General features: G+C 68.8%; 49 protein-coding genes (2 of these 49 running past the window's edge). 22 read left to right on the plus strand and 27 right to left on the minus strand.

Annotation, left to right across the window (positions count from 1 at the left end):
- Window positions 1–323, minus strand: partial view of a DUF4142 domain-containing protein gene (locus tag VH569_RS27695; protein WP_423319608.1) — the beginning only. Its footprint begins 673 nt before the window's first position; 323 of the gene's 996 nt are visible here — the first part of the coding sequence; it begins with the start codon at window positions 321–323; its stop codon lies beyond the left edge, outside the window.
- A gap of 295 nt (window positions 324–618) precedes the next feature.
- On the opposite strand from VH569_RS27695, the gene VH569_RS27700 reads away from it, so the two are divergent.
- The 3 genes from VH569_RS27700 (at window position 619) to VH569_RS27710 (ending at window position 3,595) form a co-directional block, all read left to right on the plus strand.
- Complete coding sequence (locus VH569_RS27700) at window positions 619–2,325, plus strand: FAD-dependent oxidoreductase (protein WP_423319610.1); 1,707 nt, start codon at window positions 619–621, stop codon at window positions 2,323–2,325.
- Window positions 2,326–2,378: 53 nt separating this feature from the next.
- On the plus strand, window positions 2,379–2,963 hold the full coding sequence (locus VH569_RS27705) for a mismatch-specific DNA-glycosylase (protein ID WP_423319612.1): 585 nt from the start codon (window positions 2,379–2,381) through the stop codon (window positions 2,961–2,963).
- A gap of 173 nt (window positions 2,964–3,136) precedes the next feature.
- Window positions 3,137–3,595: a hypothetical protein gene (locus tag VH569_RS27710; RefSeq protein ID WP_423319613.1), complete on the plus strand. Its 459-nt coding sequence runs from the start codon at window positions 3,137–3,139 to the stop codon at window positions 3,593–3,595.
- On the opposite strand, the gene VH569_RS27715 is transcribed toward VH569_RS27710, so the two are convergent.
- Together VH569_RS27715 and VH569_RS27720 are read right to left on the minus strand one after the other, a co-directional pair.
- Window positions 3,592–5,847, minus strand: coding sequence for a molybdopterin cofactor-binding domain-containing protein (locus tag VH569_RS27715; protein WP_423319614.1), 2,256 nt, complete (start codon window positions 5,845–5,847; stop codon window positions 3,592–3,594). The two genes, VH569_RS27710 and VH569_RS27715, sit on opposite strands and share 4 nt — an antisense overlap.
- Window positions 5,848–5,850: 3 nt before the next feature.
- Complete coding sequence (locus VH569_RS27720) at window positions 5,851–6,312, minus strand: (2Fe-2S)-binding protein (RefSeq protein ID WP_109049456.1); 462 nt, start codon at window positions 6,310–6,312, stop codon at window positions 5,851–5,853.
- 200 nt (window positions 6,313–6,512) lie between these two features.
- Between VH569_RS27720 and VH569_RS27725 the strand changes: the two genes are divergently transcribed.
- The gene (locus VH569_RS27725; protein ID WP_423319617.1) at window positions 6,513–7,427 is read left to right on the plus strand and encodes a LysR family transcriptional regulator; all 915 of its coding nucleotides are present in this window, start codon (window positions 6,513–6,515) and stop codon (window positions 7,425–7,427) included.
- 58 nt (window positions 7,428–7,485) lie between these two features.
- Here VH569_RS27725 and VH569_RS27730 read toward each other — a convergent pair whose 3' ends face one another.
- Genes VH569_RS27730 through VH569_RS27740 form a run of 3 tightly spaced genes read right to left on the minus strand, consistent with a single transcriptional unit; the run spans window position 7,486 to window position 10,220 of the window.
- Entirely contained in the window at window positions 7,486–8,322 is an 837-nt protein-coding gene (locus VH569_RS27730; RefSeq protein ID WP_423319619.1) for an ABC transporter ATP-binding protein, read from the minus strand.
- Window positions 8,323–8,347: 25 nt separating this feature from the next.
- On the minus strand, window positions 8,348–9,181 hold the full coding sequence (locus tag VH569_RS27735) for an ABC transporter permease (RefSeq protein ID WP_423319621.1): 834 nt from the start codon (window positions 9,179–9,181) through the stop codon (window positions 8,348–8,350).
- Window positions 9,182–9,209: 28 nt separating this feature from the next.
- Window positions 9,210–10,220: an ABC transporter substrate-binding protein gene (locus tag VH569_RS27740; RefSeq protein ID WP_423319623.1), complete on the minus strand. Its 1,011-nt coding sequence runs from the start codon at window positions 10,218–10,220 to the stop codon at window positions 9,210–9,212.
- Between the two features lie 329 nt (window positions 10,221–10,549).
- On the opposite strand from VH569_RS27740, the gene VH569_RS27745 reads away from it, so the two are divergent.
- The 3 genes from VH569_RS27745 (at window position 10,550) to VH569_RS27755 (ending at window position 14,244) form a co-directional block, all read left to right on the plus strand.
- Window positions 10,550–11,416 (plus strand): 3-hydroxybutyryl-CoA dehydrogenase, encoded by an 867-nt coding sequence (locus VH569_RS27745; RefSeq protein WP_193548404.1) that lies wholly within the window; start codon window positions 10,550–10,552, stop codon window positions 11,414–11,416.
- Between the two features lie 159 nt (window positions 11,417–11,575).
- Complete coding sequence (locus tag VH569_RS27750; protein WP_423319624.1) at window positions 11,576–12,970, plus strand: alginate export family protein; 1,395 nt, start codon at window positions 11,576–11,578, stop codon at window positions 12,968–12,970.
- Window positions 12,971–13,167: 197 nt separating this feature from the next.
- Window positions 13,168–14,244, plus strand: coding sequence for a potassium channel family protein (locus VH569_RS27755; RefSeq protein WP_423319626.1), 1,077 nt, complete (start codon window positions 13,168–13,170; stop codon window positions 14,242–14,244).
- 124 nt (window positions 14,245–14,368) lie between these two features.
- On the opposite strand, the gene VH569_RS27760 is transcribed toward VH569_RS27755, so the two are convergent.
- The 3 genes from VH569_RS27760 to VH569_RS27770 all read right to left on the minus strand — a co-directional run bounded on the left by VH569_RS27760 (window position 14,369) and on the right by VH569_RS27770 (window position 18,488).
- Window positions 14,369–15,076, minus strand: a complete 708-nt coding sequence (locus VH569_RS27760) for a Crp/Fnr family transcriptional regulator (RefSeq protein ID WP_244592278.1) — start codon at window positions 15,074–15,076, stop codon at window positions 14,369–14,371.
- A 103-nt stretch (window positions 15,077–15,179) separates the two neighbouring features.
- On the minus strand, window positions 15,180–17,024 hold the full coding sequence (locus tag VH569_RS27765; protein WP_423319629.1) for an ABC transporter ATP-binding protein/permease: 1,845 nt from the start codon (window positions 17,022–17,024) through the stop codon (window positions 15,180–15,182).
- A 99-nt stretch (window positions 17,025–17,123) separates the two neighbouring features.
- Entirely contained in the window at window positions 17,124–18,488 is a 1,365-nt protein-coding gene (locus tag VH569_RS27770) for a GH1 family beta-glucosidase (protein ID WP_423319630.1), read from the minus strand.
- A 276-nt stretch (window positions 18,489–18,764) separates the two neighbouring features.
- Between VH569_RS27770 and VH569_RS27775 the strand changes: the two genes are divergently transcribed.
- Both VH569_RS27775 and VH569_RS27780 read left to right on the plus strand, forming a co-directional pair.
- A complete protein-coding gene (locus VH569_RS27775; protein ID WP_423319631.1) occupies window positions 18,765–19,571 on the plus strand; it encodes an energy transducer TonB in 807 nt (268 codons plus the stop codon).
- Window positions 19,572–19,717: 146 nt separating this feature from the next.
- Window positions 19,718–21,016 carry an alpha-glucosidase/alpha-galactosidase gene (locus VH569_RS27780; RefSeq protein ID WP_423319633.1) on the plus strand — a complete coding sequence of 433 codons (1,299 nt, stop codon included), beginning with the start codon at window positions 19,718–19,720 and terminating at the stop codon, window positions 21,014–21,016.
- A gap of 7 nt (window positions 21,017–21,023) precedes the next feature.
- Here the strand turns inward: VH569_RS27780 and VH569_RS27785 are convergent, their stop codons facing one another.
- Window positions 21,024–22,169: an MFS transporter gene (locus tag VH569_RS27785; protein WP_423319634.1), complete on the minus strand. Its 1,146-nt coding sequence runs from the start codon at window positions 22,167–22,169 to the stop codon at window positions 21,024–21,026.
- Window positions 22,170–22,391: 222 nt separating this feature from the next.
- Here VH569_RS27785 and VH569_RS27790 point away from each other — a divergent pair, with 222 nt between their 5' ends.
- A complete protein-coding gene (locus VH569_RS27790; RefSeq protein ID WP_423319636.1) occupies window positions 22,392–23,219 on the plus strand; it encodes an alpha/beta fold hydrolase in 828 nt (275 codons plus the stop codon).
- 41 nt (window positions 23,220–23,260) lie between these two features.
- On the plus strand, window positions 23,261–24,127 hold the full coding sequence (locus VH569_RS27795; RefSeq protein WP_423319638.1) for a helix-turn-helix domain-containing protein: 867 nt from the start codon (window positions 23,261–23,263) through the stop codon (window positions 24,125–24,127).
- A 119-nt stretch (window positions 24,128–24,246) separates the two neighbouring features.
- On the opposite strand, the gene putA is transcribed toward VH569_RS27795, so the two are convergent.
- The 3 genes from putA to VH569_RS27810 all read right to left on the minus strand — a co-directional run bounded on the left by putA (window position 24,247) and on the right by VH569_RS27810 (window position 29,813).
- Window positions 24,247–27,996 carry a trifunctional transcriptional regulator/proline dehydrogenase/L-glutamate gamma-semialdehyde dehydrogenase gene (gene putA, locus VH569_RS27800; RefSeq protein WP_423319640.1) on the minus strand — a complete coding sequence of 1,250 codons (3,750 nt, stop codon included), beginning with the start codon at window positions 27,994–27,996 and terminating at the stop codon, window positions 24,247–24,249.
- Window positions 27,997–28,282: 286 nt separating this feature from the next.
- The gene (locus VH569_RS27805) at window positions 28,283–28,588 is read right to left on the minus strand and encodes a hypothetical protein (RefSeq protein WP_423319642.1); all 306 of its coding nucleotides are present in this window, start codon (window positions 28,586–28,588) and stop codon (window positions 28,283–28,285) included.
- 145 nt (window positions 28,589–28,733) lie between these two features.
- A complete protein-coding gene (locus VH569_RS27810) occupies window positions 28,734–29,813 on the minus strand; it encodes a saccharopine dehydrogenase family protein (protein ID WP_423319644.1) in 1,080 nt (359 codons plus the stop codon).
- Window positions 29,814–30,051: 238 nt separating this feature from the next.
- Here VH569_RS27810 and VH569_RS27815 point away from each other — a divergent pair, with 238 nt between their 5' ends.
- Window positions 30,052–30,840 carry an NlpC/P60 family protein gene (locus VH569_RS27815; RefSeq protein ID WP_423319646.1) on the plus strand — a complete coding sequence of 263 codons (789 nt, stop codon included), beginning with the start codon at window positions 30,052–30,054 and terminating at the stop codon, window positions 30,838–30,840.
- Here the strand turns inward: VH569_RS27815 and cobA are convergent.
- From cobA to nirB, 4 genes are read right to left on the minus strand one after another with little or no spacing between them, the layout of a single operon-like run.
- Complete coding sequence (gene cobA, locus VH569_RS27820; RefSeq protein WP_423319648.1) at window positions 30,736–31,662, minus strand: uroporphyrinogen-III C-methyltransferase; 927 nt, start codon at window positions 31,660–31,662, stop codon at window positions 30,736–30,738. The two genes, VH569_RS27815 and cobA, sit on opposite strands and share 105 nt — an antisense overlap.
- A 49-nt stretch (window positions 31,663–31,711) precedes the next feature.
- Window positions 31,712–34,417, minus strand: coding sequence for a molybdopterin-dependent oxidoreductase (locus VH569_RS27825; RefSeq protein WP_423319650.1), 2,706 nt, complete (start codon window positions 34,415–34,417; stop codon window positions 31,712–31,714).
- A complete protein-coding gene (gene nirD / locus VH569_RS27830; RefSeq protein WP_423319693.1) occupies window positions 34,410–34,787 on the minus strand; it encodes a nitrite reductase small subunit NirD in 378 nt (125 codons plus the stop codon). Before nirD ends, VH569_RS27825 begins: the two co-directional genes overlap by 8 nt.
- 21 nt (window positions 34,788–34,808) lie before the next feature.
- The gene (gene nirB / locus VH569_RS27835; protein WP_423319695.1) at window positions 34,809–37,331 is read right to left on the minus strand and encodes a nitrite reductase large subunit NirB; all 2,523 of its coding nucleotides are present in this window, start codon (window positions 37,329–37,331) and stop codon (window positions 34,809–34,811) included.
- 813 nt (window positions 37,332–38,144) lie between these two features.
- On the opposite strand from nirB, the gene VH569_RS27840 reads away from it, so the two are divergent.
- The 4 genes from VH569_RS27840 (at window position 38,145) to VH569_RS27855 (ending at window position 43,299) form a co-directional block, all read left to right on the plus strand.
- Window positions 38,145–39,560, plus strand: a complete 1,416-nt coding sequence (locus VH569_RS27840) for a CmpA/NrtA family ABC transporter substrate-binding protein (RefSeq protein ID WP_423319652.1) — start codon at window positions 38,145–38,147, stop codon at window positions 39,558–39,560.
- A 45-nt stretch (window positions 39,561–39,605) separates the two neighbouring features.
- Window positions 39,606–40,685 (plus strand): ABC transporter permease, encoded by a 1,080-nt coding sequence (locus VH569_RS27845; protein ID WP_423319654.1) that lies wholly within the window; start codon window positions 39,606–39,608, stop codon window positions 40,683–40,685.
- A gap of 11 nt (window positions 40,686–40,696) precedes the next feature.
- The gene (locus VH569_RS27850) at window positions 40,697–42,361 is read left to right on the plus strand and encodes an ABC transporter ATP-binding protein (RefSeq protein ID WP_423319656.1); all 1,665 of its coding nucleotides are present in this window, start codon (window positions 40,697–40,699) and stop codon (window positions 42,359–42,361) included.
- 101 nt (window positions 42,362–42,462) lie between these two features.
- The gene (locus VH569_RS27855; RefSeq protein ID WP_423319658.1) at window positions 42,463–43,299 is read left to right on the plus strand and encodes an aldo/keto reductase; all 837 of its coding nucleotides are present in this window, start codon (window positions 42,463–42,465) and stop codon (window positions 43,297–43,299) included.
- Between the two features lie 28 nt (window positions 43,300–43,327).
- Here the strand turns inward: VH569_RS27855 and VH569_RS27860 are convergent, their stop codons facing one another.
- From VH569_RS27860 to fliF, 7 genes are all read right to left on the minus strand, one after another.
- A complete protein-coding gene (locus tag VH569_RS27860) occupies window positions 43,328–44,050 on the minus strand; it encodes a hypothetical protein (protein WP_423319660.1) in 723 nt (240 codons plus the stop codon).
- 45 nt (window positions 44,051–44,095) lie between these two features.
- The gene (locus VH569_RS27865) at window positions 44,096–45,124 is read right to left on the minus strand and encodes a flagellar motor switch protein FliG (protein ID WP_423319662.1); all 1,029 of its coding nucleotides are present in this window, start codon (window positions 45,122–45,124) and stop codon (window positions 44,096–44,098) included.
- A 9-nt stretch (window positions 45,125–45,133) separates the two neighbouring features.
- Window positions 45,134–45,430, minus strand: coding sequence for a hypothetical protein (locus tag VH569_RS27870; protein ID WP_423319664.1), 297 nt, complete (start codon window positions 45,428–45,430; stop codon window positions 45,134–45,136).
- A 4-nt stretch (window positions 45,431–45,434) separates the two neighbouring features.
- A complete protein-coding gene (fliP, locus tag VH569_RS27875; protein WP_423319666.1) occupies window positions 45,435–46,214 on the minus strand; it encodes a flagellar type III secretion system pore protein FliP in 780 nt (259 codons plus the stop codon).
- Window positions 46,215–46,419: 205 nt separating this feature from the next.
- Window positions 46,420–46,758 (minus strand): flagellar motor switch protein FliN, encoded by a 339-nt coding sequence (gene fliN, locus VH569_RS27880; protein WP_098735505.1) that lies wholly within the window; start codon window positions 46,756–46,758, stop codon window positions 46,420–46,422.
- A gap of 13 nt (window positions 46,759–46,771) precedes the next feature.
- Window positions 46,772–47,458 carry a flagellar assembly protein FliH gene (locus VH569_RS27885; RefSeq protein WP_423319668.1) on the minus strand — a complete coding sequence of 229 codons (687 nt, stop codon included), beginning with the start codon at window positions 47,456–47,458 and terminating at the stop codon, window positions 46,772–46,774.
- Window positions 47,458–49,176, minus strand: coding sequence for a flagellar basal-body MS-ring/collar protein FliF (gene fliF / locus VH569_RS27890; RefSeq protein ID WP_423319670.1), 1,719 nt, complete (start codon window positions 49,174–49,176; stop codon window positions 47,458–47,460). The genes VH569_RS27885 and fliF overlap by 1 nt, the downstream gene beginning before the upstream one ends.
- A 188-nt stretch (window positions 49,177–49,364) precedes the next feature.
- Here fliF and VH569_RS27895 point away from each other — a divergent pair, with 188 nt between their 5' ends.
- From VH569_RS27895 to VH569_RS27920, 6 genes are read left to right on the plus strand one after another with little or no spacing between them, the layout of a single operon-like run.
- Complete coding sequence (locus VH569_RS27895; RefSeq protein ID WP_423319672.1) at window positions 49,365–49,913, plus strand: flagellar basal body-associated FliL family protein; 549 nt, start codon at window positions 49,365–49,367, stop codon at window positions 49,911–49,913.
- A gap of 19 nt (window positions 49,914–49,932) precedes the next feature.
- On the plus strand, window positions 49,933–51,105 hold the full coding sequence (gene fliM, locus VH569_RS27900; RefSeq protein ID WP_423319675.1) for a flagellar motor switch protein FliM: 1,173 nt from the start codon (window positions 49,933–49,935) through the stop codon (window positions 51,103–51,105).
- Entirely contained in the window at window positions 51,086–51,727 is a 642-nt protein-coding gene (locus tag VH569_RS27905) for a DUF6468 domain-containing protein (protein ID WP_423319677.1), read from the plus strand. Before fliM ends, VH569_RS27905 begins: the two co-directional genes overlap by 20 nt.
- Window positions 51,724–52,461: a MotE family protein gene (locus VH569_RS27910; protein ID WP_423319679.1), complete on the plus strand. Its 738-nt coding sequence runs from the start codon at window positions 51,724–51,726 to the stop codon at window positions 52,459–52,461. Before VH569_RS27905 ends, VH569_RS27910 begins: the two co-directional genes overlap by 4 nt.
- A gap of 5 nt (window positions 52,462–52,466) precedes the next feature.
- Window positions 52,467–53,858, plus strand: coding sequence for a flagellar hook-length control protein FliK (locus tag VH569_RS27915; protein ID WP_423319681.1), 1,392 nt, complete (start codon window positions 52,467–52,469; stop codon window positions 53,856–53,858).
- A 20-nt stretch (window positions 53,859–53,878) separates the two neighbouring features.
- Window positions 53,879–54,541, plus strand: coding sequence for a flagellar hook assembly protein FlgD (locus VH569_RS27920; protein WP_423319683.1), 663 nt, complete (start codon window positions 53,879–53,881; stop codon window positions 54,539–54,541).
- Window positions 54,542–54,577: 36 nt separating this feature from the next.
- On the opposite strand, the gene VH569_RS27925 is transcribed toward VH569_RS27920, so the two are convergent.
- The 3 genes in view from VH569_RS27925 to flgA are tightly spaced (at most 46 nt apart) and all read right to left on the minus strand, a layout consistent with a single transcriptional unit that may run on beyond the window.
- The gene (locus tag VH569_RS27925) at window positions 54,578–55,045 is read right to left on the minus strand and encodes a hypothetical protein (protein WP_423319685.1); all 468 of its coding nucleotides are present in this window, start codon (window positions 55,043–55,045) and stop codon (window positions 54,578–54,580) included.
- Between the two features lie 46 nt (window positions 55,046–55,091).
- Entirely contained in the window at window positions 55,092–55,823 is a 732-nt protein-coding gene (gene flgH / locus VH569_RS27930; protein WP_109050681.1) for a flagellar basal body L-ring protein FlgH, read from the minus strand.
- A 26-nt stretch (window positions 55,824–55,849) separates the two neighbouring features.
- Window positions 55,850–56,442 carry the 3' portion of a flagellar basal body P-ring formation chaperone FlgA gene (gene flgA, locus VH569_RS27935; protein ID WP_423319687.1) on the minus strand. Its footprint extends 109 nt past the window's final position, so the window shows 593 of its 702 coding nt (coding positions 110–702); the start codon falls outside the window, past its right edge — the gene reads right to left on this strand; the stop codon is at window positions 55,850–55,852.

The raw sequence follows: 56,442 nt of genomic DNA on the forward strand, positions 1-56,442 counted from the left end.
TCGGAATCGAGCTTTGTCGGCAGCGTCATCGACTTCTGCTGAGCCATGGTCTTCATGGCGTCGGAGGTCTTGGTGTGGTCGGATACCATCTGGCTGCCGAACTGCTTGACGCCCTGTTCCTTCGCCTGGTCCTGCGCCAGCTTACCCGCCTGGATTTCGAACATGTCGCTGATCGCCGCCTTTTCGGCGAAGGTCATGTCCTGCTGAGCCAACTGGCCCTTCTCGGTCACGGTCTTGGCCGGTGCCGGCGTCTGGGCCAGCGACAGCGCAGGCGCCGAGACCAGAAGCATGGCGGCGGTCGCGAGAAGATGGTGGCGTTTCATGGCGGCGGCTCCTCGAATTGCATTGGGAATTGCAAGGTTTCCGGTGCCGGGCGGCCAGACCTGCGGCCGGGCCGAAGCACCCCTCTTCACCTTCTCAACCGTTGGGCGCGGCGGTCGTTCCCTCCCGGTCGAGGGCCGTCCGGTTCGTCCGGGGTGCTGCGCTTTTGCAGCGTCCGGACTAAGGGGGACGCGCCGGGGGTATATCCGAATGAGTGCTCGGTCTAGGCCGCGCGTCCGGGGCAAGAAGGGGGGCTTATGACCCCGGTATGCTTATGTCCCCAGTACGGAGGCCCGCTTGCTTCGTGACGCCCGCCATGTCCTGAACGGCACGCACATCGACTGCGATCTGTGCGTGATCGGTGGCGGTGCCGCCGGCCTGACCATCGCGCGCGAACTGGCGGGCGGCAGCTTGAGCGTCGTCCTGCTGGAGGGCGGCGGGCTGGAGGTCGACGGCATTTCCCAGGCGCTGTACGCCGGCCGCAACGTCGGCCTGCCCTATGAGCGGCTGACCACCGCGCGCAGCCGCTATCTCGGCGGCAGCACCAATTGCTGGGGCGGCTTCTCCCGCCCGCTGGAGCGGACGGACTTCGCCGAGCGCCCCTGGATCCCCGGCAGCGGCTGGCCGATCCCGCGCGACACGATGATGCCCTATTACGAGCGCTCGCACAGCGTGCTCGGCCTCGGCCCCTTCGAGTACGACAACGACTACTGGATGGAGCAGGTCCGCGGACCGAAGACCGAGCTTATTCCGGTGGAGAACGAGGACGGCAGCGCCAGCGCCTTCGAGAACCGCGTCGCCCAGCTCAGCCCGCCGATCCGCATGGGCGAGGCCTATCGCGCCGACATCGGGCGGGCCGCCAACATCACCGCCTTCCTGAACGCCAACGTCACCGGGCTGGACACCAACCATTCGGCAACGGCGGTGGAACGGGTGCAGGTCCGCACCCTGGACGGCCCCGGCTTCACCGTCGGTGCTCGGCTGTTCGTGCTGGGCTGCGGCGGCATCGAGAATGCGCGCATCCTGCTGCTGTCCAACAAGGTGCAGGCGGCCGGTCTGGGCAACGGCAGCGATCTGGTCGGCCGCTACTTCGCCGATCACCCGCGCTTCAAGACCTCGCCGATCCGCCTGACCCGGCAGGGGCATCACCGCACGCTCTACGACGTCAGCCTGTGCCTCGCCCGGCGGCGGTTGCGCCGGCCGCACCCGTCGATCGCGCTGGCCCTGTCGCCGACCGAGGATCTCCAGGAACGCCACGCGCTGCCCAACTCCCGCACATATCTGGTCGCCTCCTACCATTCGGCAGCGCTGGACGCCTTCAAGGCGATGCGCGATCTGCGGCTCCTGCCGTCGCGCCACCGCTGCCGCCGCTTCGGCGTGTCGGAGGACGAGGCGGCGAGCCTGCTGCGCAACGCCGGCCCGCGCATCCTGCGCAGCATGCCGCAACTGGCCCATGCGCTGTTCGACAGCACCATCGATCCGGGCTGGCTGCCCCGCCGCTTCACCCTGGAAACGGTGCTGGAGCCGGTGCCCAACCCCGAAAGCCGGGTGACGCTGGACCACGCCACCGACCCGTTCGGCCGCAACCTGCCCAAGGTGGACTGGCGCCTGACCGCCCAGGACCGCTGGGGCGCAGCCGAAACCCAGCGCCTGCTGCGCGAGGATCTGCTGCGCCGCGGCCTGATCACGGTGGAGGGCGCGGAGAACACGGCCGAGGAAAACGTAGGCGAGGCGACGATGGCCGATGTCGGCTGGTGCTGGCACCATATGGGCACCACCCGCATGCATGACTCGCCGCGCCATGGCGTGGTCGATCCCGATGGGCGCGTCCATGGCGTGGGCAATCTCTACATCGCCGGCAGCTCCGTCTTCCCGACCATGGGCGCCGACCACCCGACCATGACCATCGTGGCGCTGGCCCTGCGCATGACCGACCGCGTCCTGGCCCTGTTGCAGGACGAACGCGGCAGCCCGCCCGCACCCGCGGTGGCCGCCTCGCTTTGAGCGGAGCGACGGCGTCCTATATTCCTCTCCCTTGCGGAGAGGATGCGATTGCCATGGACCTGTTCGACGATGTTCCGGCCCCGGCCCTGACTCTAGCCCCGCCGGGATTGCCGCCCCCCGCCGGGCCGCTGCCGGACATCGTGGCGCCGGGGCTCGACTGCCTGTTCGTCGGCTTCAATCCCGGCCTGCGCTCCGGTTCGCTCGGCCATCACTATGCCGGGCGCGGCAACCAGTTCTGGCGCCTGCTGCATGAGGCCGGGCTGACGCCGCGCCTCTACCGGCCGGAGGAGGATGTCACCCTGCCGGCCATCGGCCTCGGCTCCACCAACCTCGTTGCCCGCGCCACCGCCAGCGCCGCCGAGCTGTCGCGGGCGGAACTGCGCGGCGGCGTGCCGCGGCTGGCGCGGATCGTCGGCTTCGTCCGTCCCCGCGTGCTGGCCTACACAGGCAAGGGCGTCTATCTGGCGGCGACCGGCCTGCCCGACGCACCCTGGGGCGTGCAGGAACGCAGCCTGTTCGACGGCGTCGTCGATGTGGTGGTGCCGTCGCCGAGCGGCCTCGCCCGCCTGCCCTTCGAGGACAAGCTGCGCTGGTTCCGCGAGCTGCGGGCGGAGATCGGGCGTCGCCGGCTTGCCTGACCCTGGTCGGCGGCGGAGATCGCTGCAATTCCTGGGGAGGCGGTAGGGATTGTTGTCCGGACGGAGAATGCCGGCCGGCCAGGGCGGGACGCGGGGGGCACTCCCCCTGCCCCGGCATTTCGCCGGGAAAGGCGGGGCAGGCCGACGCCGGCCTGGGCCATGCTGTGCCCCGCATGAGCGCGACCGACCGAACCCGTCCCGTTGAAGACCACTCACCGCAGACCGACAGGATCGCCCTGCGGCTGCGCTGCCGCCATCGGGCAATCCTGGCGCTGGCCGTCCTGCTGACGGGAGGCGTTCTGCGAGCGGCCTGCCATCTCACGGTATTGACGCCTGCGACCGCCGCGGCAGAACCCTGGAAAGACCCTTGGGGACCGCGGCTTCCCGCGTCTCCCTTGACGGACGCCCATTCCCGGCAGCTCGCCCGGCTTCTGCATCTCGATGCGCCCCACAAAAAAGGGCCGACGGAGACTCCCGTCCCCGCCGGCCCTGTGCCGCTGGATCCCGCGGTGAAGCCGCTGGTCGACCATGGCTGGCCTGCCCATCGCTCCAAGTCGATCCCGGTCGAAACGATCCCAACCGCCGCACGGACGGCCGGGATCGTCGCAGTCTCGGACAAAGCCTCGCCTTAGCTGACGATGCCGCCCCGGCTGAAGGGCAGTGTCTGCAACGGCTGTCCGGTCACCGAGAAGACGGCGTTCGCCACCGCCGGTGCCACGGTCGGGACGCCCGGCTCGCCGGCGCCGGTCGGCCGCTCGTGCGACGGCACGATGTGGACCTCGACCACCGGCATGTCGGACATCCGCAGCGGCAGATAGCTGTCGAAGTTGGCCTGATCCACCACGCCGTCGGTCATGGTGATCTCGCCGCGCAGCGCATGGCCGATGCCCCAGCCCGCACCGCCCTCCATCTGGGCCTTGACGATGTCCGGGTTGACGACCTCGCCGCAATCGACGGCGACGACGATCCGGTCCACCTTGATCTGGCCCTTGGCATCGACCGTCACATCGGCGACATGGGCGACATAGGTGTTGAAGCTCTCATGAACGGCGACGCCGCGGCCCTTGCCCTGCGCCAGAGGCTGGCCCCAGCCGGCCTTCTCGGCCGCCAGCTTCAGCACGCCGGCCAGACGCGGATGGTCCTTCAGCATCTCCATGCGGAAGGCCACCGGATCCTTGCCGGCCGCCTTGGCGAGGCGGTCGATCATCACCTCCTTGGCATAAGCCGTGTGAGTGTGCCCGACCGACCGCCACCACAGGGTGGTGACCGGCGAGGCGACGGTGTGGGCATCGACCGCGAGGTTCGCCACCGGATAGGCCATGTCCGAGGCGCCCTCGACCATCGTCGCGTCGACGCCGTTCTTGACCATCACCGCCTCGAACGGCGTGCCGGCCATGAAGCTCTGGCCGACGATGCGCTGCTTCCAGCCGACGAGCGCACCCTTGGCGTCGACCGCCGCGGTGATCCTGTGCAGGAACAGCGGGCGGTAGCGGCCGCCCTTGATGTCGTCCTCGCGCGTCCAGACCAGATGCACCGGGGCCTTGGGATAGGCCTTGGCGATCATCACCGCCTCGGCGATGTAATCGGCGTTGGTGGTGGCGCGCCGGCCGAAGCTGCCGCCGGCCCACTGGGTCTCGATCTTCACCTGCTCCGGCTTGCAGCCCAGGATGTGGGCGGCGGTCATCTGCTCGACCGTCTGGAACTGCGACCCGGCCCAGATGGTGCAGCCACCCTCCGGGTTCAGCGCCACCACGGCGTTCAGCGGCTCCATCGGTGCATGGGCGAGATAGGGGAAGACGAATTCGCCGTCCACCGCATGGCCGCCCGTGGCCTTGGCGTCGGCGATGGCCTTGTCGGCATCGCCCTTGTTCGCCGCGACCGAGCCCGGCTTCTCCGCCGCCTTGCGGTAGTCGGCCAGCATGGCGTCGGTGCCGCGGGTCTCGGCCTTGGCGTCGTCCCAGGCGACCGTCAGCGCCTCACGGCCCTTCATGGCGGCCCATGTGTTCCTGGCGACCACCGCGACGCCGACCGGCAGGCTGATCACGTCGATGACGCCCGGCACCTTGCGGGCGGCGGCATCGTCGACGCTTCTAACCGTACCGCCGAAGCGCGGGCTGCGGGCCAGCACCGCCGTCACCTGACCGGGGCGGCGGATGTCCATCGAGAAGATGGCGGTGCCATTGGTCTTGCTGATGTGGTCCAGCCGGTGCAGGTCCGGCTTGCCGATCAGCACATAGTCCTTCTGCTCCTTCAGCTTGACCTGCTGCGGCACCGGAAGCTTGGACGCCTCCTCCGCCAGTTCGCCGAAGGTGGCGCTGCGGTTGCTGGCGGCATGGCGGACCACGCCCTTCGACACCGTCACCTCGCCGGCCGGAACCTTCCAGCGGGCGGATGCCGCGGCGACCAGCATGGCGCGGGCGGCGGCGCCGGCCATACGCAGCTCGTCCCAGCTGTTGGCGACGGCGGTCGAGCCGCCGGTGCCCTGGATGCCGAAGAAATGATTGGCGTACAGCTTGGCATCGGCCGGGGCGAAGGCACCGCGCACCTGGGACCAGTCGGCGTCAAGCTCCTCGGCCGCGATGGTGGCGATGCCGGTGACGATGCCCTGGCCCTTGTCGAGATGCTTGGCCAGCACGGTGACCGTGTTGTCCGGCGCCACGATGATGAAGGCATGCGGACGCGGGTCGGCCGGACCGACGATCTTGGGCGCCGCCTCGGCGGCGAAGGCCGGCATCGGCAGATGCGCGCCGACCACCAGCACGCCGGCACCGGCGCCGATGGCCTTCAGGAAGCCGCGGCGCGACGGGGCGCGCAGCGGGCCGGGAGCGAAACCGGAGTCCGGGAACCCATTCTGGGCGGCCTGACGGATCAGATGATGCAGCATGGATCAGGCCCTCATCGTCTGGGCGGCATCCTTGATCGCCGCGCGGATGCGGACATAGGTGGCGCAGCGGCAGACATTGCCGTCCATCGCCGCGTCGATGTCCTGGTCGGTCGGGTTCTGGTTGTCGGTCAGGAGCGCTACGGCGCTCATGATCTGGCCCGACTGGCAATAGCCGCACTGGACGACGTCCAGCTTCTGCCACGCCGCCTGGACGGCCTGGGCGGCCTTGCCCTTCACGCCTTCGATGGTCGTGACCTTGCTGTCCGGCGTCAGCATGCCGACCGGGGTCTGGCAGGCGCGGGTCGGCGTGCCGTCGACATGGACGGTGCAGGCGCCGCACTGGGCGATGCCGCAGCCGAACTTGGTGCCGGTCATGTTCAGCTCGTCCCGCAGAACCCACAGGAGCGGCATGTCCTCGGGAACGTCGACCTGACGCTCCTCGCCGTTGACGTTGATGCGAACCATGGCTCTTGCCTCTTTCTCCCTGAACGGAACCGCCGGCCTGCCCTGACGATGTGAGGGAGGACGACGACAGGTCCGCTGCCCGGTTGTGGGCGTTGGCTACGGAATGTGGTTTTTTGATTGATGGCTGTTGGATCAGCGCTGGCTAGACAGAATACACCGTCCAGTGCACAATGAACTAGAACGCTTTGGTTCATATCGTCATGAAAGCAATTCATAACCCGGCGCTCGACCTCAACCTGATCAAGGTGTTCGACGCGCTGCTGGAAACCCGCAACGTATCCCGCGCGGCCGAGGCGCTGGGCGTCAGCCAGTCGGCGGTCAGCCACGCGCTGGGCCGGCTGCGCACGCTGGTGGGCGACCCGCTGTTCGTGCGGACCGGCAACCGGATGGAGCCGACGCCGCGCGCCCAGCGTCTGGCCGAACCCCTGCGCGACCTGCTGGTCGGCGCCGCCCGCGCCCTGTCGGCGGAGGAGGATTTCGATCCCCAGCGGGAGGAGCGGACCTTCACCATCTCCACCACCGATTCCATGCAGGCGGTCCTGCTGACCGGCATCCTGCGCGATGCGGCGGAAGGCAATCTGCGCGTGTCGGTGTCGCTGCTCAACCTCGACCCCGACGCCATGCTGAACGCGCTGGACGACGGCACCCTCGATCTCGCCATCGGCTATCTGCCGGAACTGCGGCGCTGGCACGACGGGCAGGTGCTGTACCGGGAAACCCATGTCTGTCTGTACAATCCGAAACTCGTGCCGGTCACCCCGCCGATCGGGCTGGAAGACTACACCCGCTATCCGCATCTGATGCCGTCGCTGCGCGGCGGGATGACCAGCTTCATCGACGAAGAGCTGGCGGCACTCGGCACCAGCCGGCGGGTCGCCGCCTCGACCACCCAGTTCCTGGCGATCCCGATGATCCTGATGCAGGTGCCGATGCTGACCTCGCTGCCCGCCCGGCTGGCCCGTCTGTACGCCGACGCGCTCGGCCTCGCCACCAGCCCGCTGCCCTTCGACATCGGCGACTACGAGATGTCGATGATCTGGCACCGCCGCAACACCGGCTCCCCCTCGCATGGCTGGCTGCGCCAGCGCATGAGCGAAGAGGCGGCGAAGCTCTGACATAAGAAAGGGCGCCCACGGCGGGGCGCCCTTCCTTTGCCGTTCTGTCCGTCGCCCGTCAATCCGCGGTGACGGAGCGGATCTCGTCCTGGCTGAAGCGCTGCTGCTCCTCCATCACCATCTGCGACAGCTCGCGCTTCAGGCGGTTGAACTCCGGGGCGGAGCCGTCGCGCGGGCGCGGCATGTCGACGGCGACATCGCGCTTGATGGTGCCCGGCCGGTAGGTCATCACGATGATGCGGTCGGCCAGATAGATGCTCTCCTCGATGGAGTGGGTGACGAACAGGATGGTCTTGCCGACCTCCTCCCAGATGCGCAGCAGTTCGTCCTGAAGCGTGCGGCGGGTCAGGGCGTCGAGCGCGCCGAACGGCTCGTCCATCAGCAGGATCGGGCTGTCGAGCGCCAGCACGCGGGCGATGGCGACGCGCTGGCGCATGCCGCCCGACAGATCCTTCGGAAAGCGGTTGCGGAAGTCCTGCAAGTGCAGCTTCTGCAGCAACCACTCCACCCGCTCGGCGATCTCCGCCTTGGACATCCCCTTGATCTCCAGGCCGAAGGCGACGTTCTGCGCCACCGTCATCCAGGGGAACAGGGCATATTCCTGGAACACCATGCCGCGGTCGGGACCGGGCTCGGTGATGATGCGGCCATCGACGGTGACGGTCCCCGTCGTCGGCGGCTGGAACCCGGCGACCGCGTTCAGCAGCGTGGACTTGCCGCAGCCCGAGGGCCCCAGCAGGCAGACGAACTCGCCCTTGCGGATGTCGAGGTCGATGTTCTGCAAGGCGACGATCTTCTGCGCCCCAACGGCGAAGGTCTTCTCCACCCCGCGCACCTGGATCTGCACAGGCGCCGTGTCGGCAACGGGCATGGTGTCGGAAACGGTCTTCAGCATGGGCGTCATCTCCATCCCCTCCCCATCAATTCTCAAGACCGCGGTGCCAGCGCAGCAGGTGGTTGTTCAGGCGGTTCATGCCGATGTCGATGGCAAGGCCCAGCAGGCCGATGGTGAACATCCCGGCGATGATCTTGTCGGACCACATGAACTCGCGCGCTTCCAGGATGCGGAAGCCGAGGCCGGAGTTGACGGCGATCATCTCCGACACGATCACGACGATGAAGGCGGTGCCGATGCCGATCCGGGCGCCGGCCAGGATGTAGGGGGTGGCGGCCGGCAGGATGACGCGGACGAACATGGTCAGCTTGCCGGCGCCCAGGTTGCGGGCGGCGCGCAGATAGATGCCGTCGACATGGCGCACCCCGGCGATGGTGTTCATCAGCACCGGGAAGAAGGCGCCGATGGCGATCAGGAACACGGCCGGCGCGTTGCCCAGCCCGAACCACAGGATCGCCAGCGGGATGTAGGCGATGGGCGGGATCGGCCGCAGCACCTGCATCAGCGGGTCGAACAGCGCATAGATGCGCGGATTTCCGCCCATGGCGAGGCCCAGCGGAAGCGCCAGCCCGGCGCCGACGGCGAAGCCCAGCACCACGCGGTACAGGCTGGACCAGGCGTCGAACAGCATCTCGCCCGACAGCGCCCACAGGATCCAGCTGGACTGCGCCGGATCGTAGGCCTCGGTCGGCAGCAGATAGGCCCACCAGCGCACGACCACCTGCACCGGCGACGGCAGCACCACCGGATTGATCAGGCCGGAGGTGGACAGGATCTGCCACAGCGCGATCACCAGGACTGGCACCAGGGAGCCGCGCAGCAGGGCCGCGGGCGAGAAACGGGGATTGGCTTGGGACATCGGGCGTCCTCCTTCCGCTGGGTGGGGCTCAGTTCGCCTTCACGGTGCCGGTGCCGGCGTCATTCGCGGCGGCCTTGGTCGCCTTCGCCTTTTCCAGCAGGTCCAGCTTGACCCAGTCGGCGGCCTTCGGCGGGTTGTCCATGCGGCCGACGCCGAACTTCTGCATCATGTCGGTCGTGACCTGGACGTGATGGACCGACAGGTCGTAGCTGTAGGGCGAGTTGCCGATCGCGTCCCTGAAGTCCTGGCTGGAGATCTGGCCCTTGAACATCTGTTCGCGGACATACTTCTCGGCCAGATCGGGGTTGGCGATGAAGGTCGCCGTCGCCTCGACGAAGCAGTTGACCAGACGCTGGGCGACGTCGGGTTTCTTCCTGTAGAAGTCCTCGGTGATGACCAGCGACCGCACCGGCTCGCCCAGTTCGGTGTCGTAGGGCTTCACCACCTCGACGCCGAAGCCCTTGTTGATGGCCTGGCTCGACTGCGGCTCGGACTGCGACATGGCGTCGATGCTGCCGGCCAGCAGGGCCTGATTCATGTCGGCGTAGGCCATGTAGACGATCTGCACGTCCTTGCCGGAACGGTCCGACCAGCTCAAGCCATGCTTCGCCAGCTCGGCCAGCAGGATCAGCTCCTGCGCGCCGCCGCGCGGGGTGGCGACCTTCTTGCCCTTCAGGTCGGCGACGCTCTTGATGCCGGCATCCGGCTTGGCGACGATGCGCGCCCCGCCCTTGGCGAAGCCGGCCACCGCATAGATCGGCACGCCCGACGCACGGCCGGCGATGGCTGCGTCCACCGCGCTGGCGGCGACATCGATCTCACCGGCGACGATGGCCGGCAGGATGTCGATGCCCTTGGGGAAGACCCGCTCCTCGATCTTCAGGTCGTACTTGCCGGCGATCTCCTTCATGTAGGACACCGCGCCGTAATGGGCGAATTTCAGGTTGCCGAGTCGGACCAGATCGGCGGCCGAGGCGCCCTGGGCGGCGAGTGCCGCGGCAGCGAAGGCGGTGGCGGCGAGCAGAGTCTTCCGGAGCATCGTGTCTCTCCCATGGGGCTTGATCCGCGACCCGTCGCCGCGGTTGGCCTGGAAGAGAGCAAGGGGCGTGCCATTGTCAGTTCGCCGCGCAAACAGTTGAAAAGCCTGGACCCGACCGTCGGTGCCATGGCCTGCATCGGCGGAAAGCCGCCGATGTCGTTGCACGGGCAGGCGGAATTCCGCCGACACCCGGCCCTGCGGCAGGTCGCCGCGCCGGGCGAAAGCCGCCGTTGCCCCTTACGACAAGTCATCGCAGCGCAACGAAAATGCGTGTAGAAGATGCTGCATCTGCGAACCAACGCACGCGCTCAACGATAGGGACAAGAAACATGGCCGAGAGCATGGGAATCGAGACCATCGGCGTCATCGGCGCCGGACAGATGGGCAACGGCATCGCCCAGGTCTGCGCCGTCGCCGGCCTGACGGTGATCATGACCGACATCTCCGAAGAGGCGGTGCAGCGCGGCCTGTCGACCGTCGGCGGCAGCCTGGACCGTCTGGTCAAGAAGGAGAAGATGACCGCCGCCGACCGCGAGGCCGCCGTCGCGCGCATCACCGCCACCACCGACAAGTCGAAGCTGGCCGCCTGCGATCTGGTAATCGAGGCCGCGACCGAGAACGAAGACCTCAAGGTCAAGATCCTGAAGGATCTCTGCGCCACGCTGAAGCCGGAGGCGCTGGTCGCCACCAACACCTCGTCGATCTCCATCACCAAGCTGGCGACGGCCACCGACCGTCCGGACCGCTTCATCGGCCTGCACTTCTTCAACCCGGTGCCGCTGATGGCGCTGCTGGAGATCATCCGCGGCATCCAGACCAGCGACGACACCCACGCCAAGGCGATGGCCTTCGCCAAGCGCGTCGGCAAGTCGCCGATCACTGCCAAGAACAGCCCCGGCTTCGCCGTCAACCGCATCCTCTGCCCGATGATCAACGAGGCGATCTTCGCGCTTCAGGAAGGCATCGCCACGGCCGAGGACATCGACGCCGGCATGAAGGCAGGCTGCAACCACCCGATCGGCCCGTTGGCGTTGGCCGACCTGATCGGTCTCGACACCATGCTGTCGGTGATGGAGGTCTTCTATGAAGGCTTCAACGATCCGAAGTACCGCCCGGCCCCGCTACTGAAGGAAATGGTCGACGCCGGCTATCTCGGCCGTAAGACCGGCCGCGGCTTCTACGACTACAGCAAGTAACCGCTGCGGCGAGGGAGGGCCCAGGCGCCCTCCCCGCCAAATCCGCTCGGGCCGGGAAGCGGGTGCGCAGAACCGTCAAAAGCGGTTCGGATGGAGCAATCACCCGGCCGGGCATCCCCATAGGATCGGTGCAGTCCAGCGCCATCACGGAGATGCCCCATGACGGCCCGCCTTCGCGCGGCGGCGGTCGCCCTTTTGCTGTGGACCGGTCCGGCCCATGCAGCCGATCCGCCACCGCTGACCAACACCCGCTATGACGAAGATTACCGTTACCTGCTCCCATCAGGGGCGGGGACCGGCGCCTATTGGGAGCGGTTCAAGGCCATCCCGGTCACGCCGGACGGCTTCGCCTCGCTCTCCACCGGGCTGGAGTTGCGCCTGCGCGGCGAGGCGATCCGCAACGGCGGCTGGGGCCAGGACGAGCCGCGCAACGACGCCTATGGGCTGTGGCGCGCCCTGCCCTACGCCGACCTGCGTGTGGGAGAGAGCCTGCGCCTGTTCGGCCAGTTGATCATGGCCGACGCGGTGGGCAAGCTGGACCCGCTGGCGCCGCCCGATGCCGACCGCATCGACCTGATGCAGGGCTTCGCCGACCTGACCGTCCCGCTGGGCGAGGCCCAGGGCACACTGCGCGTCGGCCGCCAGATGCTGGCCTATGGCTCGGAACGGCTGATCTCCATCCGCTACGGCGCCAACGTCCCGCGCGCCTTCGACGCGGTGAAGGGGATCGTCTCCGCCGGCCCCTGGCGGGTCGACGCCTTCTTCGGCCGTCCGATCCAGCCGACGCCGGAGCTGTTCGACGACGGTCGCGACGCCAAGCGCTCCGCCTGGGCTCTCTACGCCACCCGTCCAGTGGATTTCGGGTGGGGCGGCAGCGCCGGGCTGGACGTCTATTACATCGGTTATCGCAACCGCCACGCCGGCTTCGACGCCGGCAGGGCGAACGAATTGCGTCACACCGTCGGCCTGCGCAGCTTCGGCAAGGCCGACGGCTGGGACTGGAACTGGGAGGCGATGGGCCAGTTCGGCCGTTTCGGCAGCGGGTCGATCCGGGCCTGGTCGCTCGCCACCGACAGCGGCTATCGCTTCACGGACCTGCCGCTGCAACCCCGGCTCGGCCTGAAGGCCAACATCGCCAGCGGCGACGGCAACCCGCGCGACGACCGGCTGGAGACCTTCAACCCCCTGTTCCCGCGCGCGAAATATTTCGGCGAGTTGACGCCCATCGGCCCGTTCAACCTGATGAACCTGCATCCGTCGCTGGACCTCGCTTTGTCCGACGCATTCAGCCTGTCGGCCTCCGCCATCGCCTTCTGGCGTGAAAGCCTGGACGACGGCGTGTACGACCTGACCGGCGGGCTGCTGCGCTCCGGTGCGGGATCGAAGGCGCGCTATGTCGGCACGCAGGGCGAACTGGTGCTGTCCTACAGCTCCGGCCGCTCCTTCGAGGGGCTGATCTCCTACTCGGCATTCCGGCCCGGCCCTTTCCTGAAGGACAGCGGTCCGGCCAAGACCATCCACTTCGCCGGGATGGAAGCGGTCTTCAAATTCTAGGATCAGTCTGGTGCTTCAGGAAGCACCAGACTGATCCTAGGCTTTTGGGTTTCCGTGTGATTCACGCTTCAAGCGATTCCGCTTGAACCGATCACACTCTAAAGCGCAAACCTTGCAGCCGGACGGCGATCTCGTACGTTCAGTCAGTCGGGGCTTTCGACAAGCCCCGTACGGACCAACGGCGGATGCGGGAAGCGGTGGAACGGAGACTCCAGGACAGACGCCGGACCAAACCATCCCTGCGCAAGGGGCGGCTTCTGCATGTCCGCTCCGGACTGTCGGCGGAAAAGACCCTGCTGCTGCGCGTCGGCATCGTCGCCGCCCTGATCGCCCTGGTCATCGCGGTGTTCTGGTTCGACCGCGACGGGCTGAAGGACCAGATCGACGGCCACATCAGCTTTCCCGACATCCTCTACTTCGCCATGATCACGGTGACCACCGTCGGTTATGGCGACATCGTGCCGGTCAGCCACACCGCCCGGCTGATCGACGCCTTCGCCGTCACGCCGATCCGCATCTTCATCTGGTTCATCTTTCTCGGCACCGCCTATGAGCTGGTGGTGCAGAGGATCGTGGAGGAATTCCGGTTGAGCCGCATTCAGAAGCAGTTGCAAGGCCACATCGTGCTGTGCGGCTTCGGTCACAGCGGCTTCATCGCCGCGCAGGAGACCGTCTCGAAGGGCCATCCCGCCGACCACATCGTCGTCATCGACGAGTCCGAGGACCGCATCCAGCTGGCGGCCGACTGCGGCTTCGTCGGCCTGCTCGGCGACGGCACCAGCGAGGACACGCTGAAGAATGCCTGCGTCGGCAAGGCGAAGGCGGTGATCGTCAGCACCGGGCGCGACGACACCACCATCCTGGTGATCCTGACCGTGCGCCACCTGTCCGCCGCCACCAAGGTCGTGGCGAACATCAAGCAGGAGGAGAACATCAAGCTCGCCAACCTCAGCGGCGCCGATCTGGTGGTGTCGCCACCGAAGATCGGCGGCTATCTGATGGCAGACGCGGTGGAGACGCGCTACGCCACCCCCTTCCTGTGCGACCTGATGTCGGCCGGCGGGCAGATGGTGCTCAGCGAACGCCGGGCGGAAGCGGACGAGGTCGGCCTGACCATGGCGGAGGTCACCACCGGCATGGTGGTGCAGGTCCACAGCCACGGCCGCGACATTCCCTTCACCGAGCGCAACCGCTACATCATCCAGCCGCAGGACACCCTGCTGATCATCAGCCGGCCAACCGACGCAAGGATCCCCTCTCCTCCGGGTGGCTAAAGCATTCACACAAATGAGTTTGCGGAGGACCAGACGCAATCTGAAAGACAGTTGCTCATCCCGGCCCGCAAGAGGGGAAGGGCTTTGCGTCAAAAACACCCTCTTCGGGTGCGGCGGACCCGGGCTACGGCCCGTCCGCCAGCTCGCGCAGGGCGGTCACGTCGCAGCGGAAGCGGTTGGGCCGCAACTCATCCAGCAGGCCCTGCCGCTTCAGTTCGGCGACGACGCGGCTGGCGGTCTCGGTGGTGATGCCCAGCACGGCGCCGACATCCTCCCGACCGAAGAAGTCGCACTCGCCCCGGTCGTCCACCAGGGTCAGGAACAGCCGGGCGACCCGCGCCCGCGCGCTGCCGGTCCCGAGTTCGACCAGAAAGGCGTCGGCCCGCTCCACCGCCTGATGCCAGCGGCGCATCAGCTGCTGGTGCAGGTGCTGCGTCTCCTCCGACAGGCGCTGGATCACCGCGCGCGGGATGCGGCAGGTCAGGACCGGGTGGATGGCGATGGCGGTGTGGCGGTAGGGCTCGCCCAGCGCCGCCTCCAGCCCGGCGGTGTCGCCGGTGCGCAGCAGCCGGACGATGCGCTGGCCGCCGTTGGGCAGATACTGCACCAGCTTCACCAGCCCGCCGCGCACGGTGTAGAGCGCCGCCGGCTCGTCGCCGACATGGTAGAGCGCCGCCCCCGGCGCCACCGTCATCTCGTCGATGGGCAGATGGATCAGGTTGAAATCCGGTTCCGTCAGGTCGGCGAACAGCGCCGAGTCCCGGATGCCGCACCCCCGGCAGTTCGCCAGCCCCCGCCATGCCGCGTTGATGCTGGTCTTCTTCACGCTCATGTCCATGGTAATGCGGGGCGGCTGCTTCTGTGGGTGCCAACAATGACCGCCGCGCAGTGTGGCAGCTTTTCGGACGGGTTCCAAGGTTCCGGGAAACGGCCGGTCAGGCCGCGCTTTCCTCCACCGGCCGGATCGGCCGCGCCTCCTCCCGCAGCGTGACGGCGCCGTTGGTACGTTCCAGCACCAGCTTGCGGCCATGGTGGGCGGCCAGCCCGGCATGGTGGCCGATGGTCAGCAGGGTGGCGTGCGGCAGTTCGCGCTCCATCAGCGACAGAAGCTCCTCCTCCGCCGGCGGATCGAGGCTGTCGGTCGCATCCTCCAGAAAGATCCAGTCGGGACGGCGGATCAGCAGCCGGGCGAAGCCCAGCCGCTGGCGCTCGGGCACCGACAGCACCTCGTCCCAATGGTCGATGCTATCCAGCCGGCCGACGAGGTCGGGCAGCCCGACGCTGACCAGCGCGCCGGCCGCCTTGTCGTCGCCGACCGACGATGCCGTACCGGGATAGGCCAGCACCGCACGCAGGCTGGCATGGGGCAGATAGGGGCGTTCGGGCATGAAGAAGACGCGGGTGTGGGCCGGCAGGGTGATCAGCCCGCGCCCCCAGGGCCAGACGCCGGCCACGGCGCGGAACAGGCGGATGGTCGCCGTGGCGTCGCCGCCGATCAGCACGCGGTCGCCCGGCCGCACCTCCAGGTCGAAGGGATGGACGACCGCCGTGCCGTTCGGCTCGTCGATGGCGACGCCGCGGAAGGTCAGCCTGTCGTGCTCGTCGGAGCGCACCAGCTGGATGTGAGCGTCGGGCACCTCGCAGACATTGCGGTCCAGCCGCACCAGCGCGTCGTGCAGGTTCAGCACGCGCTCCACCGACGCCCGCCATTCGGCGACGCGCGGCAAATTGTCGATGGGCCAGGACAGGGCGCCGACGGTCTGCTGGAAGGCCTGCGCTGTCTGCATCAGCACGCCGAGCGTGATGGTGCCGGCGATGTAGCGCGGGGCGGCGACCAGAACCGGAAAGGCGGTGGACAGCACGGAATAGCTGGCGCTGAACACCATCATGTGGCTGAGCGCACGGGTCTGGCGGTTCCAGCCCCGCACCACCCCGCCGAACAGGCCGGAGAGATGCCCGCGCTCCGCCGATTCGCCATGCAGCAGGGCGATGGTCTGGCCGTTCTCGCGGATGCGGGCCAGCGCGAAGCGGAAGTCGGCCTCGTAGCCCTGGCGCCGGTTGACGGCGTTGACCAGCGGCTGGCCGATCAGCATGGCGATGGTGGTGCCGACCGCGGCATAGAGCAGCGCCACGAACAGCAGGTGGCCCGGCACCGCCAGCTCCATCCCCAGCAGCGTGACCGACAGGGTGCCGGACAGCATCCACAGGATGTTGGTGAAGCTGATCAGCAGCAGCGCGCAGTAGGTCAGCGAATGGCCGAGGTCGATGGCCATCTCCGCGGTGATGCGGATGTCCTCGGCGATGCGGCCGTCGGGGTTGTCGTGCTCGCCCGGCATATAGGCGATCTGGTGGTGACGGCCGCGGCGCAGCCAGTCCTCCAGCAGCTTGCGGGTCAGCCAGTCGCGCCAGCCCATCTGGAGGCGGCGTTTCACCCGCAGATGCAGGACGACGATGACGATGTTGTAGAGGATGATCAGCCCAACCAGACCGATCATGGTCAGGAAACGGTCCATGGAGCGCTGTTCGAGCGCGTCGAACAGCCGCTCGCTCCACAGGTTGATCAGGACGGGGACCGAGACCTGCCCCACCGTCAGCACGACCAGCGCCACGGTCAGCGCCCACACGGTCACCCGCGAGCGTCCGTGCCAATAGCCGCCGGCAAGGCTCAGGAAGCGGCGGGCGAAGCCGGGAGCCTTGCCGCCGGAGTCATCGCCGCCCCTGCCCGTTCCGGTGCCTGTAACTTCGCCGGCGCCCGTGTCGCCGCCTGTATCCTCGGTCATCCCGCCCATCCCGGGCCTCCGCACAATCCCTCAACATCCGTATAACCAACGAATAGGATGTGACAGGCCGAAAGTACAGGGGCAGCGGCGAAAGAAGCGTTAAAGCCGGCCAGTTCTCACAACCTCCGCGAGGAAGCGGTAGCTATCCTTGGGTGTGCGTTCCAGCGTGTCGTAATCGACCCGCACGATGCCGAAGCGCTTCGACAGGCCGAAGGCCCATTCGAAATTGTCCAGCAGGCTCCAGCACAGATAGCCCTTGACGTTGCAGCCGTCGGCCAGCGCCTGGGCCACCGATTCCAGATGCTCGCGGTAGTAGAGAACCCGCTCGGCATCGTGGATCTGGCCGTCCGGCGTCACCACGTCGTCATAGGCGCAGCCGTTCTCCGCGATGAAGACGGCGGGGTTGCCGTAGTCGGTGCGGAGTTCGCTCAGCAGGTCGTAGAGCCCTTCCGGCTGCACCGGCCAGGCCATGCCGGTCCAGCGCCGGCACTGCGCCTCGCCCCAGCCGACAGCGAAGGGCCGCCCCTCCTCATGCTTCATCGTCATGCGGGAGTAATAGTTGATGCCCAGCAGGTCGATGGGGTAGCGGATCGCCTCCTCGTCGCCGGGCAGCACGAACTCCGCCATTTTGTCAGCCAGCAGCGCCGGAATCTGCCCGCGCATCAGCCCGTCCAGCGTCACCCGATTCCACACCGCATCCCAGCGGGCGGCGGCAGCGACATCCTCCGGCCGGTCGCTGTCGGGAACGCTGGGCTGAAGGTTGAGGACGGTGCCCAGCGTCAGGCCCGAATGCTCCGCCGCAATGGCGCGCAAGGCGGCACCCTGCGCCAGATTCTGGTGGTGCAGGGCGCGCAGGATGCCCTGTTCGCCCAGCCGGTGGCCGGGGGCGTGCTCGCCGACGCCATAGCCGAAGATGGCGACCACGTTCGGCTCGTTCAGCATCATCCAACTCTTGACCCGGTCGGCCAGCCGGGCGGTGACGATGCGGGCATAGTCGGCGAAGGGGCCGACGATCTCCCGCCCCTGCCAGCCGCCGGCATCCTCCAGCGGCTGCGGCAGGTCCCAATGGTAGAGGCAGGCCATCGGCGTGATGCCGGCCTCCAGCAGGCTGTCGACCAGCCGGTCGTAGAAATCGAGGCCGCGCGTCTCCACCGCCCCGGTTCCCGTCGGCAGGATGCGCGGCCAGGCGATGGAGAAGCGGTAGCTGTCGAAGCCCGCCGCCTTCATCAGCGCGATGTCTTCGGGGTAGCGGTGATAATGGTCGCAGGCGACGGCGGCGCTGCTGCCGTCCATGATGCGGCCTTCAGCGGTGAATGTGTCCCACACGCAGGGCCCGCGCCCGTCGGCCGTCACCGCCCCTTCGATCTGGTAGGCGGCGGTCGATGCACCCCAGCGGAAATCCGGTGGGAAACTCAGCGGCTTGGCGTCGGCGGCCTGGGACACGGGCTGGCTGAAGCTGTCCATCTTTATCCTCCCACGGGGACGGTCCGTTTTTCCCAGCATGCCCCAGCCGGGCCTGCTCCGCCATGGGGCAAGCATGCGACCAATGCGGGCGCGACGCGGTGGCGCAGCCATGGCCGGGGCGATGGATGGCGGGCGGCGGGCGTCGAACCGGAAAGTCGAAGCCGACCCGGCATCCTTTCCAGCAGGGCGAATCGTCTGGAATAGTTTCGCGCCTGGAAAGTTCATGCCTTCATGAGCCTCGCCCTCGGGGCATGACGATGGAAAGAGAGTTCCAGCATGAGCGGCACTCAACTCCACAGGAGCGAAAAATCCTCCCTGTCGGACAGTCCAGGCCATACGGCCCGATGGGGGTTCCTGCTTTCCACGGCGCTCCATGCCGGTGCCGTCTTTCTCCTCGCAGGGTTCGGCGTGCCTCACATGCTGCATGCGCCGGAGTCTCCCTTCGACATCAACTTCGTCGAACCGGGAAAGGCATCGGAAACCCCGCGGGAGCCGGCAACACCGCCAAACGCCGCGGACGAGACGGCAGAGGCGAAACCGGCACCCGCGCAGGAACCGCCTGCCCAGGCCTCCCCTGCCCCATCCTCTTCCGCTCAAACTTCTTCTGCCGAAACCGCCCCTGACCGGCTGCCCGCGGACGCCGCCGCCCCGCCACCTCCACGGCCTGTCGCCGTGAAACCGCAGGCTGCCCCGGTACGCCGGGCGCCCGCCGAGCCGGCGCGGGCCAAGCTGGTGCGTGCCGCACAGACGCCGTCACCACCGTCCGACGCGGCGGTGAAGACACCCCGGGAACAGGTCAAAAATGAATATGCCGGCCTCATCCAGACCATCGTCGCCCGCAACAGGATCTATCCGCAGGAAGCCGAGCTTGCGAAGATGGAAGGCACCGTCGTAGTGCAGTTCAGACTGATGGCCGACGGCAGCATCAGGAAACTGAAGGTTTCACGCAGTTCCGGCCATGCCATCCTGGACAATGCGGCAAAGGACATAATCCGGTGCTCCGCTCCATTTCCGCCGATTCCCGCAGTCCTCAAGATCGGGGGGATCGATCTGACGATCGGCATGAATTACGAACTGGACTAAGCAGGTTTCTCCAGCTCAGCCATTTGTGGCCCGATCTGAAGAAGCCTAATTGGCGCCGGCCGGCGGATTGATCCACCCACCGCTCAGGGCGTAGCCTGATCCGACAAGACGGCGGCCAGCCGCTCCGTTTTCGGAGGAAACCCACCATGTCTGGCATCATCGGGTCCAACACCACGAAGATCGTCTTCATCGGCGCCGGCAGCGCTGCTTTCGGGCTCAGCCTGTTCCAGGATCTGTTCTCCACCCGCGAGTTGGCCGGCAGCACCCTGACGCTGGTCGATACCAACCCGGAGGCTCTCGACCGCATGGCGGCGCTGGCCGAGGTGCTGAACCGGCACGGGAACGCCGGCCTCACCATCGAGAAGACCACCGACCGCAAGGCCGCCCTCCAGGGCGCCGGCTTCGTGCTGTGCGCCATCGCCATCGACCGCAACCGCCTGTGGCAACTCGATTTCGAGGTGCCGAAAAAGCACGGCATCCGCCACACGCTGGGTGAGAATGGCGGTCCCGGCGGGCTGTTCTTCACCCTGCGCACCCTGCCGCTGATCGTCGACATCGCCCGCGACGTGGAGGCGATCTGCCCCGACGCCCTGTTCATCAATCTGTCGAACCCGGAAAGCCGCATCGTCCTGGGTCTGTCGCGCTGCACCGGCGTGCGGACGCTGGGGCTCTGCCACGGCATTTTCCTGGCACGCTGGTTCATCTGCCAGATCCTGGGCATGGCCGAGAAGGAGGTCGATGTCTGGGGGGCCGGGCTGAACCATTTCCAATGGCTGACCGCCATCCGCGAGAAGGCGACGGGCCGCGACCTCTACCCTCTGCTGCGCGAACGGGAAGCGACGCACAACCCGGCCTTCACCCCGCTGGCGCGCCGCCTGTTCCACGCCTTCGGCCTGTGGGTCACCCCCAGCGACGACCACACCGGCGAATTCCTGCCCTATGGCTGGGAAGCCGGGGAGCACGGCTTCGACTTCCGCCACGATGAAGAGGGCCGCGTCATCCTGCGCGACCTGATGGATGGCGTGATCGACGGCAGCCGGCCGATCCCCGACGATTGGACCAAGCCGTCCTGGGGCGAGCGGGCGGTGGCGGTGATCGCCGGCCAGCTGCACAACCAGAAGCGCTTCATCGAGAGCGGCATCGTCATCAACCGCGGCGTCATCCCCGGCCTGCCCGACGAGTTGGCGGTCGAGGTGCCGCTGGTGGCCGATGCCGCGGGCGTCCATCCGGTGTCGCTCGGCCGGCTGCCCGACGGCATCCTGAAGCTGCTGTCGGTCCAGGCCAACGTGCAGCAACTGTCGGTGGAGGCGGCGCTGCACGGATCGAAGGAGCTGGCGCTTCAGGCCCTGCTGATCGACCCGGTTGTCAGCTCCAGCACCGCCGCCGCCGCCATACTGGACGAGCTGTGGGAGGCGAACCGGCCCTACATCCGAGCCTGTTTGTGACCCCGGCCTACCGGCGCCGGATCAGCCGGGCCGAAGCAAAGCCCAGCCCGGCGGTCAGCGTGCCGACGCCGAGGAACAGCGGCCCGAAGCCGGTGTGGGTGGAGATATAGCCGTACAGCACCGGGCCGATGCCCTGGCCGATGAAGAAGCTCGATGCGAACAGGGCCAGCGCCGACCCGCGGGCGGTGGGGGCCAGTTCCGTCGCCTGGGTCTGCATGGTGTTGTGCAGCATGTAGAAGCCGAAGCCGGCGACCAGGAAGGCGAGGCTGACCACCGGCCAGGGCACCGGGAAGGCGATGACCAGATAGGCCAGACCGGCCGCCAGACCGCCCGCCTTCATCATGCCCCATTGGCCGAGCGAGGCGATCAGGCGCCGCACCACGGCGCTGTAGACGACGCCGCCGATGGCGAAGGCGGCAATGGTCAGCCCGGCCTGGAAGGCGCCGGCCGCGCCATGTTCGATCAGCACCGGAGCCACGAAGGGGAAGACGCCGAAGATCAGCAGCCCTTCCGCCGCCACCGTGGCGAAGACGAACAGCGAGGCCGGGTTGGTCAGCACGGTGGCATAGCGCCGCTGCGCCTCCGCCACCGACAGGGGCGAGCGCGTCTCGACCTCGCGCGCCAGCCCGATCAGGGCGGCGGCGCAGATCAGTGCGGTCAGGCCGGCGGACAGGCCGAACACCGCGCGCCAGCCGAAGGCTTCGGCCAGCGCGCCCGACACGGCGGAGCCCGACATCTGTCCCAGGATCACCGCCAGCAGGAAACGGCTGATGGCGATCTGCCGCTCCTCATAGGGGACCCGGTCGCCGATCAGCGCCATGGAGGCCGGGATGATGCCGCCGGCAAAGGCACCGGCCAGGATGCGCCCGGCCATCACCGTGCCGTAGGTCGGCGCGATGGTGGACAGCACCAGACCGACCGTCAGCACCGACAGGGCCAGCCGGACCAGCCGCGACTTGCCGATGGCGTCGCCCACCGGCCCCAGCACGATCTGCATCAGCGCATAGGGCAGCGTGTAGGCCGAGGCCAGCAGCGCCGCCTGCCGCACCGTCACGCCGAGATCGTCGGCGATCAGCGTCAGCATCGGATCGGTGGTGCGGAGCGAGAAGGCGCTGGCGAAGCCGGCAAGGCCGAGCAGGAAGATCAGGCGCATTGAGGATCCGAACGGCAACGGGGACGGCCAAGGTGATGGTTATGGACCTTAACCGGATCGCGCACCCGCGTACCGCAGTGCGGCGGTGATGGCAGGCATGCGCCTGCCGCAGGATCGTTCGTGTGCCTCATTACCCGGCAGGTAATCGATTCCGCTCCCTCCACCGGGCGATCCTGGGGTCGCCGGGACGATCCGGCGGACAGCAAGAGGACGGTGGACATCATGGGCTTCATCCACACCGACGACGGCGTGCGCCTGTTCTATCGCGACTGGGGCAAGCAGGCCGGCGATCCGAAGAGAGGGCGGCCCATCGTCTTCGTGTCGAGCTGGTCGCTGACCTCCGACGCCTGGGCCTATCAGATGGCGCCGCTGTCCGAACAGGGGTGCCGCTGCATCGCCTTCGACCGCCGCGGCCATGGCAGGTCGGACGAATCGCCGTCCGGCTACGGCTTCGACCGGCTGGCGGACGACATCGCAGCATTGATCGACGGGCTGGATTTGCGGAACGTGACCCTGGTCGGCCATTCGATGGCGACGGGAGAGATCGTGCGCTATCTGACCCGGCACGGTGCCGGTCGGGTTAAGGGCGTGGTGATGGTCGGGACGATCACGCCGCTGATGGCGCGGACCGTCGACAACCCCGACGGCGTCGATCCGGCGCTGTTCGAAGCCTTCCGGACGGACCAGCTGCTGCGCGACTTCCCGAAATGGCTCGGCGACAACATCGACCCCTTCGTGACCGCAGAGACCTCGGCGGAGATGAAGGGCTGGATCGTGGGCATGGCCCTGCAATCCTCGCTGATGGCCCTGCTGGAGTGCAACCGCGCCATCACCTCGGCCGATTTCCGGGCGGAGCTGCCGGCCATCGCCGTGCCGACGCTGGTCGTCCATGGCGACCGCGATGTGACGACGCCGCTGGCGCTCGCCGAGCGCACGGTGGCACTGATGCCGAACGCCAGACTGTCCTTCTACGAAGGGGCGCCGCACGGCCTGTTCATCACCCACCGCGACCGCTTCAACGCGGAACTGCTGGCCTTCGCCCGCGGATGACGGCAACCATAGGCGGCACCACCGGTTCGGAGCCAAGTCCCATGCCCGATGGCACTCCCCAGACCGCTACGCGCAACGGCCGGGCTCCGGCCCCACCACCGGTCGGCGCCTTGTTGCGGTTCTGGCGCCAGCGCCGCGGCCTCAGCCAGCTCGATCTCGCCTGCGAGGCGGACATCTCGACACGGCATGTCAGCTTTCTGGAGACCGGCCGGTCGCAGCCCAGCCGCGGCATGCTGATCCATCTGGCCGAACGGCTGGACGTGCCCTTGCGCGAGCGCAACGCCCTGCTGGTCGCCGCCGGCTACGCCCCGGTCTACAGCGAGCACAGGCTGGACAGCCCGGCGATGCAGGCGGCACGCAAGGCGGTCGATCTGGTGCTGACCGGGCACGAGCCCTTCCCGGCGCTGGCGGTGGACCGGCATTGGCACCTGCTGGCGGCGAACCGGGCGGTGGCGCCGCTGCTGGAGGGGGTGTCGGCGGAGTTGCTGGCCGGGCCGGTCAATGTTTTGCGTCTCAGCCTGCATCCCGACGGGCTGGCCGGCCGCATCGGCAACTGGTCGCAGTGGCGCGAGCATGTGCTGTCCCGCCTGACCCGTCAGATCGAGGCGGGCGCCGACCCGGTTCTGGTCGCCCTGCGCAGCGAGTTGCAGGGCTACCCGGCGCCGGCGTCCGGTTCGGAGGGCGGCAGCGAGGCCGGGCATCATCCCGACGTGGTCGTGCCGCTGCGCCTGCACACGTCTTTCGGGCCGCTGAACCTGTTCAGCACCACGACCGTCTTCGGGACAGCGGTGGACGTGACCCTTTCCGAACTGGCCATCGAGGCGTTCTTTCCGGCCGACGCCGAAACGGCGGAGAGGTTGCGCATGCAACTTGCCGAAATCCCCTCTCCCCCCCGGGGAGAGGGTTAGGGTGAGGGGGTCGCGCGGCGAGGATCTCCAAGGGCCGCGTACGCCCCGATTTCCACCGGAGCCACGCTATGTATCCCCCTCACCCCGACCCTCTCCCCGGGGGGAGAGGGGGATTTCGGTCAGCTCATCGCCACCAGACTGGCGTTGCCGCCGGCGGCGGTGGTGTTGACGCTGAGCGAGCGCTCGTTCATCAGCCAGGCGATCTCCACGCCTGCGCCGCCGGCCGGAACGCCCTGGGTCAGGACGAGGGGGCCGGGCAGTTCGGCAATGCGGCGGCTGGCGGCCAGCAGGCGGGCGGAGTCGCCCTCCACCAGCGCACTGGCCAGCGGCCCGAAGCCGGTCCAGTTCGCGCTCACCCGGATGCGGGAGTCCAGCTCCGCCGGCAGACCCTTGAGGCCGGCAGTGACGGCGCCGTCGCCATCGACCACCACCTCGTTGCCGGCGGCGAGGGCGGCCCCCAGCAGACGGTACAGCCCGTCTTCGGTCTGCGGCAGCAGCAGGATACGGCCACGCGGGATCAGGCTGTAGACATTGCTTTCACCGACCGGACCGGCCAGTTCGACGCTGCCGCCGACAGGGGATCGCTTGGCCAGCGACCGGATGTCGGTGGCGATCTCCGCCTTGCCCTGGTCGGCCAGCCAGTCGGCCAGCGCATGGGCCGGCGCACGTACGGCGTCGTCGCCGCGCATGCCGAGATCCAATGCCGGACGTACGGACAGCAGGCGCGACAGGTACAGCGGGCCGCCTGCCTTCGGGCCGGTGCCGGACAGGCCATGACCGCCAAAGGGCTGTACGCCGACCACCGCGCCGATGGTGTTGCGGTTGACGTACAGGTTGCCGGCCTCGATCCGGCTCGTCACCCGGTCGATGGTGGCGTCGATGCGGGTGTGCAGACCGAAGGTCAGGCCATAGCCGGTGCCGTTGATGGCATCGACCAGCCGGTCCAGCTCGTCGCGATGGAAGCGCAGGACGTGCAGGACCGGGCCGAACACCTCGCGTTCCAGGTCGGCGATGCCGTCGATCTCGACGATGGTCGGCGCGACGAAGGTGCCGTCGGCGGTCTCCGCCGGCAGCGGCAGCGACTCGACCCGGCGGCCCTTGGCGCGCATCGCCTCGATGTGGCGGGCGATGCCGTCGCGCGCCTCCGCCGTGATGACCGGGCCGACATCGACGGCCAGCCGGTCGGGGCTGCCGATGCGCAGCTCGCGCATCGCGCCCTTCAGCATGGTCAGCGTGCGGTCGGCGATATCCTCCTGCAGGCAGAGGATGCGCAGGGCCGAGCAGCGCTGGCCGGCGCTGTCGAAGGCCGAGGCGATCACGTCGCCGACCACCTGTTCCGCCAGGGCGGAGCTGTCGACGATCATGGCGTTCTGGCCGCCGGTTTCGGCGATCAGCGGAATCGGCGTTCCCTGCGGCGACAGGCGTCCGGCCAGCTGGCGCTGGATCAGGCGGGCCACCTCGGTGGAGCCGGTGAACATCACCGCACGGGTGCCGGCATGGCCGACCAGGGCGGCGCCGACCTCGCCCGCACCGGGCAGGAGCTGGACCGCGCCGGCGGGCACGCCGGCGGCGTGCAGGAGGCGCACGGCCTCCGCCGCGACCAGCGGGGTTTCCTCCGCCGGCTTGGCCAGCACCGGGTTGCCGGCGGCCAGCGCCGCGGCGACCTGACCGGAGAAGATGGCGAGCGGGAAGTTCCACGGGCTGATGCAGACCACCGGCCCAAGCGGCAGATGGGTGTCGTTGGCGAAGCCGTCGCGGACCCTGGCACCGTAATAGCGCAGGAAGTCGATGGCCTCGCGCACCTCGGCGATGGCGTTGGCGGTGGACTTGCCGGCCTCGCGGATGATCAGGCCCAGCAGGGTCGGCAGGCGCGCCTGCATCGCGTCGGCGGCGCGGAACAGGCAGGCGGCGCGCTCGGCCGGCGGGGTGGCCGCCCAGACCGGAGCGGCGGCCTCGGCGAACAGGAAGGCGTCGGCGATGTCGGTGGGGCCGGCCTCGATGCACCGCCCGACGACGTCGCGGTGGTCGGCCGGGTTCAGCACCGGCTGGGCCTTGCCCTGGCGTTCGCCATGACGTTCACCGTCAGCCAGCAGCGGGGCGGCGGTCCAGGCGACGGTGGCGCTGTCGCGCAGGGCGGCGGACAGGTCGGCCAGGACCGTCTCGTTCGACAGGTCGAGCCCGGCGGAGTTCGCCCGCTCCGCCCCGTAGAGATCGGCCGGCAGGGAGATCAGCGGGTTCCTGGCGCCCACCGGCAGGGCGGCACGGGCCAGCGCCACCGGGTCGGCGACCAGATCGTCGATGGACACGCTCTTGTCGGCGATGCGGTTGACGAAGGAGCTGTTGGCGCCGTTCTCCAGCAGGCGGCGGACCAGATAGGCCAGCAGCGTCTCGTGGGTGCCGACCGGGGCATAGACGCGGCAGGGACGTTTCAGCGGGCCGACCACCTCCTTGTAGAGCGGCTCGCCCATGCCGTGCAGGCACTGGAACTCATACTGGCCGACCTTGAAGGCGCCGTTCAGCTGGGCGGCCATCTGGTAGATGGTCGCCAGCGTCTGGGCGTTGTGGGTGGCAAACTGCGGGAACACCGCGTCGGGCGCGCCCAGCAGCCGGCGGGCGCAGGCGACATAGGACACGTCGGTGTGCAGCTTGCGGGTATAGACCGGGAAATCCTCCAGCCCGTCGACCTGGGCGCGCTTGATCTCGCTGTCCCAATAGGCGCCCTTGACCAGACGCACCATCAGCCGGTGACCGCTGCGCCGGGCGAGATCGACGACGAAGTCGATGACATAGGGGCAGCGCTTGCCATAGGCCTGGACGACGAAGCCGATGCCGTTCCAACCCGTCAGGTCCGGATCGAAGCACAGCGCTTCCAAGAGGTCGAGCGACAGCTCCAGCCGGTCGGCCTCCTCGGCGTCGATGTTGAGGCCGATGTCGTAGCTGCGGGCCAGCCGGGCCAGTTCGGTGACGCGCGGCAGCAGCTCCGCCATCACGCGGTCGGCCTGCGCCCGTGAATAGCGCGGATGCAGGGCCGACAGCTTGATCGAGATGCCGGGGCCGTCATAGATGCCGCGCCCGGCCGACGCCTTGCCGATGGCATGGATGGCCGTCTCGTAGTCGGCGTAATAGCGGTCGGCGTCGGCGGCGGTGGTCGCCGCTTCGCCCAGCATGTCGTAGGAATAGCGGAAGCCCTCGGCTTCCATTTTGCGGCTGTTGGACAGCGCCTCGTCGATGGTCTGGCCGGTGACGAACTGCTCGCCCATCATCCGCATGGCGAAATCGACGCCACGGCGGATCAGCGGCTCGCCGCCGCGCAGGATCAGCTTGGTCAGCGCCGACGACAGCGCCTGCTCGCCGCCGAAGCCGGTGCCCAGCACGCCCGTCACCTTGCCGGTGACCAGCAGCCCCCAGGTCGCGGCGTTGACGAACAGCGACGGGCTGTTGCCGAGATGGGCGCGCCAGTCGCCGCCGGCGATCTTGTCGCGGATCAGCGCGTCGCGGGTGGCGCGGTCGGGAATGCGCAGCAGCGCCTCCGCCAGACACATCAGCGCCACGCCTTCCTGGCTCGACAGGCTGTATTCGTGGATCAGCCCCTCCACCCCGCGCCCCTGCGGCTTGGCGCGCAGGGCCGAGATCAGCGTGCGCGCGGTCTGGGCCGCCGCAGCCGTGACCTCCGCCGGCAGCGCCGCCTGCTCCACCAGCCACGCCACGCAGTCCGGCTCCGGCCGGCGGTAGGCGGCGGTGATCGCCTGACGCAGCGGGCTGGCCGGACGAACGACGGGGGCGAAGGCGGCGAAGGGGGCGCCCCCGGTGGTCAGGGCCCCGCTGGAGAGGGACGGCTCGGAAGCGGGGGCGGCGCTCGGGTCGATCATCTGGTTCATCGCGTGGCTGGCTCTGGTCGGGGGGCTTGGGGCGGCGGCTTCGAAAAGCCCGTGTCCGGCAGTCGGTGAGGCCGGTCCAACGCCTGTCAGGCTAACCGATTTTCCAGGATCCTTTCCATCTGGTATTTGCGCAATTTTTCCATATAAAATTCTGATTTAGTGTGCTTATGCCGTACAAATAACGGGTTTTTCGACAAAATATCAGAACATCAGGCATGTTTCCGGGGGCGCGTTTCCGAAAATTCCGTTTTTCGGAATAAAATTCGGATATACGATTCTATTTCCGACAATCTACGTCGATTATCGAGCCATTTTCGGAAGATTTGACGGTATTCTGGCGTGAACGCCCGAACATCCGCGACCCACGCCATCGCGCCCAAAGCCTGACACATCGGGCTTTGCACTGCTCTCGCTCGGCTTCCATCCCGACATGCGAGACGCCGTGGCTGGTCAGCCGGGCAAGCAGCTCACGATGCCCATCGGCAGTGTTGACGAAGTGGAGCTTGTCTTCCGCTCCAAAAAGCGCAACATCCAGACGGGATTCGCCGCAGTCGATCCCTGCGGTGACTGCGATGCTCGACATCCTTAGTTGCTTCCTTGTGGTGCGGGCTCAAACCCAAGCAACCGTTCGGACTTCAAGGAAGGGAGGCCGCCCCAAGCTCACCCACGGTTTCCAAGCCAAGGGGAGAACGGGGTCGGGATTCCTGGGGTGGCCCCGCCTTATCGCCTCACCCCCTGTAATGCCGCCCGAAGCGGTTGTTCAGGAAGGCGTCCAGCGGCACCTGTTCCTGCCGGATGAAGCCGGCCTGCGGGATGGAGCCCTCGCGCAGCAGATCCAGCACGGCGCAGATGCCGGCGGCGGTGGTGACCTGGATGGCGCTCCAGGTGCGGCCGGCGATGGGCTTGCTGTAGATCTTGGTGGCGAAGGTCTCCTGCCGCAGTTCGCCGTCCTGCATGCCGGTGGCGGTCGCCAGCACCAGAACCACGTCCTGCAGGGTCAGCGGCACCGCGGTTTCCAGCACGTCCTTCAGCAGGTGGCGCCGCTCGCCCAGCCGCAGGTCGCGGATCAGCAGGCGGACGATGTCGCGGTGGCCGGGGTAGCGGACCGTCTTGTAGTCGAGGTTCCGCACCTTGCCGGCCAGCGTCTCGCACAGCGAACCCAGCCCGCCCGAGGTGTTGAAGGCCTCGTAATCGACGCCATCCAGCGCGAAGCGCTCGTCGCCCTCCAGCGGCATCACCTCGTGCGGACGGCCGTCGACGATGGCCTCGCACGGGTTGCAATACTCGTTGATCAGCCCGTCGGTGCTCCAGGTCAGATTGTATTTCAGGGCGTTGGTCGGATATTGCGGCAGGGCGCCGACCCGGAGATGCAGGTTGTGCAGCTCGTCGAAGCGGCGGGCAAGGTCATGGCCGACGATGGAGATGAAGCCCGGCGCCAGACCGCATTGCGGGATCAGCGCCGTGCTGGCGGTCTCCGCCAGCATCTTCACCTTGCGGGTCGCGGCAACATCCTCGGTCAGGTCCAGGTAATGGGCGCCGGCCGCAACGGCGGCGGTGGCGATGGCCGGGGTCAGGGTGAAGGGGCAGGCGCTTAAGACCGCCTGCTGGCCTTCCATGGCGGCGCGCAGCGAATCCTGATCCTCGACATCGACGCGCGTCACCCGCAGCCCGGCATGCTCGGCGCGGTAGAGCAGCGCCTCGTCCCGGTCGCCGATGGTGACGGCGAAATCGCCGGTCTCGGACAACAGCGTGCCGATCATCGAGCCGATCTTGCCGGCACCCAGAACCAGAACCTTCATCGTTGCCATGGTCTCCCGCTCCTCTGTTCAGCCGTGTGTGTTGGCGGGCTGCGCCGATGGTTTGGCCCGCACACGAAACATGTCGGCGGATGCGGCCGGGCAGAACCGGGCAATGCGCCGGTCACGCTGGAGATTTCCGGCGAAATGACGGAAATCCCGGCGAAATGACGGATGCGCTTTATCCCTCGCACCACAGGGGCGGCGGCGCTAAGGTCGCAGCCGGTTTCCCCAAATCCGGCCCGCACCCATGACCCTGCGCCAACTGACCGCCCCGCACGCCGTCCTGCTGGAGGAGCCGCAACACGGCATCGCCCAGACCAGCGAGATGATCCGCGGCGAGCGCTTCCGCATTCTGGAGGAGCGTGACGGCTGGTTGCAGGCGGAGAACGCCTTCGACGGCCATGTCGGCTGGCTGCCCCCCGGCACCGCGCATCGGGAGCCGGCGGACCCCACCCACCGCGTGCGGGCTCTGCGCGCCGACCTCCACCCCGGCCCGACGCACCGGGCGCCGCCGGTGGCGACGCTCAGCTTCGGGTCGCTGGTGACGCTGGATGGCCGGGCCGAAAACGGCTGGGTCGGCACCGACGACGGGCTATGGCTGTTCGCGGGCTGGCTGGAGCCGGTGGACGCGGCCCCCGCACCCGACCACATCGCCACCGCCCTGCGCTTTCTGGAGACGCCCTATGTCTGGGGCGGGCGCAGCAGCTTCGGCATCGACTGTTCCGGGCTGGTGCTGACCGCCATGGCGGTGGCCGGGACGGTCTCCCACCACAGCAGCGGCATGCAGCGCAAGGACGAGCGGCTGGGGGCGTGGCTCTCTGAAGACGGCAACGGCGTCGAGTATCGGCGCGGCGACATCGTCTTCTTCCCCGGCCATGTCGGGCTGATGGTGGACGGGACGAACCTGCTGCACGCCACCGTCTTCACCATGTCAGTCGTGATCGAACCCCTGAGCGAGGTCGCCGAGCGCGCGGAGGTCAATGGGGTCCGCCGTCCCGGCCAGGGCGTCCGCCGCCCCGCTTTGACGCGGGCGTAGCGCCTCGCCCACCAGCAGCAGGGTCGGCCCCTTGCCGGCGGCCACCCCCTGCTCCGCCATCCGGCCAAGCGTCGTCCAGTAACGGCGCTCGTCTGGCCGGCAGCCGTTTTCCACCGCCAGCACCGGCGTCCCGGCCGGCAGCCCGGCCCCGGTCAGCCCCTGTCCGACCGCGCGCGCCTGCTCGCGTCCCATATAGATCGCCAGCGTGCCCTGCGGATCGGCCAGCCGCGCCCAGTCCGGTTCGAACCGCTCGCCGTCGCGGCCATGAGCGGTGACGAAGGTGACGGCGCGCGACACCCCGCGCTTCGTCAGCGACAGCCCGGTCGAGGCGGCACAGCCGAGCGCCGCGGTGATGCCGGGGATGACGCGCACCGGAATGCCGAGGCTGTCGAGATGCTCGATTTCCTCGCCGGCCCGGCCGAACACCATCGGGTCGCCGCCCTTCAGCCGCACCACCCGCTTGCCGCGCCGGGCATGGAAGGCGATCAGCGCGTTGATCTCCCCCTGCGGCAGCGAATGCCGGCCGGACCGCTTGCCGACGCAGATGCGCTCGGCCTTCGGATAGGCGAGGTCGAGGATGCCGTCGCCGACCAGCGCGTCGTAGAGCACGATTTCGGCCGCCGCCAGCGCCTTGACCGCCGCGACGGTCAGCAGATCCGGGTCGCCGGGACCGGCGCCGACCAGGGTGACGGTGCCTTCCCCGCCACTGTCCCCCTCTCCCCCCCGGGGAGAAGGTCGGGGTGAGGGGGAAAACCTCTCCGAAAGACGAGCGAACACCGAGAATGAGGGGCGCAGCCACTCCCAAAAGGCTCCGCCACGCATCCCCCTCACCCCAACCCTCTCCCCAGGGGAGAGAGGGAGGGTCCGATCATCAAGCCACTTCGCGCTGGTGGGCATGACGAAGCACCTCCTTGAGTTCGGGAACGCAGGAACCACAATTCGTCCCGGCCTTCAACGCCGCGCCGATCTCCGCCACGCTGGTCAGCCGCCGGTCGCGGATGGCACCCACCAGCCGGTTGATGCCGACACTGAAGCAGGCGCAGACGATCCGCCCCTCATCCGCCGGCACTCCCGGCGCCCGGCCGGCGAGCAGCCCGGCCCGCGCGCCGTCCTCCAGACTGTCCGTTTCCAGCAGCCCGGCGAGCCAGCCGCGCGGCGGCAAACGCCCGTCGGCGGCGACGAACAGGCAGGCCTCCAGCCGGTCGCCCTTCATCCAGGCCATGCGCAGGCCGCCGCGCGCCTCGTCGCGGAACTCCACCACCGCCTCGGCCGGATCGAGGCCGGGCAGCCAGGACTCCACCGCCGGAATCGCTCCCGTCCCCGCCATCTCCACCAGATGCCCGCCCGCCACCGCGCGGCGCGCCCAGTAGCCGCCATGTCCGGGCTCGACGGCATGGCGGACCAGCAGGAAGGCGGTCCAGTCCGGCCGCCAGGGCGCCACCGTCGCCGGCATCCGCTTCAGATCGGGCTGGCCGGAGAGCGGGTCCACCGCCGCGTCATCGACCAGCCGGCCGACGACGCAGCCGCCGGTGAAGCGGTCGGTCCAGTGCATCGGCAGGAAGACCGTGCCCTCGCCCTGGGCATCGGTGACGCGGACGCGGGCCAGCGCCTCTCCGGCCGCCTCCCCAACCACCGTGGTGATGCGGGCCAGCCCGCCATCCACCAGCCCCCGCGCCAGCGCGTCGGCCGGATTGACGTCCAGCCGCGGTTCCGGCGCATGGGCCGACAGCCGCGCCGACAGGCCGGTGCGGGTCATCGTGTGCCACTGGTCGCGCAGCCGGCCGGTGTTCAGCAGCAGGGCGCCGTCCGGCACGCTGCGCGGCAGCGGCTTCGCCGTGACCGGCAGCATCCGGGCGCGCCCGTCCGCGGTGAAGAAGCGGCCATCGCCGAACAGCCGCTTCTGCGGCTCGCCCCCCGTCCGCCAAGGCCAGGGGAAGGGCGCGAGCGCGTCATAGCCGGCATCGTCCAGCCCGCCCAGCGCCCCGATGTCGAAGGCCCGCGTTCCGCCATTCTCGAATGCCGACAGCGCGGCATGCTCGCGGAACAGATCGGCGGCGCTCTCATAGGGAAAGGCGTCGGCGAAACCCATCCGGCGGGCGACCTGGGTGACGATCCACCAGTCGGCCTGCGCCTCCCCCGCCTCCACCTTGAAGGCGCGCTGGCGCGAGATGGTGCGGTCGGAGTTGGTGACGGTGCCGTCCTTCTCGCTCCAGCCCTTGGCCGGCAGGCGGATATGGGCGAAGCGGCCGGTGTCGGTGTCGCGGATGCAGTCGGAGACCACCACCGTCTCGCAGCGCTCCAGCGCCCGCTGCACCCGGCCGGCGTCGGGCATGCTGACGGCGGGATTGGTCGCCATGATCCACACCGCCTTGACCGTGCCGGCCTCGATGGCGTGGAACAGATCGACCGCCTTCAGTCCCGGCTTGGCCGCCACGCGCGGCGCATTCCAGAAGCGGCCGACCCGGTCCACCTCCGTTGCGGTAAAGCCCATATGGGCGGCCAGCTGGTTCGCCAGCCCGCCGACCTCGCGCCCGCCCATGGCGTTCGGCTGCCCAGTGACGGAGAAGGGGCCGCAGCCGGGATGCCCGATGCGCCCGGTCAGGAAATGCAGGTTCAGGATGGCGTTGACGGTGTCGCTGCCCTGGGAGGACTGGTTGACGCCCTGCGAATAGACCGTCACCACCCGGTCCGTCGCGGCGAACTCGGCATAGAAGGCGGCGACCTCCGCCGCCTCCAGCCCGCAGCGGCGGGCCACCGTCGCGATGTCCGGCGCGTCGGCGCGGGCGGCGGCCAGCGCCTCCTCGACCCCCTCGGCATGGGCGGCGACGAAGCCGGCATCGCGATGGCCGTTGCTGTCGAGATAGGCCAGCAGCCCGTTGAACAGCAGCGCGTCGGTGCCGGCCTTCAGCGCCAGATGGCGGTCGGCGGCATCGACGCAGTCGGTGCGCCGGGGATCGACCACGACGATCCGCGTGCCGCGCTCGGCCCGCGCCGCCAGCAGCCGCTGGTGCAAAACCGGATGGCACCAGGCGAGGTTGGAGCCCACCAGCACCACCAGATCGGCGCACTCGAAATCCTCGTAGCTCCCCGGCACCGCATCGGCGCCCAGGCCCCGCTTGTGTCCGACCACCGACGAGGCCATGCACAGCCGCGAGTTGGTGTCGATGTTCGCCGAGCCGATGAAGCCCTTCATCAGCTTGTTGGCGACGTAGTAATCCTCGGTCAGCAGCTGGCCGGAGACATAGAAGGCCACCGAATCCGGCCCATGCCTGGCGATGGTGTCGGAAAAGCGCCGGGCGACCTCGTCCAGCGCCTCGTCCCACGACACGCGCTGCCCGTCGACTTCGGGATGGAGCAGCCGCCCGTCCGGCACCAGCGTATCGGCCAGCGCCGATCCCTTGGAGCAGAGCCGTCCCCGGTTCGCCAGGTGGTCGGCATCGCCGCGCACGCTGACGGCACCAGTCGCCGCCACCGTCGCGATCACCCCGCACCCGACCCCGCAATAGGGGCAGGTGGTCTTCACCTCCCGTTTCGGCCCGGAGGACGGCCCCCCGCTTGGGTCAGGCCCGTCAAACATGGCCGCAGGCCTTGCGGCAGCCGCCGCGCGACAGCTTGGCCTCGGCAAGCGCGATGGCGACGCTGCGCCCCTCCACCCGCACCGGAACATGGCCGGTGCGGCCCTCGTCGGGGGCGACGGCCTCGCCGGTCGCCAGCTCGATCACCCAATTGTGCAGCGGGCAGGTGACGCGGCGGCCGTGGACGATGCCTTGGGACAGCGGCCCCTGCTTGTGCGGGCAGGCATCCTCCAGAGCGAAGATCTCGTCGGCCGCCGTGCGGAACAGGGCGATGTCGCCGCCGGGGGTACGGACGACGCGCGAGCCCAGCACGGGGATGTCGTCGATGCTGCCGACCTGGGTCCAGACCGTTTCCGACGTGGTGTTTTCCATGACGATGCTGTCCATGATCGGTTATCCCACTTCGGCGAGCAGATTGAATTCGTGACGGTCGACGCCCTTGGCAGCGCGCTCCGCCCACGGGTCGTCCTGCGAGAAGGTCTGCGAGAACAGGAAGCGCGCGTTCAACGCCCGGCGCCGCTCCGGATCCTCGACCAGCGCCGCCTTGATGTGGTCGAGGCCCACGCGCTCCACCCACGGCGCGGTGCGCTCCAGATAGCGGGCCTCCTCGCGGTAGAGCTGCATGAAGGCGCCGGTGTATTCCAGCACCTCCTCCTCCGTGCCCACGCGGACCATCAGGTCGCAGGCGCGGACATGCAGGCCGCCGTTGCCGCCGACATGCAGCTCGTATCCGCTGTCGATGCAGACGACGCCCAAATCCTTGATGGTCGCCTCGGCGCAGTTGCGCGGGCAGCCGGACACCGCCAGCTTGACCTTGTGCGGGGTCCAGGTGCCCCAGGTCAGCCGCTCCAGCTTGACGCCCAGCCCCGTCGAGTCCTGCGTGCCGAAGCGGCACCATTCCGATCCGACGCAGGTCTTCACCGTGCGCAGCCCCTTGGCATAGGCGTGTCCCGACACCATCCCGGCGGCGTTGAGGTCGGCCCAGACCGCCGGCAGATCTTCCTTCTTCACGCCGAACAGGTCGATGCGCTGGCCACCGGTGACCTTCACGGTGGGGATGGCGAATTTGTCGACCACGTCGGCGATGGCGCGCAGTTCCGCCGCATTGGTCAGGCCGCCCCACATGCGCGGCACGACCGAATAGGTGCCGTCCTTCTGGATGTTGGCGTGGGCGCGCTCGTTGATGTAGCGCGACTGGTAGTCGTCGCGGTACTCGCCCGGCCAGGCGCACAGCAGATAGTAATTCAGCGCCGGCCGGCAGGAGGCGCAGCCATCGGGCGTCGTCCATTCCATCGCCTGGAACAGCTCGGGCATGGTCTTCAGCCCACGCTCGACGATGGCCGCCCGCACCTGATCATGGGTGTGGTGGGTGCATTTGCACATCGGCTTGACCTTGGGCGCCGCCGTGAAGCCGTCGCCCAGCGTCACCGCCAGCAGCCGCTCCACCGTGCCGGCGCAGCCGCCGCAGGAAGCCGACGCCTTGGTGTGGGCCTTCACCTCGTCCAGGCTGGTCAGGCCCTTCTCGGTGATCGCCTTGACGATGGTGCCCTTGCACACGCCGTTGCAGCCGCAGATCTCGGCGGAGTCGGGCAGTGCCGCGATGGCGGCGTTCGGGTCGCCCGCATCTCCGCTGCCGAACCCCTGCCCGAAGATCATGGTGTCGCGCTCGGCCGAGATATCGGCGCCGTCCTTCAGCAGCGAGAAGTACCAGGCGCCGTCCTTGGTGTCGCCGTACAGCACGGCGCCCAGCAGCTTGCCGTCCTTCAGCACCAGCCGCTTGTAGACGCCGCGCGCCGCATCGCGGAACACGATGTCCTCGGTCCCCGCCCCGCCCGAGAAATCGCCGGCGGAGAACACATCGACACCGGTGACCTTCAGCTTGGTCGAGGTGACGGAGCCGGTGTAGGCGGCATCCTCCCCACCGGCGAGGTCATGGGCCAGCACCTTCGCCATCTCGAACAGCGGGGCGACGAGGCCCCAGGTGACGCCGCGATGCTCGACGCATTCGCCGACCGCGTAGATCGACGGGTCGCTGGTGCGCATCCGGTCATCGACGCGGATGCCGCGCCCGCACTCCAGCCCGGCCGCCTTGCCCAGTGTCATGTTGGGACGGATGCCCACCGCCATGACGACGATGTCGGCCGGCAGCTCGCGCCCATCCCGCAGCCGCACCGCGCTGACCCAGTCGTCGCCCCCCGGATTACTTCCAACAATCTCGGCGGTATCGGCGCCGGTCAGCACCTCGATGCCGCGACGCTCCAGCTCGCGCTGCAACAGCATGCCGGCCGACGGGTCGAGCTGGCGCTCCATCAGCGTCGGCATCAGATGGACGACGGTGACCTCCATCCCCTTGACCCGCAGGCCGTTGGCGGCCTCCAGCCCCAGCAGGCCACCGCCGATCACCACGGCCCGCCCGCCCTTGGCCGCCGCCGCCAGCATGGCGTCCACGTCGGCCAGATCGCGGAAGCCGATGACGCCCGGCAGGGTCGATCCCGGCACCGGGATGATGAAGGGCATCGACCCGGTGGCGATCAGCAGCCGGTCATAGGGAACGACGCGGCCCGACTGCGAGACGATTGTCTTGCCCGCGCGGTCGATGCCCTCCACCGGCTCGCCGGTCAGCAGCGTGATGCCGTTGGCGTCGTACCACTCGCGGCTGTTCAGCACGATCTGGTCGAAGGTCTTTTCCCCCGCCAGCACCGGCGACAGCATGATGCGGTTGTAGTTCGGATGCGGCTCGGCCCCGAAGACGGTGATGTCGAAGCGGCCGGGCGCCTTGGCCAGCAGCTCCTCAACCGTCTTCATGCCGGCCATGCCGTTGCCGACCACCACCAGCCGTTCCCTGACCGGGCCGGCGCTGTGCAGTTCTGCTTCGTTGGATTCGACGGCGGGCCCGTTGTTCGATGAGAGATGCATGTCCATGGCGCGTCTGCCTCGTCTATCGTGTCCGGCCTGCTGCGAAGTCAGGCACGGGGCCAAAAAGAAAGGCGTCCGAACGGGCCTGAATCCCTGCCCGGCGAATGGTTCGCGAAGGCGGGTGCAGACCTGTTCGGACGCCGTTGTCCGGGCGGTTCGTCGTCGAACCAGAGCCAAATCCGCGCGTCGTCGCGTGGGCTTTGGCGGTGTCGCGGGCACTGGCGACGTTGCTGGCGCCCGCTGTTGTCTCGGCCTCCCCTTCGCAATCCGCGTGCCAATCGCCGCGTGACCGGCCGTTCACGGCAAAACTCCAGGGATTCCGCGGCCTCGCCTGCCTCACCCCGCCCGATACCTAGGTGCCTATTTTTGGATCATGCTTAGGTATTGCACAAAGCATCGCCATCCAGCTTTGTGTGCGCCGCAAAAAACAGCAGACGGCATAATGCCCTTGGCAGGCGGCTCATACCTTCCGCCGGGTCATAGCCAACGGATTCAACCGCTCCGGCCGATTTTTCAGCAAAAGCCATCCTTTGGCATGAGGCTTGCGAAGAGGGGGACCAGAGACGCGCCAACGACGGTGCGTGCATCCCAAGCGTCCAATGATGGGCCAGCCCCCGGCAGTGTTGCCGACCCCGGTATCGATAAGCCTTTCCATAAGGCTTTTCCGGTCGATCCCGCTGGACGCTTTCGACGGCCAAGGCACCTCTACAGCCATCTGCCCGAAAAACAGCCAGTCCGGGACTTGCCCAGAAAATCGTCACCGGTGTCGCACGCCCGACCGCTGGTCCGGATTTCAGAGATGGAGCAACCGACGTGGCCCAAATCTCCCGCACCGCCTCCCGCACCCTCCGCCACCTTCTCGCATCCGCTGCCCCATTGGCCATTGCCGCCGTCGCCCTGACCGCAGGCGTCTCTGCCATCGCCGCCCCGCTCAACGTCGAAAAGGACCAGCTGAAGCTCGGCTTCATCAAGCTGACCGATATGGCGCCACTCGCCATCGCCGTGGAGAAGGGCTTCTTCGAGGATGAGGGCCTCTCCGTCACGCTGGAGCCGCAGGCGAACTGGAAGGTGCTGCTCGACCGCGTGATCTCCGGCGAGCTGGACGGCGCCCACATGCTGGCCGGCCAGCCGCTGGGCGCCACCATCGGCTTCGGCACCAAGGCGCACATCGTCACCGCCTTCTCGATGGACCTGAACGGCAACGGCATCACGCTGTCGAACGACGTCTGGCGGAAGATGAAGGCCAACGTGCCCAACGGCGCCGACGGCAAGCCGGTCCACCCGATCAAGGCCGACGCGCTGAAGCCGGTGATCGCCCAGTACAAGGCCGAGGGCAAGCCCTTCAACATGGGCATGGTCTTCCCGGTCTCGACCCACAATTACGAGCTGCGCTACTGGCTGGCGTCGGGCGGGATCAACCCCGGCTTCTACAGCCCGACCGACGTGTCGGGCCAGATCGGCGCCGACGCGCTGCTGTCCGTCACCCCGCCGCCGCAGATGCCGGCGACGCTGGAGGCCGGCACCATCTACGGCTACAGCGTCGGCGAGCCGTGGAACCAGCAGGCGGTGGTCAAGGGCATCGGCGTGCCGGTGATCACCGACACCGAGATCTGGAAGAACAACCCCGAGAAGGTCTTCGGCGTCACCGACGACTGGGCAAAGAAAAATCCCAAGACCCATCTGGCCGTCGTCAAGGCGCTGATCCGCGCCGCCCAGTGGCTGGACGAGAACAACAACGCCAACCGCGCCGAAGCGGTGAAGATCCTCGCCAAGTCCGAATATGTCGGCGCCGACGCCAAGGTCATCGCCAATTCGATGACCGGCACCTTCGAGTACGAGAAGGGCGACAAGCGCGACGTTCCCGACTTCAACGTCTTCTTCCGCTACAACGCGACCTACCCCTTCTATTCCGATGCTGTCTGGTACCTGACCCAGATGCGCCGCTGGGGCCAGATCGCCGAGGCCAAGCCGGACGCCTGGTACGACGAGACCGCCCGCAGCGTCTACAAGCCGGACATCTATCTCCAGGCCGCGAAGCTGCTGGTCGAGGAAGGCAAGTCGAAGGAAGCCGACTTCCCGTGGAAAAGCGACGGCTACAAGCCGGTCGACAACGGTTTCATCGACGGCATCCCCTATGACGGCCACAAGCCGAACGACTACCTCGCCAAGCAGCCCATCGGCCTGAAGGGCGACCAGAAGATCGAGGGCGGTCAGGTGGTGGGCGGGTAAGCGCCCCCACGTTCCCCCACCACCGACAGCCAGGAATTCCCCGCCATGACCAGCCTGACCGACACCTCCGCCGACCTTGCCCGCGCCCAGCGCAAGGCCCGCCGCGCCCACACCCTCAACCGCATCGCCTCCGCCCTGACCGCCGTCGGCCTCGGCTGGCTGGCGCCGCTGCTGCGGCTCGCCGCTGGCGAGAATCCGCGCCAGCAGGGCGTCGAGCTGTGGCGCCAGATGGGCATCCCGCTGACCGCCATCCTGCTGTTCCTCGCCGCCTGGGGCTGGGCCGCCCCGCAGGTGCAGACCAGCTTGGGCGCCATCCCCGGCCCGGCCCAGGTGTGGGAGCAGGCGACCAACCTCTATGCCGACCACAAGGCCGAACGCGCCAAGGAGGCCGCCTTCTACGACCGACAGGCCAAGCGCAACGCCGAGATCCTGGCGAAGGATCCGAAGGCGGAGGTCAAGACCCGCCCCTATGCCGGCAAGCCGACCTACATCGACCAGATTTTCACCAGCCTGAAGACGGTCTTCACCGGCTTCCTGCTCGGCGCCCTGGTGGCGGTGCCGCTGGGGGTGGCGAGCGGCCTGTCGCCGACCGTCAACGCCGCGATCAACCCGCTGATCCAGATCTTCAAGCCGGTGTCGCCGCTGGCCTGGCTGCCGCTGGTCACCATGGTGGTCAGCGCCACCGTGTCGGGCAGCGACCCGCTGTTCGAGAAGTCCTTCCTGACCTCGGCCATCACCGTCACGCTGTGCTCGCTGTGGCCGACCCTGATCAACACGGCGGTCGGCGTCTCCTCCATCGACCGCGACCTGATGAATGTCGGCAAGGTGCTTCAGCTCTCCGGCTTCACCATGGTCCGCCGCCTCGTGCTGCCGTCGGCCCTGCCCTTCATCTTCACCGGCCTGCGCCTGTCGCTGGGCGTGGGCTGGATGGTGCTGATCGCCGCGGAGATGCTGGCCCAGAACCCCGGCCTCGGCAAGTTCGTCTGGGACGAGTTCCAGAACGGCTCCGCCAGTTCGCTCGCCAGGATCATGGTGGCGGTCTTCACCATCGGCCTGATCGGCTTCCTGCTCGACCGCGTGATGCTGGCGCTCCAGTCCGCCGTCAGCCACAGCCCCGCCCGCTAAGGAGACCGGCCATGGCGATCCTGGACCTGAAGGGTGTGTCGAAGTCCTACGGCGGCAACACCGTGCTGCGCGACATCGACCTGTCGATCGAAGAGGGCGAGTTCGTCGCCATCGTCGGCTTCTCCGGCTCCGGCAAGTCGACGCTGATCAACCTGATCGCCGGTCTGGCAATGCCCGATACCGGCGAGGTGCTCTACCGCGGCAAGCCGGTCACCGGCCCTGGCCCGGAACGCGGCCTCGTCTTCCAGTCCTACTCGCTGATGCCCTGGCTCAGCGTGAAGGAGAATGTCGCCCTGGCGGTGGACGCCGTCCACAAGGCCAAGGGCGGCGCCGAACGCGGCGTGCTGACCCGCCGGGCGGTGGAGACGGTCGGCCTCGGCCACGCCACCGACCGCCGGCCGAAGGAGCTGTCGGGCGGCATGCGCCAGCGCGTCGGCTTCGCCCGCGCGCTCGCCATGAGCCCGGAGATGCTGCTGCTGGACGAGCCGCTGTCGGCGCTCGACGCCCTGACCCGCGCCAAGCTTCAGGACGAGATCGAGGCGATCTGGCGCAAGGACCGCAAGACCGTCATCCTCATCACCAACGATGTGGACGAGGCGATCCTGCTGGCCGACCGCATCGTGCCCCTGACCCCTGGCCCCAACGCCACGCTCGGCCCCGCCTTCACCGTCGACCTGCCGCGCCCGCGCGACCGCACCGCCGTCAACCACGACGAGGACTTCAAGCGCCTGCGCGCCGAGGTCACCGCCTATCTGATGGAGGTCGGCGTCGCCCGCGGCACCGGCGGCGACGACGGCCTGACGCTGCCCGACGTGAAGCCGATCACCGCCTCACCCCCGCCCAAGGCCTACATCGAGGCGATGGGCGGACGCGGGATGGAGGACCGCTATCTCGAATTCACCCGCCTGACCAAGACCTTCGCCACGCCGAAGGGTCCGCTGACCGTGGTGGACGGCTTCGACCTGAAGATGCGCAAGGGCGAGTTCGTCTCGCTGATCGGCCATTCCGGCTGCGGCAAGTCCACCGTGCTGTCGATGGTGGCCGGCCTCGCCGACATCACCAGCGGCGGTATCATCCTGGACGGCAAGGAGGTCGACGGCGCCGGTCCCGACCGCGCCGTGGTGTTCCAGGCGCCCAGCCTGTTCCCCTGGCTGACGGCTTACGAAAACGTCATGCTGGGCGTCGACCGCGTCTTCCCCCATGCGAGCAAGGGCGAACGCGCCGACATCTCCCGCTATTACCTCGCCCGTGTGGGCTTGGGCGACAGCATGAATAAGAAAGCGTCGGAGCTGTCCAACGGCATGAAGCAGCGCGTCGGCATCGCCCGCGCCTTCGCCCTGTCGCCCAAGCTGCTGCTGCTCGACGAGCCGTTCGGCATGCTCGACAGCCTGACCCGCTGGGAGTTGCAGGAGGTGCTGATGGAGGTGTGGGCGCGTACCAAGGTCACCGCGGTCTGCGTCACCCACGATGTGGACGAGGCGCTGCTGCTGGCCGACCGGGTGGTGATGATGACCAACGGCCCGAACGCGAAGATCGGCCACGTCCTGACCGTCGACATCCCCCATCCCCGCACCCGTCAGGCCCTGCTGGAGCACCCGCGCTATTACGACTACCGCGAGGAGCTGCTGAACTTCCTCGAAGGCGGCCATGCCGGGGCGCCGAAAAAGGCGGCATAACGGCGTCCCATCCCCCGGAAAGCCCACCGAAGATCCATCGACAAGCTGGCCCCGCGAGGCCAGCTTGTTGTCTTTCGGCGATTGAAACGGGAGAGAGGAAGATGAAGCGCGTGACCCTGCCGGACGGCACCGAGGTCCCGGCTCTCGGCCAGGGCACCTGGATGATGGCGGAGGGGCGCGGCGACCGCGCCGCCGAGATCGCTGCGCTGCGGGCCGGCATCGACCGTGGCCTGACCCTGATCGACACCGCCGAGATGTATGGCGACGGCGCGTCGGAGGAACTGGTGGGCGAGGCCATCGCCGGTCGGCGCGACGGGTTGTTCATCGTGACCAAGGTCCTGCCCAGCAACGCGTCGCGCATCGGCACCGTCAAGGCCTGCGAGCGCAGCCTGAAGCGGCTCGGGATCGACCGCATCGACCTCTATCTGCTGCACTGGCGCGGCGGAGTGCCGCTGGAGGAGACGGTCGAGGCCTTCGAGTCCCTGATCCAGGCCGGCAAGATCGCCCGCTGGGGCGTCTCCAACTTCGACGTCGACGATCTGGAGGAGTTGGCCGAGGCCATCGACCTGCACGGCTGCGCCGTCAATCAGGTGCTCTACAACCCCGAACACCGCGGCATCGAATACGACCTGCTGCCGTTCCAGCACACCGCCCGCATGCCGGTGATGGCCTATTCCCCCATCGGCCAGGGTGGCCGGCTGCTGCGCTCTCCCGCCTTGCTGGCAGTGGCGAAGCGCCACGGCGTGACACCGGCCCAGGTCGCGATTGCATGGGCGCTGCGGCAGCAGGGGGTGATCGCGATCCCCAAGGCCGGCACGACGGCACATGCCCTGGAGAATGCCGAGGCGGTAAAGCTGGCTTTGACCGGCGAGGACATCGCGGAGATCGACAAGGCCTTCCCACCGCCGAAACGCAAGCAGCCGCTGGCGATGATCTGAGGACGGCCGAAAGAGCGGAACGCCCCGGTCACAGCGCCAGATCGGACGACAGGGGCTGGTCCAGCCCGAGCCAGGCATCGGCCAGCGGGCCGACGGTCAATGCCCCATCGATCCGGCAGTCGGCCAGGGCGGTGCTAAAGGTTTCGTGCAGGTCGGCCAGGGCGGAGGACGGCAACCCCATCGCCAGACGCAGGGTCACGTCCAGCCGCCTGCCGGCCAGCGTCGCCATCAGCTGCACCGGCCCCAGCCGCTGCGGCCGGGCCTGAAGCACCAGGGTGACGCGGTCGGACAGCCCGTCCTCGATCCCGACGGCACAGAGCAGCCCGTCGTCGCTGTCGAGCAGGGGCACGCGCGACAGCCGCCACAACCGTCCGTCCACCGGCTGGAAGCGCGACGCCAGCGCCCGGTCGCACTCGTCGATCAGCAACCCGCCGTCCAGATCCGCCAGCCGTGCCGCTGCTTCCGCCCCGACCCAGCCGCGGCAGCCGCCGGCGGTCGCCGCCAGGAACAGGGCGAGCGCTGCGCCGAACGTCGAATCGCAGCGCGGCAGGCAGCCGCGCGCCAGCACCGCATCGGCCGGCGACAGCGAATCCAGCAGGTCGAGCAGACGGCGAACCAGTGCCGGCGCCTCGTCGCCGTCGGCTGGGGCGTGGGCGGCGGGTGACGGCAGCGATGACGGCGGCGAGGCGAAATGCGCCGCCAGCAGGTTCGGCGGCGGCACATGCCGGGGAACCAGGTCGCGCCCCGCCATTCAATCAGCCTCCATCCGGATGGTCCCCATTCCGTGGCGCTCCGCTCAATAGACGACGGCGTCGGCGTCGTCGGATTGCGGGATGATGATGGTGCCGTCCTCCGCCATCGCCTTGGCGACGCGGACGATCTCCGCCTGGGCGTCGTTGACGTCGCGCATGCGCAAGGGGCCCATATTCTCGATCTCGTCCAGCAGGATCAGGCGGGCGCGTTCCGACAGGACCGACAGGAAATGGTCGCGCTGGGCCGTCGGCGCCCCCTTCAGCGCGATGGCGAGCTGGCCGGTGTCGCAGCGGCGGATCACCGCCTGCAGCGAGACGCGGTCGAGCCGCATCAGATCCTCGAAGGTGAACATCAGCTGCTTGATGCGCTGGGTCGGCTCCGGCATCACAGTTTCCAGATCGTCGAAGATCTCGGTCAGCGTCTCGCGGTCGATGCGGTTGAAGATGTCGGCCATCCGCTCCAGCGAATCGTTGCCGTGGGTGCGGGCGTAATTCGCCATGAACTCATTGTGCAGGATCGATTCGATGTCCAGCAGCACCTCGCGCTGCACCGATTCGATCTGGATCATGCGCTCGATCACCTCGGTTCGCGCGGCCGGCGGCAGCAGGACCAGCACCTTGGCGGCGTGGTCGGCGCGCATCTTGGACAGGATGACCGCCGCCGTCTGGGGATATTCGCCGGCCAGATAGCTGGCGAGCACCCCCTCGTTCACGTTGGACATCTTCTCCCACATGGTGCGGCCGGCCGGGCCGCGGATCTCGCCCATGATCTCCGTCACCCGGTCGGCCGGCAGGAAGCGGTTCAGCATCCGCTCCGTGCTGTCGTAGGAGCCGACGACCGAGCCGGCATTGGCGAAGCGTTCGGTGAAGATGCGCATCAGCGTCTCCACCAGATTGGAGGTGACGTTGCCGAGCGTCGCCATCGAGCGGCTGACGAGGCGGATCTCGTCCTCGTCCAGCCGCTCCATCAGCCGCGAGCCGCGCTCCTCGCCCAACGCCAGGAAGATGACCGCACTTTTCTCGATGCCGGTCAGGCTCTTGTAGTTCTCACGGATCTTGATCGGCGTTCCCATGGCGGCACCTCAGAATGAGCAATCGGCGGAGGGGGCGGAAGATGGGGCGGTATCGGAGGCGTCGGCCGGCGGCAGGGCCAGCGCGCGGTCATGGCGGAAGGCCACCGCCATCACCGCCCCGGCCACCAGCAGCAGCGGATGCGGGATCAGCGGGTTGGGATCGAGGACGGCGAGCAGCCCGGCGACGGAACCGTCCTCCGGCACCGCCACCCCGCGGCGGCGGGCCAGCGCCAGCAGGCTGTCGGCCAGACTTGCAGAGGGACTGGCGCTGGGATTGGCAGCGACGTCGTTGGGCGTGTCGTCCATCGCCTCACACCCCATAGGAGCGGATCAGGCTGCCGGCGATCAGGAACCAGCCGTCGGTCAGCACGAAGAAGATGATCTTGAAGGGCAGCGCGATCATCACCGGCGGCAGCATCATCATGCCCATCGCCATCAGGATCGCCGCCACCACCATGTCGATCACCAGGAAGGGCAGGAACAGCAGGAAGCCGATCTCGAAGGCGCGGCGCAGCTCCGACAGCAGGAAGGCCGGCATCAAGAGCCGCAGATCGACGCTTTCCGCCGTCACCGGCCGCTCGTCCCGTGCCGGTTCCGTACTCTCGCCCGCCGGCTTCGGCTTTGCGGTGAAGGCGGCGAAGGCGGCCAGATCGCGGTCCCGGACATGCGAAGCCATGAAGCCGCGGAACGGCTCGATCATCCGCTCCAGCCCCTGCTCCTGGGTCACCTGTTCGTTCAGCAGCGGACGCAGCCCGTCCTGCCAGGCGCTGTCGATCACCGGCCCCATGATGTGGAAGGTCAGGAACATGGCAAGGCTGACCAGCACCATGTTCGGCGGCGACTGCTGCAACCCGAGGGCGGAGCGCAGCAGCGACAGCACGACGATGATCCGGGTGAAGCAGGTGACCATGATCAGCAGGCCGGGCGCCACGCTCAGCACCGTCAGCAGCACGATGCCCTGGACGATCCGCCCCGACAGGCTCCCCCCGTCCGCCAGCGATCCGAGCGCACCGAGATTGAGGTCGAGCGGCGCCGCCGCCGCCGGGCCGGCGGCGAGGATGAGAGCCAGGAGGAGGATACGAGCGCGCATAAGGAGGGCTTTCGGGGAGAGTGACGATAGTCGCCCTCTCCCGTCCCGGGAGAGGGAGGGGACCCACGCAGTGGGGAGGGTGAGGGGGTGGCCAAGACTCCCGAACCGCATGGTTCCTCGGATCACCCCTCACCCTTCCCACCGCTGCGCGGCGGGCCCCTTCCCTCTCCCGGGACGGGAGAGGGAAGTTTGGGATTTCTTCCCCTCAGTCGATCTCCAGCTCCGTCCGCACGATCTCGGTCAGCGTCACGCCGAGCCGCTGGTCCTCGACGATCACCACCTCGCCGCGCGCGACCAGACGGTGGTTGACCAGCACCTCGACCGGTTCGTCCACCTTGCGCTCAAGCTCCAGCACCGCGCCGCGGCCGAGCTTCAGCAGTTGCGCCACCAGCATGCTGGTGCGGCCCAGCACGACCTGCACGTCCACCGGCACGTTGTAGATGGCGTTCATCGGCCCGTCATAAGCCTTGTCGCCGGCCTTTTCGGGGGCCTTCTCCGCCTGCTTGGGATCGTCGTCGAGGATGTCGAGGTTCAAGGGAGGCATGAGGAGTCTCGCTTCACATCGGTTGGGGCATGTCGGAGGACAGGGCCGGCGCCAGGGCGGCGACGGCGCGGTCGGTGAGGGCGGCGACGGCGGCCTCGAAAACGGCGGGATCGCGGCTGACTGAGCCGGCGCCCCAGTTGGCCTCCAGGGCGCCGACGGCCAGCGCCGGGTCGCCCTGGATGTCGAGGCGTCCCTGGAAGACGCCCTGCCCGGCCAGCCGCTCTTCCAGCGGGCGGCAGAGCGACGGGTGCAGGCGCAGGGTCAGAACCGGGGCCTGCCCGGCGGCGCGCAGGGCATCGACGGCCAGACGCTCCACCTCGGCGCGGGCGACCTCATCGAGCAGGCGCGGAGCCATGCGGCGGACCAGCGCCAGCAGAACGAAGGCGCCCTGGGCCTCCAGCCGCTCCATCACCGCGGCGTGGTCGGCGTCGAGCGCGGCCATCCGCTGTGCCAGCTGGTCGAGGGTGGCCGACAGTTCCGCCTCGATCCGGCGGGCGGCGGCCAGTTCGCCGTCGCGCCGGCCCTGGGCGAGGCCCTCGGCCAGCGCGGTCCGGCGGGTTTCGGCCAGCGCCGCGCGATGGTCGCGCTCGGACAGGCTCGGCAGGTCGAGTGGATCGACAGCCTCCGCCTCGTCCGGTTCCGCCACCGCGGCGGGCGCGCCGAAGCTGTGGTCGAAGCGGTAGCGCGGATAGGCGGCCATCACGCCACCTCCTCATAGAGCCAGGAGCGCAGGATATCGATGGCCTCGTCCGGGTACTGGTCGACCAGCTCGCCCAGCCGGCGGATGGAGGAGGCGCGGACGCGGCCCTCCACGGTGCGCAGCTCGATCAGCTGGTCCATCGTCTCCTCGATGCCCAGCTGCGGCGCCATCGGCGCGGCAGCCAGCGCAGCATCGGCCTCCCCGCCGTCGCCCAGCGCGGCACCGGCCGCAGCGGTGACAGCGGGGCCGGTCAGTTGCGGCATGGCGCCGCCGGCCGGAGCCGCCAGCGCCGGGGCGGCGGCCTCCGCCACCACCGGTTCCGGCGCCGGGAAGACGCGGCGGATCAGCGGACGCAGCCCGACCAGGATCACCAGGGCGGAGAGCACCAACAGGATCACCCACTGGATCAGCGTCATGACGTTGCGGGTCAGCGTCTCGGCGATCTCGTCGCCCAGCGGACGCGGCGCGAGGTCGGGGGCCAGATCGACGAATTCCAGATTGTCCACCGTCACCCGGTCGCCGCGCGCCTCGCTGAAGCCCATGGCCGAGCGGACCAGCTCGCCCAGGCGCTGAAGCTCCTCCGCCGTGCGCGGTTCGTACTGGCGGGTGCCGTCGGCAGCGGTCTTCCAGGTGCCGTTGACCAGCACGGCGACGCTGAGGCGGCGGACGTCGCCCGGCTCGATCACCGTCTCGCGGCTGACGTTGGAGATCTCGTAATTGACCGTCTCCTCCTGCCGCTTGGTGTCGTTGGAGGATTGCGGCCCCTGCGACTGGGCGCGCACGTCGCGCTGCGGCAGGTTCTGTTCGGCGGTGACCGGCGGCTCGCCGTTGCTGTCCTGGCTGCGCTCCTGCTCCTGCACGGACTGGGTGGAGCGGATCACCTGGCTGTTGGGGTCGAAGGTCTGGCTGCGCACCACCTCGCGCTTGGTCTCCACCTCGGCGGCGACCTGGACGCGGACGTTGCCGGCACCGAGCCGGGCGGTCAGCATCTGCTCGACCGCGCGGGCGACGCGGGTTTCCGCCGCGACCCGCAGCCCGTCGGTGCGCGCCGACGCCAGCCCCGGCCCGTCATCCTCGGTCAGCAGAAGCTCGCCGGAGGAATCCATCACCGTCACGGCGCTCGGCTTCAGATTGGGCACGGCGGCGGAGACGAGATGGCGGATCGACAAGGCCTGTTTGCGGTCCATCGACCCCCGGCCGCGCATGCGCACCACCACCGACGCGGTCGGCTTGGGCGCGCTGCGCGAGAACTCCTCACGCTCCGGCAGGACGATGTGGACACGCGCCGCCTCGACGCCGGACAGCGTCTCGATGGTGCGGCCGAGTTCGCCCTCCATGGCGCGCAGGCGGTTGATGCGCTGCATGAAGCTGGTGATGCCGAGCGGCTTGTCGGTGTCGAACAGCTCGTAGCCGACACCGCCATGCGCGGGCAGGCCCTTCTCCGCCAGCGCCATGCGGACGCGGGAGACGTCGGCCTGCGGCACGCTGATCGTCGTGCCGTCGAAGCCGGCATTCACCGGCACGCCCATGTCCTGGACCGCCTTGGCGATGCGGCCGGCCTCCGCCGGTTCCAGCCCGCTGTAAAGCGCGGTCATGTGCGGCTGCGACAGCAGAACCGCCATGCCGGCGACGGCCAGGACGATGCCGAGGCCGGTCCCCGCCAGCACGAGCAGCCGACCGCGCCCCAACGACCGCAACGTGTCGATCAGACTGTCCACGGTTCCCCGCACCTTTAAAGTTTCTGAAAATCGGCGGGCCTAGTCTTCGCCCTGCGCACCCCGTCACGCTAACGACGCGACTTTTAAGCGGAGTAAAAAACGGGGATGTCGCCAAAGACAAAGCCGCTAAAACTTTAAAGAATGCTCGGTTGATTAAAATTTTCGGCAATGTCCGGCGGGATGGAGCGATGATTACACAGTTCGGCATGGCGAAGACAGGGACGGGAGCGGCACGGGACGAGGTGCTCGACCGGCTGCGCGGATCGGGACGGATCCTGGTGGTGGCCTTGCCGGTCGCCCGGCTGCTCGCCGGCATTGCGGCGCTCGGCGCGGTGGCGGCGGCCGGGCTCGGCGGCTACTGGCTGGCTGCCGGTCCGCAGGCGGTCGAGCGGCTGTGGACCCGCTCGGCGGAGACGGCGCCGGCCGATGCCGTGGTCGACATGCCGGAACTGGTCGTCAATCTGCGCCGCGACACGCCGTCCCGCTTCCTGAAGATCGGCCTGTCCCTGGCTGTCGCCCACCGCGACCGGCAGGCACTGGAACAGGCGATGCCGCAGCTGACCGACAGCCTGCAGGAGTTTCTGCGCAACCTGGACCAGGACGACCTCGAGGGGTCGGCCGGGCTTCACCGCCTGCGCAGCGAGATCAAGCGCCGCTTCAACCTGATCCTGTCCGACCCCGCCGGCCGGCGCGACGTCGTCACCGACGTTCTGCTGCGCAGCCTGCTCACGCAATAGCGACCTCCAGAGGCACCGGATGACGACCGACACCCCCGCTCCGCCTTCCACGACCATGCCAGCCCCCCAATCCCTTCCGGCCGAGGATGCGGACTGGTCGGACGCCGCGTGGGAGCTGGCTGCGGCACAGCAGACCGCCGCCCCCGCCCCGCCCCCGGCCGAAGAAGCCGCAGCGATGGCGGAGGCGATGCGGGAGGCGCTGGCCGGCGAGACCAAAACGCTGAGCCAGGAGGAGATCGACCGGCTGCTGAATTTCGGCGCCCCGGAAGGCGGCGGGCCGGAGATGAGCGCCATCCAGCGGCTGGTCAGCTCGACCACGGTCAACAAGGACCGGCTGCCTATGCTGGACGTGGTGTTCGACCGCATGGTGCGGATGCTGAACACCTCGCTGCGCCAGTTCGCCTCGACCAACGTCGAGGCGTCGCTGTCGAAGATCGAATGGCTGCGCTACACCGACTTCCAGGACGCCATCGAGCTGCCCGCCCTGATCGGCGTCGCCCGCGCCGAGCCGTGGGACAACCAGATGCTGGTGACCATCGACAGCGCGCTGATCTACTGCATGATGGACGTGCTGCTGGGCGGGCGGCGGTCCAGGCCGGGACGGATCGACGGGCGCGCCTACACCTCCATCGAACGCAAGATGACCGAGCGGATGATGAAGGTGGTGCTCCAGGATCTGGGGCAGTCCTTCGACCCGCTGGCCCAGGTCGATTTCGTCTTCGACCGGCTGGAGGTGAACCCGCAGTTCGCCACCATCACGCGGGCCACCAACGCCATCATCCGCGTGCGCATCGCCGTGGAGGTGGAGCGCCGCACCGGCCACATCGACATCGTCATCCCCTACGCCACGCTGGAGCCGGTCCGCGGCAAGCTGGTCCAGATGTTCATGGGCGAGAAGTTCGGCCATGACTCGGTGTGGGAAAGCCACCTGAAGAACGAGCTGATGCGCTCCAAGCTGGAGCTGGTCGCCGTGCTGGCGGAGACCAAGGTCCCGCTGGGCGAGGTGCTGGCCTGGCAGAAGGGCCAGTCGCTGAAACTGCGCATCAGCCCGGATCAGACCGTCCTGGTCTTCAGCAAGACCATCCCGCTGTTCGCCGGCCACATGGGACAGCGCAACGACAACATCGCGGTGAAGATCGACACCGATCTCGACACCAAGCAGGAGCTGATCGATGGTCTCCTTTCTCATTGACGCGGCCCTGGCGGTGATGCTGGTCACGGCGACCGCCTATCTGGTCATCGTCAACAAGCGGCTGAAGCTGCTGCGCACCGGCCAGTCCGAGATCAACGCCCTGGTGTCGACCTTCTCCAAGTCGATCGACGACACCGACGCCTCGATGAAGCGCATGGTGGCGTCGGCGACGGAGATCGCCGCCCGGCTGTCCGACGATCTCGACCGCGCCCGGGGCATGAAGGAGGACATGGGGCTGATCCTGGGCTCCTGCGAGCGCACCACCGCCCGCATGGAGGAGTCGGTCCAGCATGCCCGTGCCCTGCTGCGCCGCCTGGATGAGGGCGCGATGGCAAGCTCTGCGCGCGCCACCCGCAACCGGACGCGACCGGACGAGGGTGACGAGGCCGGGACCGCCGCAAAGCCGCAGGAAGCGGAACCGGCGCCATCCTCTCCCCTTCTGTCGGCGCTGAAAGCCGCAGAGGTGGACAAGGGCGAGTTCCAGGCGCTGGAAACGGCTCTGCGCGCGGTGGCCGGCCAGCCTGTTGAAGCTGCCTCTCCCGCACCGTCCGGCCCGGCGAAGGCGGCGGCCAGCACCTTCTATGCGCGGCTGCGCACCGTCGGGTCGGAGGCGTCGGCATGATCCCGCGCATCCTGCCCATCACGCTGGTCGCCGTGCTGATGGTGCTGCCGCTGAAGCTCGGCGCCCTGGTCGACGGCTTCCCGGTCATCGCCCAGCAGTTCGACCGCGAATTCGGCGCCCATGAACGGCCCTGGGCCACCGACCTGAAGGCGAACGACGGCAAGGCGACGGCGGAGGCGGCACCCGCCCCGGTGCCGCTGCTGGTGTCCACGCCGGTCGCCGAGGTCCCGCCGCCGGTGGCGCTGGCGCCGCCGAACTGCACCGATCCGCTGCTGCGCGCCGCCATCGACGAGCAGAAGGCCGACACGTCCGGCCGGCAGAACCGCCTGCGCGAGGCCGAAGCGGTGCTCGCCGCAACCGAGGCGCGGGTCGGCACGCAGATCCAGCGGCTGAACGGGGTGAAGCGCGAGGTCGAGGCGCTGATGACCCAGCGCTCCACCCTGGCGCAGGAAGACCTGAAGCGGATGGTGGCGATCTACGAGGCGATGAAGCCGCGCGACGCCGCCCGCATCCTGACCGACATGGAAACGGATATGGTCGTCGATGTGCTGGACCGCATTTCCGAACGGCGTGCCGCGCCGATCCTGGCCGAGATGGCCGACGCCAAGGCGCGCGAGGTGACGCGGCTGATCCTGCAACGCCGCGCCCTGCCCGGCGACCGCAAGGCCGCTCCGGCGGTCGTCGGAGCCGCAGTCCCCGTCACCGCCGTGCCGCGCCCCACCCTGACCAATTGAGCGTCATGACCAGCATGCCCGATGCCGTCGCGACCCCGTCGCGCCCGGCCCCGACTTCTGCCCAGCGCGGCGGTTCGGCCGGCGACGATGCGCGCGACGAGGATTTCGCCAGTCTGGTGGACGAGACCGCCGACGAGGACCCCGACGATGCGGCCCGCCTCGACCGCTTGCGCAAGCGCAAGGACCCGCGGCCGGACGATCCCGTCGCCGCGCAGGGCGCGATCATCCAGGCGGTGGTGCAGGCGGTCGTCCAAGCTGGCGGCACCGACGCGCCGCTGATGCCGTGGATGGTGGCCATCGTTCCGCCGTCCGACGCGACTCCCACCGTCTCACCGGCTCTGGCAGCGGCGGTCCCTGAAGCAGGGCCGGACTCCGCTATGCCCAAAGCCGGACAACCAACCGGTATCGGCAAACCCCCTGCCGAACAGGCCGCGGCGACCGCATCGACGACCGCACCGGCAGCCATTTCGCAGCCGACGCCGGAACCGTCCGCACCGGCTGGACCGGCTGCGAAGAGCGGACCGGAACAGACGGCGCCGGCCGATGCGGCGGCACAGGGCAGCGCCGGACGGACGGTGGAGGCTCCGGCGCCGCTCCAGGCCGTACAGGCCACCCTAGCGGCCACGACATCCGCGACACCGGGCACGACCGCAGAGGCAACGCCCTCCCCGGACGGGCGGGAGAGCCGGCGCAACGAAAGCACCGATCCCCGCACCGCCGTCCGTGGCATGCACGGCGGTCGTCAGGGTGCCGCTGCCGACAAGGCCGACCAGCCGGCCACAGCCTCCGCTTCCCCCCAACACGGCCAGCCGGCACCCGATGCCGCCCCCGCCCCGGCTGGCCGGGACACCGCCCCGCCCTTCACCACCTCTCCAACCACCGGCGGCGATTCGGCAGCCACCGGGTTCGAGGCGGTGCCGCCCCTGCCGGCCCAGGCGGCGACGCACTATGCCGCCGCCGCCGCGTCCGGCCGGGCCGCCACCGCGCACAGCCCGGCGATGGCGCAGTTGGCGGCGCCGCTGGTCCGCGTGGCGGAGTCCGGCGGCGGCGAGTTCCACATCGACCTCGCCCCGGCGGAGTTGGGCCGCATCCGCGTCGTCGCCGACGTCAGCGACGGCAAGGTCTCGCTGACCGTCCAGGCCGAACAGGCCGACACGCTGGCCCTGTTGCGGCGCGACCTGACGCAGCTGGAACGCGCGCTCGGCGATGCCGGCCTGTCGCTCGACAGTTCCAGCCTTCAGTTCTCGTTGCAGGGCGACGGCCAGTCGCGCGGCTTCGCCGCTCCCGACCGCGGCGGCAGCTCCGGCGGCTGGCGCGTGCAGGCCGAGGCTGTTCCCGAACCCGTTGCCGACCGACCGATGCGCCCGATCGACGGGCTGGTCGACGTCACCGTCTGAACAGGAAAGACTGTCCCGCCATGACCACCACGCCAAGCACCGGCCCGACGACGGCCACCACCAAGACGGCCGCCACGGAAGAGCCCAAGAAGGCCACCGTCGATTACGAATCCTTCCTGAAGCTGCTGACCGCGCAGCTGCGCAACCAGGATCCGCTGGCGCCGATGGACGCCACCCAGTTCATGACCCAGCTGGCGCAGCTGTCCACGGTGGAACAGTCGATGCGCTCCAACGACACGCTGGGCAAGGTGCTGGACACGCTGAAGAGCAGCGGCATGCGCATGGACATGGCCCTGCTCGGCCGCAAGGTGGAGGTGGCGTCCGACCAGCTGTCGCTGACCGGCGGCAAGGCGGAGGCCGCCTACACCGTCGACGGCACGCCGGCTTCCGTGAAGCTGGAGGTGCTGAACAGCGCCGGCAGCGTCGTCTACAGCACGCCCGGCTCGCCGAAGGCCGGCCGGCAGGTCTTCGACTGGACCGGCAGGACCGCCAGCGGCGGCACCGCGCCCGACGGGGTCTATACGCTGCGGGTGACGGCGAAGGACAAGGACGGCAAGGCGCTGAACAGCGCCACCGTCGTCAGCGACACGGTGGCCGAGGTGCGCAGCGTCGACGGCGCCAGCAAATTCGTGCTGAAGAACGGCGCCACGGTGGATTCGAGCGCGGTGCTGTCGGCGTCGTGACGGCATGCGTCCTCTCCCCGACGGGAGAGGACGCACTCACAGCCGCGTGTTGTCCTGGCGCAGCAGGCGGTCGATCAGCACGGCGCGGATCGGCTGGGCGGTCTCGCGACCGGTGAGGGAACCGTTGGCGCCGGCCAGCAGCGCGGTGGCGACGCCCTGCGGGTCGACCGCCGGGCCGTTGAAGCGGCCATGGCCGGCGAGGTCGAACAGGGCCTCCAGCATCGCGCTGCGGGCGTGCGGCAGCCGGCGGCGGACCAGCAGGGCGTCGTCGGCGCTGCCGGCTTCCAGCGTCACCTGGGTCAGGATGAAGGCGACGGTCCGCCCGCGGTCCAGCATCGGCACGACCAGCTGGCCGGCCTCCACGTAATAGGGGCCGCCGACGACGGTTTCGGCGGGAGCGGCGGGGGTGGGGCCGGCGCCCTGCGGGGCCTCGAACCGGCCGAAGCCGTAGCCGCCGGCGAAGGCGAGCGCCGCGGCCACGACGAACAGCAGGACGGCTTTCATGGCGCGGGCTCCCGAACAGGCCGGATCATCAGAAGGGCCAAAGGCATCAGAAAGGCAGAATCACGTCCAGCACCTGCTGGCCGTAGCGCGGCTGCTGCACGTCGGTGATCTGGCCGCGGCCGCCATAGGTGATGCGCGCCTCGGCGATCTTGTCGTATTCGATGGTGTTGGCGTTGCTGATGTCCTCGGGACGGATCACGCCGGCGATGCGCATCTCGCGCAGTTCGTAGTTCACCCGCACCTCCTGCCGGCCGGCGATGACGAAGTTGCCGTTGGGCAGCACCTGGGTCACCACGGCGGCGACGCGCATGGCGATGCGCTCGTTGCGCTGGATGGTGCCGTTGCCGCTCGACGTGCTGGAGCTGTCGAGATCGACCAGACTGGACGGATCGACCGCGTCGGGCAGGATGGCGGGAAGGCGGCTCTCCAGCCCGAAGAAGTTGGGCAGCCCGGCCTTCTCGTTGTTGGTGCGCCCGCGCTGGGTGCTGTTGCGCAGTTGCGCCTGGTCGGAGATGTCGATGACGACGGTCAGCAGGTCGCCCACCGCCTTGGCGCGCGGATCGCGGAAGAAGTCGCGCGACCCGGTGCGCCACAGCGAGCTTGGGATCTGCTCGGCCATCGACGGCTGCGGCATCGGCAGGGAGATGACGCGGGCTTCCGGCTGCATCGCCGGGTTGGAGATCTCCGACAGGGAAGGAGCGCTGCCGATGTCGGCCAGCCGCGCGCAGCCGCCGGCGCCAAGCGACAGCAGCAGGATGGGGACGAGCGCGGTGCGCATCTGGGAAGCTCCCTTCATCGGATATCTCAGGGCCTTGCTGCTTGCGGAACCCGCGGGCCGCTGACCGAGACGGTCTCGGCCCCGGTGACGGTGCCGGTGACGACGGTGCTGCTGGCGATGTTCATGACACGGACGCTGTCGCCGACGCCGCCCTCCTGCAACGCCCGCCCACGGGCGGCCAGCAGCAGCGCGCCGTCCTCGTAGACCAGAGTCACCGGCCGGTTGCGCTGGACGACGATGGGGGCGCCGACCGAACCGACCTGGACCAGCCGCCCGGCGGAGAGCTGCCGGCGCGGCGACTGGCCGACCAGCGCGTCGGCGGTGGCAATGAAGCCGGCTCCGGCGCGGTCCAGCGACAGGCGGACGGTGGTCAGGTCCGACGCCTCGATCACCTCGCCCGGCCGGATGCGGCGGACCGGCACCGGCATCGTCACCTCCACGTCGGCCCGGCCGCTCAGCTCGACCGGGTGGCCATTGCTGAGGATGCGGGCCTGGAAGATGCCGGTGCGGGGGTCCAGCCCGATGTCGCGCACGGCATCCACCGGCCCGTCGAAGGGACGGCCCAGCGTCAGCGCCACCTGGGCGTCCGGCGGAATCGCGGGGCCGAGGGAAGCCAGAA

It is taken from the genome of Azospirillum sp. 11R-A, from assembly GCF_049472615.1.
In the GTDB taxonomy this organism is placed as follows: Bacteria; Pseudomonadota; Alphaproteobacteria; order Azospirillales; family Azospirillaceae; genus Azospirillum; species Azospirillum palustre.

What these genes read in the sequence shown, in the direction of transcription:
- flgH (WP_109050681.1), bottom strand. Translation starts at nt 55,823, where the DNA reads ATGCGCACCGCGCTCGTCCCCATCCTGCTGCTGTCGCTTGGCGCCGGC.
- cobA (WP_423319648.1), bottom strand. Translation starts at nt 31,662, where the DNA reads ATGCGTGGCGGAGCCTTTTGGGAGTGGCTGCGCCCCTCATTCTCGGTG.
- VH569_RS27750 (WP_423319624.1), top strand. Translation starts at nt 11,576, where the DNA reads ATGACGGCCCGCCTTCGCGCGGCGGCGGTCGCCCTTTTGCTGTGGACC.
- VH569_RS27715 (WP_423319614.1), bottom strand. Translation starts at nt 5,847, where the DNA reads ATGCTGCATCATCTGATCCGTCAGGCCGCCCAGAATGGGTTCCCGGAC.
- VH569_RS27855 (WP_423319658.1), top strand. Translation starts at nt 42,463, where the DNA reads ATGAAGCGCGTGACCCTGCCGGACGGCACCGAGGTCCCGGCTCTCGGC.
- VH569_RS27910 (WP_423319679.1), top strand. Translation starts at nt 51,724, where the DNA reads ATGATCCCGCGCATCCTGCCCATCACGCTGGTCGCCGTGCTGATGGTG.
- VH569_RS27905 (WP_423319677.1), top strand. Translation starts at nt 51,086, where the DNA reads ATGGTCTCCTTTCTCATTGACGCGGCCCTGGCGGTGATGCTGGTCACG.
- VH569_RS27870 (WP_423319664.1), bottom strand. Translation starts at nt 45,430, where the DNA reads ATGGACGACACGCCCAACGACGTCGCTGCCAATCCCAGCGCCAGTCCC.
- VH569_RS27925 (WP_423319685.1), bottom strand. Translation starts at nt 55,045, where the DNA reads ATGAAAGCCGTCCTGCTGTTCGTCGTGGCCGCGGCGCTCGCCTTCGCC.
- VH569_RS27765 (WP_423319629.1), bottom strand. Translation starts at nt 17,024, where the DNA reads ATGACCGAGGATACAGGCGGCGACACGGGCGCCGGCGAAGTTACAGGC.
- VH569_RS27795 (WP_423319638.1), top strand. Translation starts at nt 23,261, where the DNA reads ATGCCCGATGGCACTCCCCAGACCGCTACGCGCAACGGCCGGGCTCCG.
- fliN (WP_098735505.1), bottom strand. Translation starts at nt 46,758, where the DNA reads ATGCCTCCCTTGAACCTCGACATCCTCGACGACGATCCCAAGCAGGCG.
- VH569_RS27805 (WP_423319642.1), bottom strand. Translation starts at nt 28,588, where the DNA reads ATGTCGAGCATCGCAGTCACCGCAGGGATCGACTGCGGCGAATCCCGT.
- VH569_RS27725 (WP_423319617.1), top strand. Translation starts at nt 6,513, where the DNA reads ATGAAAGCAATTCATAACCCGGCGCTCGACCTCAACCTGATCAAGGTG.
- VH569_RS27775 (WP_423319631.1), top strand. Translation starts at nt 18,765, where the DNA reads ATGAGCGGCACTCAACTCCACAGGAGCGAAAAATCCTCCCTGTCGGAC.
- VH569_RS27815 (WP_423319646.1), top strand. Translation starts at nt 30,052, where the DNA reads ATGACCCTGCGCCAACTGACCGCCCCGCACGCCGTCCTGCTGGAGGAG.
- putA (WP_423319640.1), bottom strand. Translation starts at nt 27,996, where the DNA reads ATGATCGACCCGAGCGCCGCCCCCGCTTCCGAGCCGTCCCTCTCCAGC.
- VH569_RS27895 (WP_423319672.1), top strand. Translation starts at nt 49,365, where the DNA reads ATGATTACACAGTTCGGCATGGCGAAGACAGGGACGGGAGCGGCACGG.
- VH569_RS27740 (WP_423319623.1), bottom strand. Translation starts at nt 10,220, where the DNA reads ATGCTCCGGAAGACTCTGCTCGCCGCCACCGCCTTCGCTGCCGCGGCA.
- VH569_RS27770 (WP_423319630.1), bottom strand. Translation starts at nt 18,488, where the DNA reads ATGGACAGCTTCAGCCAGCCCGTGTCCCAGGCCGCCGACGCCAAGCCG.
- nirD (WP_423319693.1), bottom strand. Translation starts at nt 34,787, where the DNA reads ATGGAAAACACCACGTCGGAAACGGTCTGGACCCAGGTCGGCAGCATC.
- VH569_RS27735 (WP_423319621.1), bottom strand. Translation starts at nt 9,181, where the DNA reads ATGTCCCAAGCCAATCCCCGTTTCTCGCCCGCGGCCCTGCTGCGCGGC.
- VH569_RS27885 (WP_423319668.1), bottom strand. Translation starts at nt 47,458, where the DNA reads ATGGCCGCCTATCCGCGCTACCGCTTCGACCACAGCTTCGGCGCGCCC.
- fliM (WP_423319675.1), top strand. Translation starts at nt 49,933, where the DNA reads ATGACGACCGACACCCCCGCTCCGCCTTCCACGACCATGCCAGCCCCC.
- VH569_RS27825 (WP_423319650.1), bottom strand. Translation starts at nt 34,417, where the DNA reads ATGTTTGACGGGCCTGACCCAAGCGGGGGGCCGTCCTCCGGGCCGAAA.
- VH569_RS27785 (WP_423319634.1), bottom strand. Translation starts at nt 22,169, where the DNA reads ATGCGCCTGATCTTCCTGCTCGGCCTTGCCGGCTTCGCCAGCGCCTTC.
- VH569_RS27810 (WP_423319644.1), bottom strand. Translation starts at nt 29,813, where the DNA reads ATGGCAACGATGAAGGTTCTGGTTCTGGGTGCCGGCAAGATCGGCTCG.
- fliP (WP_423319666.1), bottom strand. Translation starts at nt 46,214, where the DNA reads ATGCGCGCTCGTATCCTCCTCCTGGCTCTCATCCTCGCCGCCGGCCCG.
- VH569_RS27845 (WP_423319654.1), top strand. Translation starts at nt 39,606, where the DNA reads ATGACCAGCCTGACCGACACCTCCGCCGACCTTGCCCGCGCCCAGCGC.
- VH569_RS27730 (WP_423319619.1), bottom strand. Translation starts at nt 8,322, where the DNA reads ATGCTGAAGACCGTTTCCGACACCATGCCCGTTGCCGACACGGCGCCT.
- VH569_RS27705 (WP_423319612.1), top strand. Translation starts at nt 2,379, where the DNA reads ATGGACCTGTTCGACGATGTTCCGGCCCCGGCCCTGACTCTAGCCCCG.
- VH569_RS27790 (WP_423319636.1), top strand. Translation starts at nt 22,392, where the DNA reads ATGGGCTTCATCCACACCGACGACGGCGTGCGCCTGTTCTATCGCGAC.
- VH569_RS27915 (WP_423319681.1), top strand. Translation starts at nt 52,467, where the DNA reads ATGACCAGCATGCCCGATGCCGTCGCGACCCCGTCGCGCCCGGCCCCG.
- VH569_RS27745 (WP_193548404.1), top strand. Translation starts at nt 10,550, where the DNA reads ATGGCCGAGAGCATGGGAATCGAGACCATCGGCGTCATCGGCGCCGGA.
- VH569_RS27780 (WP_423319633.1), top strand. Translation starts at nt 19,718, where the DNA reads ATGTCTGGCATCATCGGGTCCAACACCACGAAGATCGTCTTCATCGGC.
- VH569_RS27710 (WP_423319613.1), top strand. Translation starts at nt 3,137, where the DNA reads ATGAGCGCGACCGACCGAACCCGTCCCGTTGAAGACCACTCACCGCAG.
- nirB (WP_423319695.1), bottom strand. Translation starts at nt 37,331, where the DNA reads ATGCATCTCTCATCGAACAACGGGCCCGCCGTCGAATCCAACGAAGCA.
- VH569_RS27860 (WP_423319660.1), bottom strand. Translation starts at nt 44,050, where the DNA reads ATGGCGGGGCGCGACCTGGTTCCCCGGCATGTGCCGCCGCCGAACCTG.
- VH569_RS27920 (WP_423319683.1), top strand. Translation starts at nt 53,879, where the DNA reads ATGACCACCACGCCAAGCACCGGCCCGACGACGGCCACCACCAAGACG.
- VH569_RS27720 (WP_109049456.1), bottom strand. Translation starts at nt 6,312, where the DNA reads ATGGTTCGCATCAACGTCAACGGCGAGGAGCGTCAGGTCGACGTTCCC.
- VH569_RS27865 (WP_423319662.1), bottom strand. Translation starts at nt 45,124, where the DNA reads ATGGGAACGCCGATCAAGATCCGTGAGAACTACAAGAGCCTGACCGGC.
- VH569_RS27850 (WP_423319656.1), top strand. Translation starts at nt 40,697, where the DNA reads ATGGCGATCCTGGACCTGAAGGGTGTGTCGAAGTCCTACGGCGGCAAC.
- VH569_RS27760 (WP_244592278.1), bottom strand. Translation starts at nt 15,076, where the DNA reads ATGAGCGTGAAGAAGACCAGCATCAACGCGGCATGGCGGGGGCTGGCG.